We start from the raw sequence: 50154 nt of genomic DNA on the forward strand, positions 1-50154 counted from the left end.
GCAATACACGATCCGTGTCTTATCGGGATGCAACCGCAACCCGACCTGTTCCATCCGCGCACCGATCGCCGCCAGCACCGTTCGTGCCTGCCGCTCACTCACGCAATGCACCACCGCGTCATCCACGTATCTCTCGAATGTGACCGTGGGAAACTCCCGGGCCATCCACACGTCGAACGCGTAATGCAGGAACAGATTCGCGAGTACCGGCGAGACAGCGGACCCCTGCGGGGTTCCACGATCTCGCACCAGCGTTGTCCCGTCGGCCTGCCGCACCGGCGCCTCAAGCCACCGTTTCACGTACAGCACCACCCACGAGAGGTCGGTGTTGGCCTCCACCGCCTTGACGACCAGGTCCCACGCCACGGTGTCGAAGAACTTCTGGATGTCGAGATCGATCACCCAGTCACGTTTCCAACACCGCTGCTTACAGACCTCGACCGCGTCCCCAGGAGCCCGCCACGGACGATAGCCATACGAGTCCGGATGAAAGACCTGCTCGGTCCTCCATTCCAGTCTCCGCGCCACCACCGTCTGAGCCACCCGATCACCCACGGTCGGCACCCCTAAAATTCTGGTGCCACCGCCATGCCGCTTCGGTATTTCCACCGCCCGCACCGGAGGCGGAAAATAGCTCCCCGAGGACATCCGATTCCAGACCCTGTACAGATTGTTCTTCAGGTCCAGCTCGAAATCCTCGATCGAGCATCCATCCACACCCGCTGCGCCTTTATTACCCTTGACCTTCTCCCACGCCTCCCATACCTCCCGCTTCGAAATATCAAACGGCTTGCCTGACGACTTCAGCTCGCCCACGCGACTCCTCCCGGAGACAACCGCCCCGGTTGATCGAACGAACACGCCACGAATGACCTGACCCCTTCGCTCCACCCCCATTACAGGAGCTTCATCACTACTATGAGTCAGTCCGACTGCGCGCCCACGCAACGGTACTCAATCCCTCACGGTCTCATCCGCTTGGAACACTCCCTCTCGCCACCCATACCCAGGGCGGCAGTATCGGGGCACGCCCTCTCCCGTTCCACACGAAAGCAGCCTGACCGGACTCACGTCGCCTCTATGCCGGACACCACCTGGCCAATAAACGGGCACCCGCCAGATCTATCCCGAGTCCGCTCTGACGCCTCGGTTTCGATGCCAACCTACTTTTTCGACACTTCGAACAGCGATCGTCTTCCCGATCCCCACCTGACACATCACGTGCGCCTTTTCCCACTCGCTCACCACGACAGGCCTCAACTAACGCAGCAGTGGGTGGTTTGGAGCCTCCCCCCGCAGGGCGACTCCGGAGGGCCTACCTCCATCTCCCGTGCAGCATCGCCTCAAGAAGCTCTACCTAATATCAAGCTCCCTTCCACGTTCGGGACGCAACAGAGCAAAGTCGGCAGGGACGACAAGTCACTCCCGCCCCTTCGGAGACTTTGCCTTGCTGTCCTCAGCCTGGAAGGTCGTTCAAAACCTGGTGCGGCGGTTCTGAAGATCCCCAGGGCGGTGACGGTGCGTAACACGTCGGGGAAGTCGGTCCTGATCCGGTGGTAGCCGGTCGTGAGGATCTTCCAGTTTCTTCAAGTGACTGATCACGCGTTCAACGGCGGCGCGGAGTCGGTTGACGCTGTAGCTGTAGGCCTTCTGCTTGGTGGTCCACTCCCCGCCGCGAGGCTTCTTGGATGGGACGATCGGGCCGGTGCCCCTGGTAGCCGCCCGTCGCCGATCATGCCTGGTCCGCCGGGCGCAAGGTGATCTACCCAGCGTTGCGCGATGCCGGAGATGAAGAATGCCGCCACGTCGTGACGAGCGCCGTTGACGGGCTCTCGCCCACGGCGGCGACCCTGCCGTCGAGATCGGCGACGACCTGGACGTTCTGCCCTGACAGGCGTTTCTCGCCGGAGAACAGGCCGTGGTAGTTCTCGCGTTCGCCGACCGGGGCGACGAACCCGGGCAGGGGTCACACGTGCGGACGTCCGATCGGCGGCTTCTCCCACTGTTCGCCGACGATCTCGCGGATCCTGCCGATCAGGTCGGCGAGCCGGTCGGTCGGGAGTCCTGTGGCAGTTCTGGCGGCAAGCCCCCGACGGGTCGGCGAGGCCGTGCTGGGCTCTGCGAAGGCGCATCCTCCCGTTAAGTTGCCTTTGTCGGTAACGTTGGTGGTCTCTTTCGGGGATCTCGGCGAGTTCGGCCTCGACGTTCGCCATTCGGTGAATCGTGCGGGTGACGGTTGCGGCGGAGATCGCGATAGTCGGGGCCTGAGGCGGCGGTCAGCCGCCGGTGATCGACCAGTGCCACGGCTCTGACGGCAGGTTCACGAAGCCGTACCTGCCGGCGTTCGCGGCCATCCATCTGAACGCGGCGCTGTTGGCGGTGAGGGACGTGCCGCCGGAGGTGATGTCGATGGCCAGGCCGATCTCGTGCAGCGACCGGCCCGGGATCGCCGTCGGCACCCGGCACGACGAGGCCGGTGCGGTCCAGACGTCGGGGCAGCCGTTGATCGTTCGCAGCTGGATCTGCCGCTGCTTGGTCCGGAACCCGCCGCCGGACAGGATGATTCCGTCGGCTTTCGCGGCGTCGAGCATCCGCCGGAACGCGAACGCTACCTTCTTGTGCACGGTGACGCCGTAGACGGTGGTGGAGTCGGCGACGACGAATGCGGGTCGGATCTCGGTGACGACGTCGCGGCTGATCGCGGCGGCCTGGGCGGCGAGTTCGGCCGAGTGGTCGAGGGCGATGAGCTTCCGCTGGTTCGTCCGGACGGTCGCGGCGGCGGTCTCCCACGCGATGGTCGCCTTGTCCAGGTTGATGGTGGCGGTTCGGGACGCGGCCTGCGCCGTCTTCAGCGCCGTGGCGGCCTCGCGCGCCTGGGTCCGCCGGGTGGTCACCGTCTGCGCCGCCGCGGTGATGGTGTTTCTCGCCCCCGTCACCGCGATGCCGTTGCGGGGCCGCTGCTGCGACACCACGGTCAGCGTGTTTCTCGCGCTGGTCAGTGCCTCTCTGGCGACTGCGGACCGGGTACGGGCGGCCGCGTCGGCGGTGACGGCCGTCGCCAGGCCGGCCTGCGCGGTGCCGTGTGCGTCCCGGCCCGTGGAGAGCTGTTGTGCGCGGGTCGCGAGGGTGGCCCGTTGGGTGGCGAGAGTCTTGCGGAGCTGGACGTACGCCGGGGTCGGGGTCAGGCTGTGATACATCAGGGACGCCCACCGCTGCGCCACGCGCGGGGCGGCGGCCGATGCCGGACCGGGCGTGCCGGCGACCGTCAGGATCGCGGCGAGCAGGGCGACGATCGCCGCGGCGACGGCGCGAGCCCGCTGATCGCGTCGAGGTTCCTGTGGTGTCGTCATCTGGCGTGCGCTCCTCGGCCTCAATCGGTCAGGGCGGGACAGCAGAAAAGGCATGATCCCCGGAACGGTGTGTCGAGACGACTCTCGTGCCCGGCAGGTGCAGCCCCGGCACGGTGGCGGAGCGGACAGGTTGCCGGGAGAGTTACTGCCCGGACGGGGTGATCAGGGCGCGGGCGGCCTGGACGGCCCGGGCGGCGATCTCGTCGGCGGTGCTGGAGTTGCGGGCGAAGAAGCCGTCGGCGAACAGCGACGTGTAGCCGTGGGCCACCGCGATCGTCGCCTCGGCGAGCAGGACGACATCCTGGTACGAGGGAGCGCCGGTGGCCGTGGCCAGGTCGAGCACCGTGGCCATCAGGGCTCGGGTCTGCTCGCGGCGGGCCTCGTCGGGAAGCTTGTACAGCTCGGCGGCGTAGATGACGTGGAAGCCGGCGCCGGTGCGGACGACGTACCGGACGTAGGCGCCCGCCACCGCGGCCAGACGGGCGGCCGGGTCGGTGCCCGCCGCGTCGGCGGCGGCGATGATGGCGGCGCGCAGATCGTGGGCGGCGGTGGCGGAGACCGCGCCGAGCAGGTGGCCGCGGTCCGGGAAGTGCCGGTACGGGGCGGCCGAGCTGACCTTCAGCCGGCGCGCGACCGCGGCGACCGAGAAGCGTTGCAGGCCGCACTCGGCGAGCAGGTCGAAGCTGGCGCTGATCAGCGCCGCGCGGAGGTCACCGTGGTGGTAGCTCCGGTCCGCCGACACGCCCGGCCTCCTCGCTTGCGTTCGTGTAAGAGGACTCTTACATTAGCAAGTGATAGCCCTCTTACATAACGGAGGCACTGTGAGCATCCGGCTCGGGTACCAGATTCCGAACTTCACCTATCCCGGCGTCCCGGTCGAGGACACCTTCGACACCGTCGCCGCGCAGGCCCGGGAGGCCGAGGCGGCCGGCTTCGACACCGTGTTGGTGATGGACCACTTCTACCAACTGCCGGGCATCGGCGCGCCGGAGAACGCGATGCTCGAGGCCTATACGACGCTGGGCGCGCTCGCGTCCGTCACGTCGACGGTCCAGCTGTCCGCGCTGGTCACCGGCAACACGTACCGTAATCCGGCACTGCTGGCGAAGACCGTGACCACCCTCGACGTGGTCTCACACGGCCGGGCGATCCTCGGGATCGGCGCCGGCTGGTTCGAGCGCGAGCACGACGACTACGGCTTCGAGTTCGGCACCTTCGGGCAGCGCTTCGAGCGGCTGGAGGAGGCGCTGACCATCATCGCGCCCATGCTCAAGGGCGAGCCGGCGACCCTCGACGGCAAGTGGTACACGGCCCGCGGCGCCATGAACAACCCGCGGGTGCGCCCGACCGTCCCGATCATGCTGGGCGGCAGCGGCGAGCAGAAGACGTTCCGGCTGGCCGCGCGCTTCGCCGACCACATGAACATCATCTGCGACGTCACCGAACTGCCCCGCAAGGTCGCCGTCCTGCGGCAGCGGTGCGAGGAGATCGGCCGCGACCCCGCCACGCTGGCGACCAGCTATCTGGTGATGGGCATGGTCGGTGAGACCGAGCAGGAGGCGAAGGAGCTGGGCGAGACGATCCCGGAGGACCGCCGCAACCGGGCCTTCCTCGGCACGCCGGAGCAGGTCGCCGAGCAGCTGCAGGAGCAGGTGATCGGTGCCGGGATCGACGGGCTCACCATCAACCTGATCCGCAACGGCCACCGGCCCGGCGTCGTCGCCCAGGTGGGCGCCGCGCTCAAGCCGCTCGTCACGGCGGCCTAGCACAGGCGCGTAGACCACCGACCGCCGAGATCACCCTGCGCGTTTCACGCGTGGCATTCTGTGAGGCATGGCGAAATCGGGGGGCGCCCTCATCCGTGTCGCAATCGTGCAGGACGCTCCCCTCTATCGCGGTGCCCTCGCGGCCGTTCTCCGCAACGAGGACGACCTGGAGGTGATCGCCGAGGTGCCGACGTGGCACGAGCTCGTGGCGCTGCCCGTACCTCCGGACGTGACCGTGCTCGATCTCGACGGCGCCGACGAGGCTCCACTGACGACAGCCGCGGCCGTCCGCGAGGCCGTGCCCGGCGTACGGGTGCTGATCCTGCTCGATGCCGACCGGCACGACGTGCTCGCCGGGCTCGACCAGGACGACCTGCGGCAGGTGGGTTTCGTGACGAAGCACGCCGACATCGACCACCTGCTGTCGGCGCTGCGGAGCCTGGCCGGCGGCAGCGCGGTGATCGATCCCGAGCTGGTGGCCTCGCTGCTCACCCGGCCGGAGAATCCGCTGACCGGTCGCGAGCGGGAGGTCCTGGCCCTGGCCGCGCAGGGGATGCCGGCCGACGACATCGCCCGGAAGCTCTTCGTCTCAGCCGGCACGGTGCGCAACTGCCTGTCCCGGATCGTCGCGAAGACCGGCGCGGACGGCCGGAGCGACGCGATCAGCCGGGCCCGCAAGGCCGGCTGGCTCTGAGGCCCCGTGCCAGTATCCGGTCAGGTCCCGGTACAGCGGGCAGGTGGTCTGCAGGGTGTGGTGGTCGCCCAGCATCGGCCGGTCGCCGTCCAGGACGAGCACCCGCGCCGCCCGCATCGCCGAGCTGACCCGGTGGGCGATCACCACCAGGGCACCGCGGGCGGCGAAGGCACGCTCCACCCGCTCCTCGGCCGCCGGATCGAGGTGGCTGGTCGCCTCGTCGAGGACGGCCACCGGCGCCGCCGCCACGTACGCCCGTACCAGGGTCAACAGCTGACGCTGGCCCGCCGACAGCTCGCCGGGCCGCAGTTCGGCCGGCAGGCCGCCGAGGTGTGCCAGCAGGGGGCCCGCGCCGAGCAGGTCGGCCGCGGCCAGGAGCTGCCGGGCGTGCGCTTCGGGGTTCAGGTACCGCAGGTTGTCCGCCACGCTGCCGGGAAACAGGTACGCCTCCTGCGGGATCAGGACACGGTGCCGCGCCCGGGCGGCGGGGTCGAGACACTCGGCCGGGGTGCCGCCGATCAGCACCGTGCCACCGTCCGGTGGGATGGTGCCGCATAGCAGGCCGGCGAGGGTGGACTTGCCGCTGCCGCTGGGGCCGACAACGGCGAGGTGGTCGCCCGGGGTGACGGCGAGGCTGAAGTCCCGCAGCACCGGGCGCGCGGCGGCGCCGTAGCGGAACGTCACCCCGCGCAGGGCGAGCCCGGGGCCCGCGGGCCGCGGTGCCGCCGGGCGGGTGACGGCGTCCGGTGCGGCCCGCGGGTGTTCCGTCCGGCGCAGGAGCCGGTCCAAGGTGATCACGAACCGCAGGCCGGCGCTGCCGACGGTCCGGACGAACATGTCGAGCGTGGGCACCAGCACCTGGGCCAGGTAGGTGAGGACGCCGATCAGGGCGCCGGTGCTCATGCCGTGACCGGTGACCCAGCCGGCGCCGGCCAGGACGGCGAGCAGCGGCAGCCAGCCGCCGACGACCACGGTCAGCGACCGGACCGCGCTGAGCCGGGCGAGCGCCCGCTCGGCGTGGGCCTGCGCGGCGACGGACTCGTCGACGAAGGCGGCGGCGCGTTCCCCGGCCCGGCAGGCCGCCACGTCGCGGGCCGCCCCGGCCGCCGCTGCCGCGCGGTCCGCGAGTTGCTCACCGGCGGACAGGTAATCGCGCTGCCAGCGGGCGCCCAGCCGCAGCGCCACCGCGAACAGCACGAGGCTGCCGAGCAAGGGCGGCGCCACCAGCAGCAGCAAGGGCCAGGCCAGGGAGGCGGTGCCGATCAGGGCGGCCAGCACGGTCACCACGAAACCACGGGAGACCAGCACCAGGCCGGCGAAGGAGTCCCGGACGGTCTCGACCTGGTGGGTCAGCCGGGCGCCGGCACCGCGGCCGGCCGGTGCCACGCCGGGCCCGTCCGCGGCACGCAGCGCGGAGGTCACCACCCGACGGACAAGATCGTCGCGGAACGGCTCCACCACGCCGGCGACGGCACGGTAGGTCTGCCGGGCGCCGGCCGCGCCGACGACGGCGGCCCCGAGCAGCAGGCCGAGCCAGGCGGTGCCGAGCCAGGGCCGGCCGTCGAGAAATCCGTGGTCGAGGGCCCGGGCCACGACCAGGCCGGACAGCATCGCGGGCGCCGCCTCGGGCACGGACCACGCGACGAGACGCCACACCGCACGGCGCCGGCGGCGCAGGATCTCGACCGACTCGCGGCCCGCGACCCGCAGGGCCGAGCCCTCCGGCGCGGTCACGGGTGGTCCCCCGCGCCGAAGACGGCGCGGTAGTCCGGGTCTGTCCACAGTTGCCGGTGCGGTGCCACGGCGCGCACCCGGCCGCCGTCCAGCCACACCACGGTCGCGCACCGCGCGGCGGTGCTCGCCCGGTGCGCGACGACCAGATGGGTACGGCGGCTCCGGCCGGTGACCAGGCCCATGATCTCCGCCTCCGTCGCCGTGTCCAGACTGGACGTGGCGTCGTCGAGCACGAGCAGGCGCCCGGCATGCCAGGCGCGGGCCAGGCCGAGTCGTTGCCGCTCGCCACCGGACAGCGGCGTGTCGGCCAGCGGGGTGCCGGCTCCCCGCGGCAGCCGGGACACGAAGGTGCCGGCGCTGGCGGCGTGCAACGCGGCGGCCACCGTGGCGTGGTCCGGCCGGTCCTGTCCGAGCCCCACCGCGTCGCCGACGGTGGCCCCGACCAGCATCGGGTCCTCGAACGCGACGCCGATCTCCCGGCGCAGCGAGTCGGCGGACAGCTCGGTGAGCGGCACCCCGTCGAGGCGGATCTGCCCCTCGTCCGGATCCACCAGGCGGGCGGCGAGCGCGGCGAGCAGCGACTTGCCGGATCCGGACCGCCCCACGACGGCGGCCGGCCGCCCGCCCGGCAGGGCCAAGGTCACGCCGGAGAGCACCGGCACCCCCGCCGCCCGGACCGTGACGCCGCGGAAGGTCAAGGTTCCCGGTCCGGCCGGCAGTTCGCGGCGGCCGTACCGGGGCACGGGACGGCGCAGCACCTCGGTGACGCGGCGGGATCCGGCCCGGGCCCGCGCCACCCGGTTGAAACTGGCGACGAGGCCGCCGATGCCGGCACCGAGGGCGCCGTACTGGATCGCCGCGAGCAACTCACCCGGCGTGAGCCGTCCGCGGGACAGCAGCCAGCCGCCGACGGCCACCACGGACAGTTGCAGCAACGGCCCGGCGAGCGCACCCTGCGCGGCCGAGCGGGCGAGGACGTGCCAGGTGCCGACGCCCGCGGCGGCGAGGTCGCGCAGCGGTCGCAGGCAGCGCCGGATCTCGGTGGGCACGGTCGCCGCCGCGACGATCGTGCGGCTGCCGGCGAGCGCCTCGGACAGCCGGGTGGCGATGTCGGCCTGGGCACGCTGGTAGCGCACGACGGCGTCCGAGGTGTCCCGCACGTGGCGCCGCAGCAGCGCGGCGACGGCGACCGATCCGGCGAGGTAGCCGGTGATCAGCCAGCCGTCGAGGTACGCCAGCGCGACCACCGCACCGGCCACCGGGACGATGCTGATCCACGCGAGGACCACCGCCGCCCCGCCCTGGCCGGCATCCGCGGCGCCGGTCATCATCCGGCTCACCGCGTCGCCGGGGCCGCCGGCTCCGCGATCGCCGAGGGCGAGGGTGTGCCGGACGAGGCAGCGCCGCAGGTAGGCCGTCCGCTCCGCCGGCGCCAGCCCGGCGACGAGGTCCCGCACCGGGTCGGCCACCACCAGCACGCCGACCAGGACCGCCGACCACGCCAGCCACCGGCCCGCCGCCCGGTCCGCGACGACCGCGTCGACCGTGTGCCCGATGGCCAGCGGCAGGGCCAGCTCCGCGACGGCGGAGATCCCGCCCGCCGCGGCGAGCAACACCAGGGTGGAGCGGCGCGGCGGTGCGGGAACCATCGAGATCTCCTGATGTCGTGGACGTCACCACGCGGCCCCGGGGCCGGCTCGTGGCCGGGCGCCGGGGCCGTGCGACGTCGCCGAACTGTCGGTCAGCGTCAGTTGCAGGTGGTGACGCTCAGCGAGCTGTCGCCGCACAGGAGCAGCGACGCGCGGCTACCGTCGCCGCCCCCGCGCTGCTCGGCGGAAAGCTCCATACCCTGCAGGTCCAGCAGTGCCATGATCCTTCTCCTTCTCGTGATCGATGCGGTACGGGTGGGGTGTTCAGTTACAGGTGGTCACACTGAGCGAGCTGTCGCCGCACAGCAGCAACGACGCGCGGCTACCGTCGCCACCACCGCGCTGCTCGGCGGAAAGCTCCATACCCTGCAGATCCAGCAGTGCCATGTCCGTTCACCTCCCCTCATCGGTGTCGTCGTGGCCCACGCCGTCGGCGTGGAAGTTCGGCGGGCGCCGGTCCAGCAGGGGCAGCGTCGCGGGCTGCTCCCGCAGGGCGACGGCCAGCGCGAGCAGGACGCCCGCGGTGCCGGTGGCGAGATCCATCGAAAGCCGCAGGAGCTGCTCACCGGGGAAGGCCAGCCCGCCGCCGTACGGCAGGGCATGCCACGCCATCCGGCGGACCTGGGCGGACAGGTTCCCGTCGTCGGCGGTCACCGCCGCCGTCCGGTACGCCTGCTGCCGGCTGCGCAGAGCCAGGTACGCCACGATGCCCGCGCGTCCGGCGAACAGTCCCGGCTGCACGTACAGGGGCGAGCGGGCGGCCCGGGCGATCGCGTCGGCGGCGCCGCTGAGGTCGTCGCCGGGCCGGTGGCGCAGATAGTGGTCGAGCACCACGCCGATGCCGACGCTGCCCTCGCCCAGATACGGCATGGTGCGCCAGCCCTCGTTGACCTCCAGCGCGCCGTCCGGGCGGGTCACGCACCGCCGCAGGTCCTGCCGGAGTGCCGTGCCGGCCAGGTCGAGATACTCGGGGTCGGCCGTGTGCTCGTACATCCGCAGGAACAGCAGGGCCACGCCGCTCGAACCCCGGACCAGGCCGGCATGCGGATGCCGGCCACCGCTGATCTCGGGTACGGCGTCGGGACCGCCGAGCCGCTGGCGGGCGATCTCGACCGCCCGGTACGCCCCGTCGCGCAGGGCGGTCTCGCCGGTGTGCTCGGCCAGGTGCAGCAGGTTGAGCCCGATGCCGGCGACGCCGCTGCCCAGATCGGGGCCGAGACCCTCCCAGCCACCGGACAGACATCGGTCCACCAGGTCCAGGGCGGCCTGCCGTTCGCCGAGGTGATGCAGGACGTACGCCACTCCGTGCAGCCCGTCGAGGAAGCCGTGCCGGGGGTCGAAGCCCGGGTCTGCGGCGCGCTTGACCAGCCAGTCGCGGTGTTCGGCGGGAATGTCCGCGCCGGCCTCGGCCAGCGCGTAGAGCACGCCCGCGGCGCCGTACGCGATGCCCAGGCCACCGACGCGGAACTGCTCGATGTCGCCGGGGTACAGCCGGTCGTCGCGTTCCGGGGTGGCGCTGGCCAGGATCGAGCGCACCAGCGCGTCCCGGGCCCGCGGCCAGGCACCGGGCCCGGTGTCGAACACCGACCAGTCCCGGGCGCCGGACCACGCCGACCGCGGGCCCGGCGGGCCCTCGATGACCGCGACCGCCCGCTCCAGCAGGGCGCGCGGCACGGGGAACTGCGCCGCGACGATGTCCGCGAAGTGGCGGGCCTTCGTCCGATCCAGCCGGAGCAGCTGGGTGAGCGGCAGGAACAAGGAGATGGTCAGGCAGGCGAGGGCGTACTCGTCGACGGCCGGGCCCACCCGGTCGCGCGGCGCCGCGAAACCCTGGTTGCGCAGGCCCGGGCGGCGGCGCTCGGTGACCGGGGCGGCCACCTCGAAGTCGAGCAGCGCGATGCGGCCGTCGGGCCGGACCATGATGTTGAACATATGCAGGTCGCCGTAGACCACCCCGCGTTCGTGCAGGGCACGCACCGCCTGCTCCACCTGGCCGTGCACGGCCAGCGCCCACTCGGTGTAGCGGCGCAGCGCGGCGTCGTCGGCGTCCGGGTCGGTGAGCGGGTACGTCCGGACGATGCGCCGGTTGAGCGGTTCGCCGTCGATGTACTCCAGCGCCAGGAACTCGTGGTCGCCCAACGGGAATCCGTCGTGCACCCGGGGCGTGACGCCGCAGTCGGCGACCCGTTCGAGCATCTCCCGCTCCCGGCGCAGCCGGGTGATCGCATCGTCGCCCCGACCGTCCAGCCCGGCGTACGGTCGGGCCTCCTTGAGAACGACGCGCTCGCCGGAGCGGGTGTCCTCGGCGGCGTAGAGGCCGCCGGCGTTGGAGTAGTGCAGGACCTCGGTGACGCGGTACGGCAGGTCGTTGGTCGTCACGGCGTTGCGGGCGTCGAGGTGCGGCTGCAGGAAGGAGGGCAGGCTGACCCAGTCCGGCATGCTGAAGGTCGCCTGCCGGCGGTCCGGCTCCAGGGTGCCGTCCGGGCGGGCGACGGCGGGCAGCAGTTCGCCGTCATCGCCCACGCAGTACAGGTGGGCGAAGGCGCCGTACCGCACGTAGAGCGGCCCGTCGGCCCAGCGCAAGTCGCTGAGAATGTACGGCCCGGGCTCGCCGACGAGGGCCGCGCCGAGCTCGGTGAGCACGGTCCGCATGGCCTCGGTGTCCACCGGATAGATGGTGGCCAGTTTGCCGCTGGAAGCCCGCGGGGAGTATTTCGAGTTGCGCATGAACAACACCTGCGGCGAGCGCAGAAACTTGAAAGATATTCCCCGGTCAACGCAGTAGTCCCAGATCTTCTCCACAATCCGCGCGGCGTTGTCCGGGCAACCCGAAGAATGGATCTTCCAGCCCTGCCGGGGCAGGACGGCATCCTGGTGCCCGACGATCAACCAGTCGTCATGCGCCCGGATACGCCACCCGTCGGGCAGCGGCCGGCGGGCCGCCGGAAAGTCACCGGCCGAGCGCTGTTCCGTCGCGAGCGAGTCGTAGAATAGCTGGTCAGCGGCGCAATAGGCGTCGTATCGGCGATCCACGTCCGGCCTCCTTCATCGGTCACCACTAATGCTTCCGGAGCCGGAACGGCGGCAACAGTCGCCAATGTCAGCCGGTCACCGCCGCCGTTCACACAAGAGTGATGACAAACGCAGCGTTTACCGAGCATGATCGAGGGAAAACGCGCGCGACCCCTGCGATCTTCGGTCGGTGGTGTTACGGTCGCCGGTAGACCATGACGGACATGAATGACTTGGAGCATCTCCGTGTCGACGGCAGAAGTGCCCGGACGTGCGATGAGGCGCTTTCTTCCTGCCATTCTGAGGATGCTCCGCCTGGCCATCATGGCCGGCCTGGCGATCGCCGCGTATCTGCTGATGAGGGGCGATCCGGCGCTGGGCAGCACGGGGTCGTCGGCGTCTCCGCCCTCCCCCGCCGCTGTGGTGTCCAGCGTCACCGGCCTGGTGCCGGGCGCCGACCAGGGTTCCGGGAGCTCAACGCGGCAGGACCGACCACGGCGATCGGCCGCCGCGCCGCCCGGCCACGGGAAGGATTCCACGGAACGCACCCGCACGGAGGACCACGCGAAACGCGCTCGCCCGGAGGACTCCACGGAACGTGCCCGCACGGAGGACTCCACGAAACGTGCCCGCACGGAGGACTCCACGGAACGCGTCCACAAGGGAGACTCCGCGAAGCGGGCTCGCGGGGGAAACTCGGCTGGACACGACCGCAAAGCAGACTCCACGAAACGCGTCCACAAGGAAGACTCCACGGAACGTGCTCGCGGGGAAGACTCCGCAGGCCGCGCTCACAGCGGCACGCCGGCGCGGCAGGCACGCACCGGCGAACCGTCGGGGCGCGACCGGGACGGCACACCGTCCGTGACCGGGGCTGCCCGCGCGACCCTGGAAGACGACCTGGGCTCACCGGCAAGTGCCGGATCCGCCGCCCGCGAGGCCGCCGCACATCGAACGCTGCCGGCTCGGCCCTCGCCTGCTCAGCCCTCGCCCACTCAGACCGAGCCGGCTCAGACCCAGCCCGAGGAGGCCACCACAGCGTCGCGTTCCCCCCGGTCCGACGTGGTGGCCGCCGCGATTGGCGCCGACTCTCGGCGCGTGCCTTTGAAGGCGCCCGCAGCCCGGCCATCTGAAGGATCCCGGCCGGCCATCGACTCGGCGCTTGGGCTCTCCCCCGGGTCGGCGGTCACCGACCAGCGTCCGGCCCAGGCAACCCCGGAACCAATCTCGGGCGTCCCGGACCTCAGCGCCACCGCCCTGGAGCCAATCACCGGCGTCGTGCAGCCCATCGCCACCGCAGTGAAGCCCGCCGTCGGCATCCCGGCGTCCGCCGTAGCGCCCGCCGTCACCGCCATAACACCCGTGATCGCCACCGCAGCACCCATCACCACCGCCATAGCACCCGTGGTCGACGTCGCGGCACCCATCACCACCGCCGTAACACCCATCACCGCCGCCGCAGCGCCCATCACCGCCGCCGTAACACCCGTGGTCGACGTCGCGGCACCTATCGTCGCCGTCGTGGCGCCTATCATCACCGCCGCAGCGCCCATCACCGGCGCCCTACAGCCCGTCGTCACCCCCATCACCGCCGCCGTAGCGCCCATCACCGGCGTCCTACAGCCCGTCATCACCCCCATCACCGCCGCCGCAGCACCCATCACCGCCGCCGTAGCACCCGTCATCGGCGCCGTGGTCCACGACGGTGTATCTCCCGCGTTGCCGCCCGCTACCGCCGAGATTCCGCCCATCAGCCCACCGGATGTCGTGGTCCAGCCGCAACCGCAACCAAACACAGAAGCCGGAGCGCAACCACAGCCCGCCGCGCCCTCACCCGCCCTGCTCCCCCTCGCGCCTTCCACCACCATCCCGGCGCCCCCTCAGCTCTGGCTGTCGTGCGAGGGCCGCTCAGCCGACGCACCGGATCAGCCGGTGAGACAAGCCATCCCGGCGACCGCCGGCGAGCCGACGACGAACCACCCACCCGGCCCCGTGCCCGCACCCACTTCCCCGCACTTCGGCGTGATCTCCACGTTCGCCGCGCCCGGCGCGCAGTCCGCGACGGGTGCCTGGGCGACCACCTCCGCCACCTGGCGCCCCATGCTGCGCCACGTAGGAACACAGAGCGCCGCCTCCGAGCGCCGGCACGGGTGCCGGCCCACCAGCGCCCCGCCTCCTGGCTGATTCCTCCCTCGTCCGGCGCGCCCGGACACCCGACTTCCATTCAGCTGCCGGTTCGTGCCGTGCCGTTTTCCGGGCGGGCCTGGGCAGAGCAGCAAGTCCTTTCGGGAGGAATCAGCTGTGATCCGCATTGTGCTGGTCGCTGACGCAAATCTGTTGAGAACCGCCCTCGGTATGGCCCTGTCGCATCAGGATGATCTGCAGGTGGTCGCCGAGATCGCCAGCGTGGACGTGTCCCCCGCGCTGGTGGAGGCGCAGGACGCGGACATCTTCGTCGTCGATCTGGACGTCCTGGGCGCGTCGATCACCGACGCGCTCGACACGATCACCAAGCAGCAGGAGGACTGCGCGGTCCTGGCGCTCACCGCGGTGTGCGCCTCGGCCGCGCTCCGCCACGCGCTGGGTAACCGGGTGCGGGCCGTGCTCAGCAAGGAGTGCGGCGTGGCCGACCTCATCGGGGCCCTGCGCCGGGTTGCCGCCGGTGAACGGTTCATCGAGCCCGCCATCGCCGCCGCGATAGTGCGGGGGAATTCCAATCCGCTCACCCTGCGGGAACGGGACGTGCTGCGGCTGGCCGCCGAGGGTCTGTCCGTACGGGAGATCGCCGGGGCCCTGTTCCTGACCACCGGGACCGTCCGCACGTACCTTTCGACGGTGATCCGCAAGATCGGCGCCCGCAGCCGGCTGGATGCCATCCGCACGGCCACCCAGGCGAACTGGCTGTGATCGCCGGATCCGCGAGCGGCGCACCGTCCGTACCACGTCGATAGCTCGACCCGCGGCGGCCGGCCCGGCCGCCGCGGGTGGGTGGGCGCGCCGGATCGGTGCGCCGCAGACGATTTCAGTCCCGTCCGCCGACGTCATGAGTGATCGATGAGCGTCTATTGACAATCCCCTGCAAAGGATTTCACAATCACCCCAGCGCTCCAGTCCCTTCCGGACGATGCGGAGGCACCTATGCCGGTGACGATCAAGGATGTGGCCCGGGCAGCCGGGGTGTCGCCGTCGACGGTCTGCCGCGCCCTCGCAACCCCCGACCTGGTCCGCGCCGAGACGCGCGAGCGGGTCCGGCGATCGGCGGCCGAGCTCGACTATTCTCCCAACCGCGCCGCCCGCGGCCTCATCACCGGGCGCACCGGCAACCTCGGGCTCATCGTGCCCGACCTGGGCAACCCGTTCTTCCCGGGCGTGGTGAAGGGCATCCAGGCCCGGGCCCGCGAGGCCGACCATGCCGTCTTCCTCGCCGACACCGACGAGGATCCGGCGGCGGAGATCCGGCTGGTTCGCACGCTCGCGAAGCAGGTCGACGGGCTCGTGCTGTGCTCGCCGAGGATGAGCGAGCAGGAGCTGCGCGGCTTCGCGGCGCAGACCCCGCTGGTCATGCTCAATCGCCGGGTCGGCCGCCTGCCGGCGATCACCTTCGCCAACGTCGACGGCATGCGGCAGGCGGTCACCCACCTCACCGCCCTGGGTCACCGGCGGATCGCGTACGTCGCCGGGCCGCGCGCGGCCTGGTCCAACCGCGAACGGGTGCGCGGGCTGCGCGCCGCCAGCACCGCGGCGGGTGTCGAACTGGTCGAGATCGGCCCGGTGCGGCCACAGTTCGACGGCGGGGTCGCCGCCGCCGACCCGGTGCTCGCCGCCGGGGTCACCGCCGTCATCGCCTACAACGACGTCATCGCGCTGGGCCTGCTCAACCGCTTCAACGCGCGCGGGATCGCCGTGCCCGCCGCGATCAGCGTGATCGGCTTCGACGACATCGCCCTGGCCGCGATGGTGCATCCGGCGCTGACCACCGTCGGCGTGCCCATGGAGAGCTCCGGCCGGGCCGGCGTCGACCTGCTGCTGGGCCTGCTGCGGGACCCGGCCGGGTCCGGCACCACCCGCCGCGAGCTGGGCACGAACCTGATGGTCCGGGGCTCCACCGGGCCACCGCCACGCACTTGAGAAAGCCACCCACCTGAGAAAGCCACGCACCCGAGAAACCAGCGCACCCGAGAAACCCACGCACCCGAGAAACCAGCGCACTTGAGAAGCCAGCGCACTTGAGAAAGCCGAAAAGCTTGAGAAAGGGCTCCCCATGAGACGCGCCCTCACCGCTATCACGGCCCTGCTGGTGCTGACCGCCTGCAGCGCCCCCGACACCGGCCCGTCCACTCAGGACGCCGACGGCCCGGTTCCCGCCAAGCCGGGCAAGGCCGTCACACTCAACATCCTCGACGTCGCCGGCAATCTCCAGCTCACCCAGGGCATGATCGACGACTTCGTCAGCCGCAACCCCGGCGTCGTCAGCAAGGTGACCTACTCCAAGTCGCCGGCGCCGGAACTGGTCGGCAAGGTCAAAGCTCAGCAGAACGCGAACCGGGTCGACATCGACCTCGTGCTGACCGGGGTCGACGGGCTCTCCGCCGGCATCGAACAGGGCCTGTGGAACCCGCTTCTGGCGAAGTACGCCGACCGGCTTCCCGGCGTACGGGATTATCTGCCCGGAGCCGCGGCCATGCAGAGGCTGGCCGGGGAGTCCGGGGTGACCGTCACCTACTATCCGTCGGGCCCGCTGATCGAGTTCCTGCCCGCCAAGGTGCCAAGCCCGCCGAAGACCGCCCCGGAGCTGCTCGCGTACGCCAAGGCGAACCCGGGTGCGGTGCAGTACGCCCGGCCGTCGAATTCCGGGCCCGGCCGCACCTTCCTGATGGGCCTGCCCTATCTGCTCGGCGACTCGGACCCCAAGGACCCGACCGCGGGCTGGGACAAGACCTGGGCCTATCTGGCCGAGCTGAACAAGTACGTGACGCTCTACCCGTCGAGCACCGGCGAGACGATGAAGAACCTGGCCAACGGCTCGGCGAAGATCATCGCCTCGACGACCGGGTGGGACATCAACCCGCGGGTGCTCGGCACCGTGCCGAAGGAGGCGAAGATCGGCACCCTGGAGGGCTTCCACTGGGTGACCGACGCGCACTACGCCGTGGTGCCCAAGGGCGTGTCGACCGACAAGCAGTCGGCGATCCTCCTGCTGCTGGCCCACATGCTCACCAAGGAGCAGCAGGCCAAGGCGTACGACAAGGGCTACTTCTACCCGGGGCCGGCGATCAAGGACGTGGACCTGGCCATGGCGCCGCCGGACAGCCGGGCCGCGATCGAGGAGTTCGGCCGGCCCGAATACACCGCCCTGATCGCCGGCCACCCGCTCGAGGTGCCGCTGGGTTCGAAGGAACTCGTCGCCGCCTTCGACCGGTGGGACCGCGAGATCGGCGGGGCGAAGGTCGCCAAGTGAGCTTCGAGACCCTGCGCCTGGACGGGGTCAGCCGCAGCTTCGGCGGCCACGAGGCGCTCGCCGGGCTGGACCTGACGATCAAGCGGGGCGAGTTCATCGCCCTGCTCGGCCCGTCCGGCTGCGGCAAGTCGACGGCGCTGAACTGCCTGGCCGGGCTGCTGCCGCTGACCCGGGGCAGCATCTGGCAGGACGGTGCCCGCCTGGACGTGCTGCCGCCGGAGCGGCGCGGCTTCGGCATGGTGTTCCAGAACTACGCGCTCTTCCCGCATCTGACGGTCCGCAAGAACATCGCCTTCGGCTTGCGGATGCGCCGGGTGGCCCGCGCCGAGATCCGCCGCCGGGTGGCGGACGCGCTGCGGCTGGTGCACCTGGAGGAGCACGCCGGGAAGCTGCCCGGGCAGCTCTCCGGCGGTCAGCAGCAGCGGGTGGCGATCGCCCGCGCGGTCGTGCTGGAGCCGGCCCTGGTGCTGATGGACGAGCCGTTGTCCAATCTGGACGCCAAGCTGCGGCTGGAGATGCGCACGGAGATCCGCCGGCTGCATCAGTCGCTCGGGCTGACCACCGTCTACGTCACGCACGACCAGGAGGAGGCGCTGTCGCTGGCCGACCGCCTGGTCGTGCTGCGCGCCGGCCGGGTGCAGCAGATCGGCACGCCCGAGCAGTTGCACACCGAGCCGGCCAACTGGCACGTCGCCGACTTCATGGGCTATCGCAATCTGCTGCCGCTGCGCGCCGGGCCGCGCGACGGCACCGGCATCGTCGTGGAGTTCGAGGGGCACCGGCTCACCGGCACACCCGTCGGCGACGCCGCGCCGGGCGGCGAGGTGGTCGCCGGTATCCGCCCGGAGGACCTGAGGATCGGCCCGGCCGGCGGTCCGGGAGTGCCGGCCACGGTCGAGGTGGTCGAATATCAGGGCCGCGAGGTGGCCGTCGAGGCGCGCACGGAGGGCGGCGTCGCGCTGAACCTGCGCACCGCCGACCGGCCCGCGGTCGGCGACCGGATCACCGTCACCGTCGAACCGCGGCGACTGCTGGTCTTCCCCTCGGGCGGCGCGCAATGACCGCGATCGTCGGGGCCCGGCCGGCGCTGCGGCACCGCCTCGCCGAGCGCGGCATCGACCGGCAGTTGCTCTTGCTGCTGCCGGCGGCGTTGTTCGTGGTCACCCTCTTCATCTACCCCTTCCTGTACGGGGTGGGCCTGTCGTTCCAGCCCACGAGGGGCGGGGCGCTGGGCGCGTACCGGGAGTTCTTCACCGACGCGTACCTGCGGGACACGATTCTCACCACGTTGCGGCTGTCGTTGCCGGCGGCGCTGCTGAACGTGCTCGCGTCGGTGCCGATCGCGTACCGGATGCGCGGCCGGTTCCGCGCCAAGCGGTTGCTGACCACCCTGCTGGTCGTGCCGATCACCCTCGGCACCGTGCTGACCGCGCAGGGCCTGCTGAACTTCCTCGGCCCGACCGGCTGGTTCAACCGGACCCTGCTGAGCGCCGGGGTGGTGGACGCGCCCGTGCGCCTGACCAACAACTACTGGGGGGTGTTCTTCTCGCTGGTCATCACCGGATTCCCGTTCGCCTTCCTGCTGGTGCTGTCGTATCTGTCGGGCATCGATCCCAGCCTGGAGCGGGCCGCGGCGACGCTCGGCGCCGGCCGCTGGCAGCGCTTCCGGCGGATCACGCTGCCGCTGCTCGCGCCCGGGCTGGCCACCACCTTCTGCCTGACCTTCGTGCTGGCGTTCAGCGTCTTCCCGTCGGCGGTGCTGGTCGGTGATCCGGCCGGCACCACCCGGGTGATGTCGATCGCCGCCTACGACGCCGCGTACGTCCGCTACGACTACCCGCTCGCCTCGGCGGTCGCCGTACTCATGGGCCTGGTCGAATTGCTCGTCATCGCCGCGGTCCTGGGCTGGCGGGCGTTGCTCTACACCGGGTCGACGGCGGGAGGCAAGGGCTGATGGCCGCGCGGCGGGCGATCGTGGCCACCCCGGCGGCCTGGCTGGTCTGGGGCGTGGTCGTCGCGTTCTTCGTCTTCCTGGCCGGGATCATCGGCTCGGTGGTGGTGAGCTCGTTCGGCACCCGGTGGTTCGACACCTGGCTGCCGCTGGGCTGGACCCCGGGCTGGTACGCCCAGGCCTGGGACGAGTTCACCCTGTTGCCGGTGCTGATCGTGACCCTGGAGGTGTCGGCGCTGGTGGTCGGCATCTCCGTGCTGATCGGCGTGCCGGCGGCGTACGTGCTGGCCCGGCGCGGCTTCCCCGGGCGCCGGTTGCTCTATCTGCTGTTCCTGCTGCCGATCCTGATGCCGCCGATCACCTACGGCATCCCGCTGGCCACGGTGCTCTACAAGTACGGCTTCGCGGGCCACCTCTCCGGCGTGGTGCTGGCCAACCTGGTGCCGTCGGTGCCGTTCGTGATCCTGACCATGACCCCGTTCATCGAGCAGATCGACCCGGCGGTCGAACGGGCCGCGCGGATGTGCGGCGCCGGCACCCGGCAGGTCTTCCTGCGCATCCTGGCGCCGCTGCTGGTGCCGGGCATCCTGGCCGCGTCGATCCTGGTGCTGGTCCGGACCGTGGGCATGTTCGAGCTGACCTTCCTGACCGCGGGCCCGGACTCGCAGACGCTGGTCGTCGCCCTGTACTACTCGATGTCGGCCGCCGGGATCCGGGCCCAGCAGTCGATCGACGCGATGGCGGTGATCTACACGTCGATGATGCTGGTGCTGCTGGTGCTGGCGCTGCGCTTCGTCAATCCGACCCAGCTGGTCGCCCGGGTCCGCGACGACGGAGACTAGTAGTGAAACCGCTACGCGCTTCTCCCGGCGGGGGGACCCGGCGCACGCGCGGGTGGGTGACGCGCCGCCGCCGTCCGGTTTCTGGATTCGACTTCGCCGGTTCCCGGCAGACGGGCAGCCGTCAGGCGCCGGCCAGGGCTCCGCGGAGCTTGTTCCGCGAGTTGACCTCGAGCTTGGCGAACACCTTGCCCAGGTGCCATTCCACCGTGCGCGGGCTGATGAACAGCTCGGAACCGATCTCCGAGTTCGTCCGCCCCGCCGCGGCGAGCCGGGCGATCTGGGTCTCCTGCGCGGTGAGGGCCTCGCGGACGTCGGCCGTGCGCGGGCGGACCGTCTCGCCGGTGGCGACCAGTTCGCGGCGGGCGCGCTCGGCGAAGGCGGTGGCGCCGAAACCGCGCAACATCTCGTACGCGGTGCGCAGCTGCTCACGCGCGTCGCGGCGCCGCTCCTCGCGGCGCAGCCACTCGCCGTAGAGCAGGTGGGTGCGAGCGAGCTGCACGGCTATCCGGCTGCGTTCGAGGCGCTCGACGGCCTCGCGATACAGCCGGTCGGCGGTCCGGCCGTCGCTGAGCAGCGCCCTCGACCTCGCCAGCAGGCCCAGAGCCCAGTCGGTGCCGGCGGTGGTGGCGCGTTCCTCGAATCGCCGCAGGGCGGTCGCGGCCGCTTCGGGGGCATCGCTGCGGGCGCCCGCTTCGACGAGCTCGGTCAGGGAGAATCCGAAGCCTGCCAGGTCGTCGTGCTCGCCCGCCTGTTCGGCGCAGGCCAGCGCGTCCTGGTACCGGCCGAGGCCGTTGTACAGCACCGCGAGCAGGTAGTTGCCCAGGCCGGCCGCCCGCCCCTCACCCCAGTTCGTCGCGTGCCGGATGCCTCCCCGGATCAGCTCCGGCGCCCGGCCGTCCTCGCCGCGCCAGGCGACGAGCAGCAGCTTCACGAACCCGACGGTCGAGTGACCGGTCGCGTCCATCAGGGTGTCGGACTCCTCGAGCAGCTCCGAGGCCAGGCCGAACTCGCCGCCGTGCACGTGTACGGCGGCGCGGTAGGAAAGGACCAGCGGCAGGAAGTTGAGCGCGCCGGCCTGCCGGGCGGCCCGGACCGCCTGCGTGGTCAGCTCGTGCCACGCCTCGTCGTCCCACAGGTCGCCCGCGATCAGCCAGGTCAGCCACAGCCAGCGCATCGCCGCGTCCGCGTCGTGCCCGGCGTCGCGCAGGGCGTGCTTCAGCGGCGGCGCACCTTCGGCGTACCCCTCGGCGTACCGGGTCGCCAGGCCGTCGAGCAGGGCGTCGACCAGCCGCAGCGGCTGCGGTCCCCGCGGCGCGTGGCGCGCGGCCTCGGCCACCGCCCGCAGTCCCCCGCCCCCGGTGAGCCGGCCGGCGACGACCGCCGCGCCGATCGCCTCGAGATACGTCTCCCGCGCCTGCCCGCCGTCGACCCGCTCCAGCCGGCGGGCCGCATCGAGCAGCAACGGCAGAGCCTCCCCACCCCGCCGCCGCGCGACGAGGATCTGGCCCCGCAGCCGGGTCAGCAGTCCGTGCTGGAGCTCGTCCAGCGGGCCTGGCTCCACGGTCGCGAGGAGCTCAAGCGCCACCCCGGGAGACCCGGCCTCGAAGGTGGCCCGCGCCGCAGCCACCGCCCTGGCTCCACGCCCGGCGGGGTCGGGGGTCAGCTCGGTGGCCCGCCGCAGGAACGCGGCCGCCGCCGCGACCCCGCCACGAGCCTGAGCCCGGCCCGCCGAACGCTCCAGTTCGCCGGCCACGACCTCGTCGGGTTCGAACGCGGCGTGGGCGCGATGCCACGCTTGGCGATCCGGGTCGGCATCGGGGTCGGTCGCCGCGGCCAGCGCGCGATGGACCTCCCGGCGTTGTCCGGGCTCCGCCGCCCGGTAGGCGGCCGAGCGCACCAGCGGATGACGAAAGCGCACCCGCACCCCGAAGTCGATCAGGTCCGCCGCCTCGGCCGCCGCCTCGGCGTCCGGCCCGATGTCCAGCCGCTCGGCCGCCCGCCGCAGCAGCGACACGTCCCCGACCGGCTCCGCGGCCGCCGCCAGCAACAGCCGTTGCGCGTCGCCCGGAAGCGACCCGACGCGCCGCAGGTAGCTTTGCTCGATCTGGCTGACCAGGGGCCGCGCGTCCGGCCGGCCGAACCCGCCGGCCAGCTCCACCGGCGTCAACCCGCGGGTCAGCTCCAGCAGGGCCAGCGGGTTGCCGTGAGTTTCGGCGACGATCCGGTCCCGGACCCGTTCGTCCAGCCGCCCCGGGACCACCGATTCCAGCAGCGCCCGCGCATCGGTGTCACGCAGCCCCCATACCACCAGTTCCCGCAGCCCCACCAGTTCCCGCGGCCCCACCAGGTCGTCGCCCGAGCCGGGGGCCGAGGTACGCACCGAGAACACCAACGCCACCCGCTCCGCCAACAGCCGCCGCGCCACGAACGCCAGGGTCTGCGCGGAGACCCGGTCGAGCCACTGGCAGTCGTCCACCACGCAGACGAGCGGCTGTTCCTCGGCCACCTCGGCCACCAGGCTGAGCACCGCCAACCCGACCAGAAAACGATCCGGCACACTGCCCGCGCGCAGCCCGAACGCGATGGCCAGAGCATCACGCTGCGGCCCCGGAAGACGATCGAGAAACCCCATCAACGGTACGCACAACTGGTGCAGCCCCGCGTAGGCCAACTCCATCTCCGACTCGACGCCGGCAGCCCGCAGGACCCGGCAGCCCGCCGCGCGCTCCACCACGTGCTCCAGCAACGCGGACTTGCCGACGCCCGGCTCCCCGCGCAGCACCAGCACCTGGCTCCGACCCGCCTTGGCATGCGCGACCAGCCGCTCCAGCGTCTGGCACTCGCTGCGCCGGCCGCGCAGCCGTTCCCGAGGAGCCCGACTCGACATCCACCACCCCGCAGGTCAAGGGAGCCCTGGTCAACCAGGGCCTGTCCCATGATGCACTGCGCCTCGATCGCCTACCTACGCCGCCTCGACCATTCGTCAAGTCCCCGGACGGCGCCGTACCCGGCCGACGGCAGGCCGCCGGCCGGGTATCCCATGGCGATCGACTAGGAGGAACGCCCTGAGCCGCGGGTCACGAGGCCGGCTCGCCGGACGGCACCGGCAGGTTGGCCGACAGCGCTGCCGGCGTACCGAAGTTGGGCGTGCCGTCCGCGTTCCAGGTGAACTTCTGGGCGCGGGTGGTGCGGTTCATGTCGCAGCCGCCGCCGGCGGAGTTGTTGGCGTGGTAGGCCATCCAGCTCTCGGTGCCGTCCGGCGAGGTGAAGAAGTTGCCGTGTCCCGGCGCGAAGACGCCGTTGGCGTCGGAGCGCTGGAACACCGGGTTCGGCGACTTCACCCAGGACGAGGACTGCAGCGGGTCGCCGCCGTTGTAGGTCAGCATGCCGAGCTTGTAGTCCGGCGTGGAGCAGTGGCTCGCCGAGTAGATGATGAACGTCTTGCCGTTGCGCTGCAGCACCTCCGGGCCCTCGTTGACGGCTCCGCCGACGGTCTCCCAGCCGTAGGTGGGTGCCGACAGCAGCCGGCGGGTGCCCGACAGCGTCCACGGGTTGCTCATCGGCTTGATGAAGTTCGGCTGGTTGCCCGCGTAGTAGGTGCCCATCAGGTAGAGCTGGCCGTTGAGCTGCAGAATGCTGCCGTCCAGCTCCCAGGTGTTGTCGGCGGACGGGTCGAGCAGGTCGGCCTTGAAGGTGTACGGGCCCATCGGGTCCAGCCCGGCGCTCTCCAGCACGTGGATGCGCTGGGTGCCCAGGTAGTCGGCCTGGTTACGGCCGGCGGTGTAGTAGAGATACCACCGGGTGCCGTTGGGTCCGGAGAGCAGGTGGATCTCCGGCGCCCACATGTTGCAGCAGCCGTTGGCCCGCGAGGACAGGTTCATCAGGAGCGTGTCGGCGGCGGTGGCCAGCCCACCCAGGGTGCGCGAGCGGCGCATGGTGATGGTCGAGTTCCAGGTCGTCGTCACCAGGTAGTAGTAGCCGTTGTAGTACTGCAGGTAGGGGTCCGGGCCGTGCAGGCTCAGGGGGTTGCGGAAGGTCGCGCCGCCGCTCGGTGGCGGGGTGTAGCCGGCCAGCCGCCAGGCCCGGTCGGCCGCCGTCGAGCAGGCGAGCTGCACCAGGGCGGCGCTGGCGGCGGGCGCCACGCACTTGCCCGAGGAGACCGGCACCAGCTGGTATCCGCCGGCGGCCGAGGCCTGCACGCGGAACTGCTGGTTGGTGCCGCTGTGGCAGCTGTACTGGATGACGGCCGCGTTGTCGGCGGTGGACGCCCCCGAGATGTCGACGCAGCTGCCGGCGGTCAGGGTGGCGACGGTGAAGGTCTCGCCCTGGCCGGCGACCGGGGTGAAGGTGAAGCGCTGGGCCGCGGCGCCGGTGCACGCCCGCTGGGCGAGCTGCAGCGCCTGGGTGCTGGCGCCGCCGGGCACCTCGGCGCACTGGCCGGAGGCCACGTTGACCACCGTGCTGGTGAAGGTGGTCGCCGCGTCGGCCCGGCCGGGCCGGACCGCGGTGACGAGGGCGACGGCGACGGCCAGCGCCAGGACGGCAGCGCAGGTACGTCGTCCGCGACGGAATGTTCTGGTCATCGGATCACCTCGGTTCGGCCATGCGCGCGGACCCTGACGCGCGTCGATTCCCCTCGACGGTGCCGGACGAAAACGTTTTCGGCAATGTTAACTTTCCGTGACGACGCGTCGACGAAAATACCGCAGATATCGACGTCCACCGATTGACAGGCCTCCTCGACCGCCTTAACCTTCCCCGTCTGTGAGCGGTAATAGCGGCTGCACGTGAGGAGCGACATGACTAGACCCTTTCGGATTCGTCCGAAACGTTTCGGCGGCCTGGCCGGCGCGGCGACCGCGCTGCTCGTCGTCGGCGGCTGGGCCGCGGCCACCAGCGCGGAGGCCGCCACCGGCTGCCGGGTGGACTACGCGGTCGGTTCCCAGTGGGCCGGCGGCTTCACCGCCAACGTGACCATCGCCAACCTCGGCGACCCGGTCACCAGCTGGCGGCTGGCCTGGGCGTTCCCCTCCCAGCAGCAGGTCACCCAGGCCTGGGGTGCCACGGTCACGGCCGCCGGCAGCCAGGTCACCGCCGCGAACGTCAGCTACAACGGCACGATCGCCAACGGCGGCAGCGTCTCGTTCGGCTTCAACGGGTCGTGGTCGGGCGCGAACGCCGCGCCCACCTCGTTCACCCTCAACGGGACCGTCTGCACCGGCACGTCGACCCCGACGACTCCACCGACGACCACCCCACCCACGACGCCGCCGACCACCCCGCCGTCGACGTCCGGATGGAATCCGCCGGCGAATCTCGTCACGCCGCTCAACGAGGTCTGGTCCCACGTCGAGAGCACGTACAACAACGGCAACCTGTACGGCTTCCGCAACTACGGGTGGGACCAGGTGATGGCCAACGGCGGCACACTCAACTACTGCGTCCGGTGGGACTCCTCCGCGCCGGTCAGCACGGCCCTGCGCGACCAGATCCACACCTCTATCAACCGCCAGGTGAACAAGTGGATGGGCTACATGGCCGGCCACAACGGCTGGCCGTACGCCTCGGTGCCGGTCAAGGTCGTCGGCTGGGCGGTCCGGGACCGCGCCACCCTGCAGTGGACGGACAACTCGGTGGACGTCTACGTCAACAACATCCGGGAGAACGCGCCCCAGTGCAGCGAGCCCTGCGGCCGCTTCTTCCACCAGGACGGCAACTACTCCGGCTGCCCCGGCGGGGCGGCGCGGCACTACGACATGTCGTTGTGGCTCACCGCCGGCATGGGCGGCGGCGCGGGCGGTGACTGGGGTCAGCGCATCGGCAGCGAGTACATGACCAGCAACGTCAACGCCGACAACATCCATATCCTGCTGCACGAGATCGGCCACTCGTTCGGGCTGGACGACTTCTACGACTGGACGCCGACCGGCGTGGGCGGCTTCATCATGAAGGCGGGCAGCGCCTCGACGATCACCGAGTTCGACGCGTGGATGCTGCGCGACTGGTGGCGGCACCTGAAGAGCCGGTACGGCTACTGACGTTCCGGTCCGTGCACTATCGGCGGTGCGCTCGGGGGTCGACGCCCTCGAACGCACCGCCGAACTCGTCTTCAATCGACCGTCGTCGCACTATGGCCCGAACGTGAACAGGGTGGTAAAACTCATGAAACCTTTTCGTGTTCGTGCGTCCTGGAAGGGACACGGCCATGCGCCGACGCTTCACGAGGCTCAGCACCCTGCTCACCGCCTCGCTCGTTCTGTCAGTCCTCGTCAACCCCATGACCAGCACTCCGGCGGCTGCCGCCTTCTCGCCCAGCGACTACTGCCTCGGCGAGTGCTCCGACATCCTGCCGCCGGGCCAGAACGGCGACGCCGACCTCGTCCAGGTCCTGGCGAACCAGGCGTTCGGCACCATGCCGCCGCACTCCGACGACCAGTTGGACCGCTACGCCAACCTGGCCTACAGCTACACCGGACTGACCGGCCAGCAGATCAACACCTTCTTCAACGACAGCGCGTACGGGGTGCCGGCCGGCCAGGTCGAGCGCAGCTACTCGCCGCGGTCCGACGTGACCGTGGTGCGCGACAAGGCGCTCGGCGTCCCGCACATCACGGGCACGACCCGGTCCGGGACGATGTTCGGCGCGGGATATGCCGGTGCCGAGGACCGGCTGTTCCTGATGGACCTGATGCGGCACGTGGCGCGCGGCGAGCTGACCCCGTTCGCGGGCGGCGCGGCGGGCAACCGCGCCCTTGAGCAGAGCGTGTGGCGCAGCTCGCCGTACACCGAGGCGGATCTGCAGGCCCAGATCGAGGCGCTGCGGGTGTCCGGCACCCGGGGCGCCCAGCTCTACGCCGACGTGCAGGCCTACATCGCCGGGATCAACAGGTACATCGTGGTGTGCATGGCCGCCCGGGACTGCCCCGGCGAGTACGTGCTCACCGGCCACCTGGACTCCGTCACCAACGCGGGCGGCCCGCAGCCCTTCCAGCTGACCGACCTGGTCGCGGTCGCCGGCGTGATCGGCGGCCTGTTCGGCGGCGGAGGCGGCACCGAGATGCAGTCGGCGCTGGTCCGGATCGCCTCCCGGGCCAAGTACGGCAACACGATCGGCGACCAGGTCTGGTCGAACTTCCGCTCGCAGAACGATCCCGAGGCCGTCCTCACCCTGCACAACGGCCAGTCGTTCCCGTACGGCGGCGGCAACCCCGCCGCCGCCGGGGTCGCGATGCCGGACGCCGGCACCGCCACCCCCGAGGAACTGGTCTACGACAAGACGGGCTCGGCGGCGTCCGCCACCACGACGGGCACCAGCACGATCGCCGCCTCGCTCAGCGGCCTCACCGTGGACGACAGCCACCGGGGCATGTCGAACGCGGCGGTGATCTCCGGGGCCCACTCGGCGACCGGGCACCCGATCGCCGTCTTCGGGCCGCAGACCGGCTACTTCGCCCCGCAGCTGCTGATGCTGCAGGAGCTGCAGGGCCCGGGGATCAGCAGCCGGGGCGTCGCCTTCTCGGGGCTGAACCTCTACACCCTGCTCGGGCGGGGGCCGGACTACGCCTGGAGCGCCACCTCCTCGGTGCAGGACATCACCGACACCTTCGCCGTCGACCTCTGCGAGAGCGACGGCAGCACGCCGACCACGGCCTCCACCCGCTACCTCTACCACGGCCAGTGCCTGGCGATGGAGCCGCTGTCCAAGTCGAACTCGTGGGCGCCCACCACCGCCGACTCCACCGCCGCCGGCTCCTACCGGCTCACCATGCTGCGCACCAACTACGGCCTGGTCACCTGGCGGGGCCTGGTCGATGGCAAGCCGGTCGCGTTCACCAGCCTGCGCTCGACGTACCGGCACGAGGCCGACTCGGCGCTCGGCTTCATGATGTTCAACGAACCCGACCAGATGGGTACGGCGGCCGCGTTCACCGCCTCCGCGTCGAACATCCCGTTCGCGTTCAACTGGTTCTACGTCAACTCGACCGACTCGGCGTACTTCATGTCCGGCGCCCACCCGGTGCGGGCCGCCGGCGCCGACCCCAACCTGCCGACCCGGGCCCAGCCGGCGTACGAGTGGCAGGGCTGGAACCCGGCCACCAACGTCGCCACCTACCAGCCGAACGCGGCCCATCCCCAGGCCGTCAACCAGGACTACTTCGTGAGCTGGAACAACAAGGCCGCGGCGGACCACAGTGCGGCGGACGGCAACTACAGCTTCGGTGCGATCCAGCGCGCCGACCTGCTCGACAAGCCGATCAAGGCGGGGATCGCCGCCGGCACCAAGTACGACCGGGCCAAGCTGCTCAGCGTCGTCGAGTCGGCGGGCACCACCGACCTGCGCGGCACCGAGGTGCTCGACGACCTGCTCCGGGTGATCGACACGAGCACGGTCACCAACTCGGCCCAGGCCGCCGCGGTGACGAAGCTGCGGGCCTGGCTGCAGCGCGGCGCGCACCGGATCGAGACCGCCGCGGGCAGCAAGGTCTACCAGGACGCCGAGGCCATCCGGATCTTCGACGCCTGGTGGCCGCTGCTGGTGTCGGCCCAGTTCGAGGCGCCGCTCGGCGACGACCTCTACCAGGCCCTGGTCAACACCATGCAGATCAACGAGTCGCCGTCGGGCAAGCAGCACGGCCGGGCCTCCGACCTGCCGACCGCCGCGAACGAGGCGCAGGCCCACAAGGGCTCCTCCTTCCAGTACGGCTGGTGGGGCTACGTGGAGAAGGACCTGCGCGCGGTGCTCGGTGACACCGTGCCGGAGTGGTCGAAGAAGTACTGCGGCGGCGGCACCGTGGCCGCCTGCCGTACCGCGCTGCTGTCCAGCCTGACCGCGGCCCTCGCCGAGCCGGCCGCGACCACCTATCCCCAGGACGCCTTCTGTGCCGCCGCCGACCAGTGGTGTGCCGACGCCATCGTGCAGTCACCGCTCGGCGGGATCAAGCACCGCCTGATCGGGTGGCAGAACCGCCCGACGTACCAGCAGGTCGTCTCGTTCCCGGCCAAGCGCGGCGACGACCTGACCAACCTGGCGGCCGGCAAGACCGCGACGGCGTCCAGCATCCAGTCCGGCTATCCGGCCTCGAACGCCGTCGACGGCAGCCTGACCAGCCGCTGGGCCAGCTCGTACGCCGACAATCAGTGGCTGCGCGTCGACCTGGGAGCCGTGAAGCCGGTGGCCAGAATGGTGATCAACTGGGAGGCCGCGTACGCCACGGCGTACAAGATCGAGGTCTCCACCGACGCCACCACCTGGACCCAGGTCGCGGCCGTGACCGGCGCCAACGGCGGGCTGGACAACGTCGCCTTCACCGCCGCCAACGCCAGATACGTCCGGCTCACCGGGCAGACCCGGGCCACCACGTACGGCTTCTCGGCCTACGAGGTGGAACTCTACTCGCATTGATGGTCACCTATCGTTGACCGTGGCGGCGCCCCCGGCGGGCGCCGCCACCAACGACGTCGGCAGCATGCCGAAGCTCCGCGAGCTCGACGGCGCGCTCCACGAGGCGGGCTGCGAGCAGCTCCGCCGGATCAGCCCAGGGCTGTCCCCGCAGGCCGGCGAAGACGACCGCTCCTGACCGATGCGCGCGGCCTCCCTTGTGCGCTCGAATAGCACGGGGCTAGCCTATTTCCGCGAAAGTCAAAATAGCTCGCGGAAGGCTTTGTCACATGGCCGATGAGGATGCCGCGCTCGCGGATATCGTGCGTTCCTCGCATGATGCGATTGTCGGCGGGACGCTCGACGGCGTGGTGACGACGTGGAATAGGGCGGCCGAACGGCTCTATGGATATCGCGCCGACGAGATCATCGGCAGGCGCGCCGAGACGCTTTACCCCGCCGGGTGCCGGGCCGGCGAGGCGGTCGTTCTGCGCCGGCTCGCCCGGGGCGAACAGCTCGACCAGTACGTGACCGAGCGGGTCCGCCGCGACGGGAGCGCCGTGCTGGTCCGGCTGAGTGTCTCGCCGGTCACCGACGGGACGGGCAAGATCGTCGGTGTCGCCGCTGCTTCCCGCGGCGTCCGCGCGACCGCCGGAGACAGCCACACCCAAGGTGTCCTCTCCTCGCGCACAAGTCACGAGTTGCGCACCCCGCTGCAGGCCGTCATCGGCTTCACCGGCACCCTGCTGCTGCGGCTTCCGGGTCCGCTCAACGACGAGCAGGAGCGCCAGCTCACGCTCGTACAGGAAAGTGCCCGGCAGTTGCTGTCGATGATCAACGACCTGTCGCGTCCGGGTGGCGGCTGACCGCCCGGCTCGCGGGGTACCTCGATCGGGCGATAGTTCCGGGCATCCACACCTGGATATGGTGTGGCCTGGTCGGCCGGGTGGGTCGGCCCGTCGGCGTGGTCTGGTGGTGCAACCGTGGCTTGGTGGCAGCTGACCGCTTTGGCGAACGCGATTATTCTCTTCGCCTACCTGGCGATCTCCTTCGCTATCGGGCGAGGGTTATGGCAGTCACGGCAGTGGCGCAACAATCCGCTCGGGTTGGCGACGGCGGCGATCTTCTTCAGTTGCGCGGTGCATCACGGCTCCCACACCGCGCATCTGCTCCTTCCCTACTTCGGCCCCTATTTCGCCGGGGAAATACATGCCGGAATGGCCATGCGCCACGCGTTCGGGAGCTTCTCCATCGCGGGCTGGGATCTCGTGACCGCCGCGCTCGCGGTCTGGTATTGGACGCTCCGCGGCCGGTTCCCGGCGCTGGTGCGCGGCGCGGCGGTGTTCGAGGACCTCAGGCTGCGCCAGGCGTCGGAGGCGACCCTGCGTTCCAGCGAGGAGCGCTACCGCGGCATCGTGGAGACCACGAGCGACGGCGTGCTGCTCCTCGACGGCGCCGGGCGGATCAGCTACGTCAACAACCGCTTCGCCGCGATGCTGGGCCGGCAGGTGACCGACCTGCCGGGCACGCCCGTGCTGGACCTGCTGGCCGAGGCCGACCGGCCCGCCGTCGAGCGGGAGCTGGCCCGGGTGCCGGAAGGCGGCACCCGCCGACTCGAGCTGGGGCTGCCCCGCACCGGCGGTCAGGCGATGTGCGCGCAGATCGCGCTGACGGCACGCGTCGACGACGAGGGCGTCCTCGCGATGGTCGCCGACGTGACCGAGCAGAAGAACATCGAGGGACAGTTGCGCCAGGCGCAGAAGCTCGACGCGGTGGGTCAGCTCGCCGGCGGGGTGGCCCACGACTTCAACAACCTGCTGACCGTCATCGACGGCTACGCGGCCTTGCTGCTCGCCCAGGCCGACGAGCCGTCCGCCCGCGACCTCACCATGATCCGCGAGGCCGCGACCCGGGCCGGCGCGCTGACGCGCCAGCTGCTGGCGTTCTCCCGGACCCAGCCCGCCGAGACGCGGGTGGTCGACGTCGTCGGCCTCGTCAGCGGAGTCGAGGGGATGCTGCGCCGGCTCATCCGGGAGGACATCGAGCTGGTCGTGGCAGGCACCACGGCGCCGCTGCACGTGCGGGCCGACCCGGGACAGCTGGAGCAGGTCCTCGTCAATCTGGCGGTCAACGCCCGCGACGCGATGCCCGACGGCGGGACGCTGACCATCGCCACCGACCGTGTCGACCTCGGCGGCGAGGGCGCCACCCAGCTGGCCGCCGGTCCCGGAGAATACGCACTGATCACCGTCACGGACGACGGCTGCGGCATGTCGGCGGAGGTGGCCGCCCGCATCTTCGAGCCGTTCTTCACCACGAAGGAGCAGGGCAAGGGCACGGGCCTGGGAATGTCCACCGTGTACGGCATCGTGACCCAGACGAGCGGGCACATCCGGATCGACTCGAACCCCGGCAAGGGCACCACCGTCGAGGTATACCTGCCGATGACAGCGGCCCTCCCCGCCGGTCCTCCGGCAGACCCCGCGCCGCAGCGGCTGGCGACGGGCACCGAGACGATCATGTTCATCGAGGACGATCCCGCCGTCCGCCGGCTCACCGAACGGATTCTGCGCACCGCCGGATACCACGTCCTGGCCGGCGTCGACGGTCACCACGCGCTGGAGATCGTGCGCGCGAACCCGGACATCAGCCTGCTGGTCACCGACGTCGTCATGCCGGGCATGAACGGCCGGCAGCTGGCCGACCGGGTCACCGCCATCCTGCCGGGCCTGCCCGTGATCTTCACCTCCGCGCACACCCGCGGCGTGCTCACCCTCACCCGGAACGACCCGACAGTCGCCTTCCTCGAAAAGCCCTACACGGTCTCCGGCATCACGCAGAAGGTCCGTGCCGTGCTGGACGCCCGTCCTACGCCGAAGGTGAGGTAGCCGGTGTCACACGTGCTCTACATCGACGACAGCGCCATCAACACCGTCCTCGTTGAACGGATCCTCGCCAGCCGCCCCGAGGTCGTCTTCGGCTCCGCCCCGGACGGCCGCAGCGGCCTGGACCGCGCCCTGCGGCTGCGCCCGGACCTGGTCCTGCTCGACCTCACCCTGCCCGACATCAGCGGCGAGCAAGTGCTCGCCCGGCTCCGCGCCGACCCGGCCACCCGGGCGATTCCCGTGATCGTGGTCAGCGGCGAGACCGATCCGGCGGTCCATCACCGGCTGCTGGCCCAGGGTGCCCAGTGGTGGCTGACCAAACCGTACGAGATCGACGACCTGCTCCGTCTCGTGGACGATTCCCTGGCGGCGGATCGACGCTGAGCCGCCTCGCCGCCCTCAGATGCCGAGCGGCCCTTGCCGCCTTCAAATACCGGGTCGCCCTCAGATGCCGTCCTCCGTGGCCCAGAGGACGGCCAGGCAGATGTCATCGTCCGCCGGGTTGCCGCCGAGCACCTCCCCGACGATGCGCTCCGCCAGGTCCTGGGCATCCGGCGGACGATGCGGCTGGTCGGCCGCGAGGTCACCGAGCGCCTGCGCGACGGCGGCCGGCAGCCGCAGCGCGTCGGCGGCCGTCGGACCGCTGTGCCGGTCGGTCAAGCCACCGGTGTAGGCGCACAGCACCGCGCCCGGTGCCATGGTCAGGTGTTGCCCGATGAACTCGGCGTCCGGGAAGACCCCCAGCGCCGGGCCGCGTCGCCGCAGCGCGGCGAAGGCGGGTCCGGCGGCACCGCCGGGAGAGAACACCATGGGTACGGGGTGGCCGGCGTTCGCCATGCGGAGGCGACCGGTGCCGGGCTCGTAGATCGCGACGACGGTGGTGACGAACATGTCGCCCTGGCCGCTGCCGATCAGGAGCCGGTTGAGCCGGGTCAGCAGGCGCACCGGTTCGGGATCGTCGAAGGCGTAGGCGCGCAGCGCCGCGAGGATCGGTGCCATCGCGGCGGCGGCCGGCTGATCGTGACCGGCCACCTCGCCGACCGACAGGAGAATGCGACCGTCGTGGATCTGCTGCGCGTCATACCAGCCGGCGCCGATGTCCAGCCGTTCGGGAGCGGCCCGGTAGATCGCGCCCAGGCTCACCCCGGCGACAGTGGGCAGCGCCGAGGGCAGCACGGCCCGGTGAATGGCGTCAACGGCGCGGCGCTCCGCGTGCCACTCGGCCTGCGCCTGCAGGTGGGCGCGCTGGGCGTGCCGGACCTGGGTGACATCCTGGGCAACCCCCCAGACGGTACGGGGGGTGTCCGCGAGTCGCCGCCCCGGCGCGGTCGCCCGGCACGACACGATCAGCTCATGGACCGCGCCGTCCATGTCCGCGACTCGCACCTCGGTGCGGTCAGGCACCCCGGTGCGCCAGGTGTTCCCGGCGATGGTCGCCAGCTTGGCGACATCCTCGGGATGCACGCGCTGCCGCAACTGCTCGATGAGCACCCTGCCGGTGGGCAGCCGCAGCAGGTCGCACAGTCCGAACGACAGCATGATCATGCCGGTCGCCGGGTCGAGATCCCACGTGCCGGACCGGGTGAGCCGGTGAGTCTCGGCCAGCCGGTGAGCGAAGTCCGCGGCGAGCCCCCGCCAGTGCGCCGCCGGTTCGTCGGCTGCCCGCCCGGGCTGCTGGCCCTGCACGGCGACGTCGCCGTCGCCGTCCTCAACAGCTCCGACAGCTCCGGCGAGGTCACCGGACTGCCCCTGAGGGACGGCGCTGTCGGCGCCCAGCAGGGCGTCGATCGTCGCCAGCACCATGTTGGGCTGCGCCGGCTTGAAGATCACATCCCGGACCCCGCAGGCCCGGGCCATGGGCTCGATCTCCTCGTGGCCGTAGTGCGCGGTGCTGAACGCGATCGGCAGGTGGCTGGTCGCCGGCTGGCTGCGCAGCATCCGGGCCAGGTCGTAGCCGTCCAGGTTGGGCATCAGAATATCGGTGATCACCGCATCCGGCAGGTGCCGGCGGGCCAGCATCAGCGCGGTGTCGCCGTCGGCGGCCTCACAGGCCTGATGCCCCCGGTAGCCCAGCAGGGTGCGTAGAAAGTCCCGGCTGATCGGATCGTCATCGACAATGAGCACGGTCGCCATCGGTCTCCAATCGTGGTGGATACGCCCCGTTAGCCCACTTTGATAGACGCCGAACAGGATGACGCATCCCGGGCGCGAAGACCCGCACGAACTGTCCGTCCCCACTCCGTTACTGCTTCGCACCGGTGAACAAGCGCCTGAGATACGGCCCAGCCGGAATTCGCCAACAGCCGAGCGGGTAGCACGCGCGTGCGAAGCAGGCCGAAGCCCGCGCGGCCCCAGCTAGATGAGCGTTTCCAGGTGGGTCAGTGGTCGCACGCGGTGAGGGAACGCATGATCGCCTGGTCGGTGTGCCGGTCGTGCCAGATCGCGCCGGCTACACCACAAGATCCGCACCGAGAGATCCGAGCGGGCCAGCAGAGCGCACCCGGGCCAGCCCTGCTGGCCGGCCGCTCTCCCCCAACGCCAGTCCTGCTACGGCGTTTGTTCTCCGGTGCGGCCGGGTCCGGCCGGCGGGGGTGTTGGTGGTTGCCGGCCCTTTGCTCTGCTTCCCGATAGGAAACACCGGGTGGAATGTGCGGGTTCTGCTTTCCGGCTGCTGCCGGGCGTCGGCTTTTCGGCTGCTGCCGGGCGTCGGCCGAGGGGTGTTTCCGATGGGGAAGGACCCTGTTGCCTAATTCGCGGCGCGCCGGTTGTGGTCCGTGACGTGGGTGTTCTGCCCGGTGAGGATAGGTCGTCGTTGGTGGTTGGTGTCCTGGGTGAGGTGAGTAGCGGTGTCGATGCGTCCGCGTCCGTTGCCGGAGGTTGATGAGCAGACTGCGGCGGTGGCTAGGGCGGCGTTCAGGAAGCCGACGTTGGCGATGCGGGTGCGTGATGAGCTGGGCGAGGTCTTCACCGACGAGGCGTTCGTCGATGCGTTCGGGGTTCGTGGCAGGCCGGGGATCTCGCCGGGGCAGTTGGCGATGGTCACGGTGTTGCAGTTCGCGGAGAACCTCACCGACCGGCAGGCCGCTGACGCGGTCCGGGGGCGTATCGACTGGAAATACTGTTTGGGTTTGGTGTTGACCGATCCGGGTTTTGATTTCAGTGTGTTGTCACAGTTCCGGACCCGGTTGGTCACCCATGACCTGCAGGGTGTGGCGTTCCAGATCCTCCTGGACCGGCTGGTCGAGCAGGGCCTGGTCAAAGCCCGGGGTCGGCTGCGCACCGACGCGACGTATGTGATGGCCGCGGTTCGTGATCTCAACCGTCTGGAGATGGTCGGTGAGACGCTGCGGGCGGCCCTCGAAGCCCTGACGGTGGCGGCACCGCGGTGGGCGGCTGAGCACGTCGACGCGGCGATGGTCCGACGATACGGTGCCCGGATCGATGAATGGCGGCTGCCGAAAGACCAGCCCGGCCGGCGGAAACTCGCCGCCCAGGTCGGGACGGACGGCTACCAACTGCTGGCCGCGGTCTTCGACGGGCAGGCCCCGCCCTGGCTGGGTGAGATCCCCGCCGTCGAGGTGCTGCGCCAGGTGTGGATCCAGCAATACGTTCGCGGCGAGGCTGGGCGGGAGGTGATCTGGCGGGACGCCGATATCGACGGTGAGCCTGCCGGGCAGAACCAGGATCATCTCCCCGTATGACACTGATGCCCGTTACAGCGAGAAACGCGGCCACCGCTGGCAGGGCTACAAAGTCCATATCAGTGAAACCTGCGACAACACCCCCACCCCCGGCGGTGGTACCGATCCCACCCGCCCACCGAACCTGATCACGAACGTGGTCACCACCCACGCCGCGGTGGCCGACTCAACGATGACGATGCCCATCCATGTCATGCTCGCCGGTCGGGGTCTGCTACCGGCCGAACACCTCATGGACGCCGGCTACCCCTCCACGACGAACCTGCTGGCCTGCCGCACCGAGTACCAGGTGAGCCTGATCGCCCCGATGCGTGGTGATTCCTGCCACCCCGCCCGCACTCACAACGGTTTCACCCAGGCCGCGTTCACCATCGATTTCGACCACCAGCAAGCGACCTGCCCGCAAGGCCACCACTCGGGTAGCTGGCACCCCACCCGCCAGAACGGCCACGACGCCATCGTGGTCCGCTTCCCGACCAGCACCTGCAGTATCTGCCCGGCCCGCACCGCGTGCACCCGCTCGCAGCGCTCCGGCCGACAGTTGACGCTGCAACCCCGCCACCTGCACGACACCCTGCGCCAGGCCCGCGCCGAGCAACAAACCCCGGCGTGGAAACACACCTACCGCGCCCGCGCCGGGATCGAAGCCACCATCCACCAAACCACCGCCGTGACCGGCATCCACCAAGCCCGCTACACCGGCCTGAGCAAAGTCACCCTCGAACACACCTTCGCCGCGACCGCGATCAACCTCATCCGCCTACACGCCTGGTGGACCAACACACCCCTCCAACGCACCCGAACCACCCACCTGAACAAACTCGACCTCACCCTCGCCGCGTAGACAGAATTAGGCAACAGGGTCGGGAAGCAGAGCAAAGGCATCCCAGGAGCTTGGGCGTCAACCTGCGGCCTTGTTGAGGTGGTGAGGCCAGGCGGTGGTCTCGATGTAGAGGGTGCCGGTTTTGAGGCAGCCGTGCAGGATGCCGACGAGCCGGCATGACGGTCTTCTTCTTGCCGGACGCGACGGTGATCGGGCTGGTCGCGGCGCAGTTCTCGCGGGCCTTCGCCGAGGCGTAGCAGTCCTGGTCGTCGCCGAATTCGGCGAGCACCCGGGCGCTGAGGATCACACCCAGTCCCGGCAGGGACAGGATGAGCTCAGCGTCCGGGTGCTGGCCAAAATGGGCGGGGCGGGCGCGCGGGCACGGAGCCAACCACGCCGCCACAAGATCCGGCAGCAGCGCCGAGCACGGTCAGCTCGTACCGGCCGCCGCAGCCGGGTGGCCGCTCGGGCTCAGCAGCCGGCCAGACTGAAGGCCGTCAATGTCTTGACACCTCTCCGAGGCTGGGCTGGGGTGGGTCTGGACAGGGAGGTGTCAACGATGACCGCATCCACCACCGGGCTCCGGCGCCTGTGCACCGCTGCGGTCGCGACGTTCGGCGTCGCGACCCTCACCCTCGCCGGCTCGGCCGTCGCCGCCGATCGGCCGGCCGCCTGGAACGGCACCTGGAGCACGGCGGTGACCGGCGCGGCCACCCCGCCGCAGCCCGCGACCTTCTTCGCCGACCAGACGCTGCGCCAGATCGTGCACACCAGCATCGCGGGCCGGTCGTTGCGCGTCCGGCTGTCCAACGAGTACGGCACCGAGCCGCTGGTGATCGGCGAAGCGCGCATCGCCCGGGGCGCCGGCGGTGCGCGGATCGTGGCCGGGACCGACCGCCGGCTCACCTTCGGCGGGCGCTCGGCGTTCAGCATTCCGCCCGGCGCACCCGCGCTCAGCGATCCCGTGGCTCTGCCCGTACCGGCGCTGTCCGATCTTGTGGTGAGCATCCACCTGCCGGAGCGGACCGCGGCCGCGACCGTGCACGGCTCCGCGTTCCAGACCAACTACGTCGCCGCCGGCAACGTCACCCGCTCGGCCACCCTGACCGGCGCCACGACCACGACGTCCTGGCACTTCCTCTCCGGGGTCAGCGTCGCCGCGCCCCGGGCCGCCTCGGTCGTGGCCTTCGGCGATTCCATCACCGACGGCGCGATCACCACGGTCGACGCCAACCACCGATGGCCCGACTTCCTGGCCCGCCGGCTGCGGGGGCAGGCTTCGCTGCGTGATCTCGGCGTGCTGAACAAGGGCATCGGCGGCAACCGGCTGCTGCACGACGGCAACACGCTGCCCGGCAGCCCGTTCTCCGGCATCGGGCCGCTCTTCGGCGACAGCGCGCTGAACCGCTTCGACCGGGACGTGCTCGCCCAGCCGGGCGCCCGCTGCGTGATCGTGCTGCTCGGCATCAACGACATCGGGCAGCCCAGCTCGATCGCGCCGCCGTCGGAGGCGGTGACCGCCGAAGAGATGATCTTCGGATACCGGCAGCTCATCGCCCGGGCGCACGAACGCGGCCTGCGGATCCTCGGCGCCACCATGACCCCGTTCCAGGACACCGCCATCCCGGGCTACTACAGCGAGGCGAACGAGGCCAAGCGCGTCGCGGTCAACCGGTGGATCCGGGCGAGCGGCGAATACGACGGCGTCATCGACTTCGACCGGGCCGTCCGTGACCCGGCGCAGCCGTCGCGGATCCTCCCGCGGTACGACAGCGGCGACCACCTGCACCCCAACGACGACGGCATGCGGGCCATGGCGGACGCGATCCCGCTGCGCCTGCTCCAGACCGCCGGCGACCGGGTCACCGCGCCGTAGGCCGCACCGCGTACGCCAGCGGGGGCCGGTCGTCCCATGAGCGCGGGCGGGCGCCTGCCCGGGCCACCACGGTGGCCGAGCTCGGCCACCGTGATCGGTCCCACCGGCCGCCGGATCTCCGTGGTCAAGCGCCGGCCAGCGTCGCGCGGAGCTTGTTCCGTGAGGTGACGTCGAGCTTCGTGAAGACCTTGTGCAGGTGCCATTCGACCGTGCGGGGGCTGATGAACAGCTCGGCGCCGATCTCGGAGTTCGTCTTGCCCGCCGCGGCGAGCCGGGCGATCTGGGTCTCCTGCGCGGTGAGGGCCTCCCGGACGTCGGCCGCGCGTGGGCGTACGGTCTCGCCGGTGGCCAGGAGTTCGCGGCGGGCGCGTTCGGCGAAGGCGGTGGCGCCGAAGCCGCGCAGCATCTCGTGCGCGGTGCGCAGGTGCTCGCGTGCGTCGTGGCGCCGGTTCTCGCGCCGCAGCCATTCGCCGTAGAGCAGGTGGGCGCGGGCGAGATGGACGGCGATCCGGCTGTGTTCGAGGTGCTCGATGGCCTCGCGGTACAGCCGGTCGGCGGCCGGGCCGTGGCTGAGCAGCGCTTTCGACCGGGCCAGCATGCCGAGGGCCCAGTCCGTGCCGCTGACGGTGGCCCGCACCTCGATGCGCCGCAGTGCCGCCGCGGCCGCTTCGGGGGCATCGGTGCGGGCGGCCGCCTCGACGAGCTCGACGAGGGAGAAGCCGTAGCTCGCCAGGTCGTCGTGTTCGCCGGCCCGTTCGGCGCTGGCCAGGGCGTCCTGGTACCGGCCGAGGCCGTTGTACAGCACCGCGAGCAGCCAGTGGCCCAGGCCGATCGCTCGTCCCTCGCCCCCGCTCGTCGCGTGCCGCATGCCGGCCAGGATCAGCTCCGGCGTCCGGGCATCCTCGCCACGCCAGGCGCTGAGCAGCAGCCTCGCGTACCCGAGGGTTGAGCGGCCGATCACCTCCATGAGGGTGTCGGACTCCTCGATCAGCTCTGCGGCCAGGTCGAACTCGCCGCAGTGCAGGTGCAGGACCGCGCGGTAGGAGAGGGCCAGGGGAAGGAAGTTGAGCGCGCCGGCCTCGCGGGCCGCTCGGACCGCGTGCGTGGCCAGCTCGTGCCACGCCTCGTCGTCCCACATGTCGCCGGCGACCAGCCAGGTCAGCCACAGCCAGCGCATGCTGGCGTCCGCGTCGCGGCCGGCGTCCCGCCGGACCGACCGCAGGGCCTGTTTCAGCAGCGGCGCACCCTCGACGTAGCCCTCGGCGTACCGGGTCACCAGGCCATCGAGCAGCGCGTCCACCAGCCGTGGCGGTTCCGGTCCCCGCGGCGCGCCGCGGGCGGCCTCGGCCACCGCCCGCATCCCGCCGCGCCCGTTGAGCGGGCCGGCGAAGACCGCCGCTCCGATCGCTTCGAGGTAGGTCTCGCGCGTCTGTCCGTCGTCGACGCTTTCCAGCCGGCGGGCCGCGTCGAGCAGCAACGGCAGGGCGTCCCCGCCCCGCCGCCGCGCGACGAGGATCTGGCCACGCAGCCGGGTCACCCGCCCGCGCTGAAGGTCGCCCAGCGGGCCCGACTCCGCGGCGGCGAGGAGCTCGAGCGCCACCTCAGGAGCCCCGGCCTCGAAGGTGGCCCGCGCCGCAGCCACCGCCCTCGCGCCGCGGCCGGCGGGATCGGGCGTCAGCTCGGTCGCCCGCCGCAGGAACGCGGCCGCCGCCGCGACCCCGCCACGGGCCTGGGCCCGGCCGGCCGAGCGCTCCAGCTCGCCCGCCACGGCCTCGTCGGGCTCGACCGCGGCCTGGGCGCGATGCCAGGCCCGGCGGTCCGGGTCGAGCTCAGGATCGGTCGCCTCGGCCAACGCCCGGTGCACGTCCCGGCGTTCCGCGGGGCCAGCCGCGCGATAGGCCGCCGTGCGCACCAGCGGATGATGGAACCGCACCCGCGCACCGAACTCGATCAGCTCCGCCGCCTCGGCAGCCCCGGCAGCATCCGGCCCGATGTCGAGCCGCTCGGCCGCCCGCCGCAGCAACGGCACGTCGCCCACCGGCTCCGCGGCCGCCGCCAGCAGCAGACGCTGGGCCTCAGCCGGAAGCGACCCGACGCGCCGCAGGAAACTCTGCTCGATCTGCCCCGCCAGCGGCCGCGCGTCGGGACGCCCGAACCCACCGGCCAGCTCCGCCACCGTCATCCCCCGGGTCAGCTCCACCAGGGCCAGCGGATTACCGCGGGTCTCGGCGACGATCCGCTCCCGGACGCGTTCGTCCAGCCGTCCGGGGACCACCGATTCCAGCAGCGCCCGCGCATCGCCGTCGCTCAGACCCCGGACCACCAGCTCCCGCAGCCCCACCAGCTCGTTGCCCGAGCCGACAGTCGCCGTACGCACCGCGAACACCAGTGCCACCCGCTCCGCGAGCAGCCGGCGCGCGACGAACGCGAGGGTCTGCGCGGAGACCCGGTCGAGCCACTGGACGTCGTCCACCACGCAGACGAGCGGCTGCTCCTCGGCCGCCTCGGCCAGCAGGCTGAGCACCGCCAGCCCGATCAGGAAACGGTCCGGTGCGGTCCCCGCGCGCAGCCCGAATGCGACGGCCAGGGCATCGCGTTGCGGGCCCGGAAGGCGATCGAGGAGCCCCGTCACGGGCAAGCACAGCTGGTGCAGCCCGGCGAAGGCCAGTTCCATCTCCGACTCGACGCCGGCAGCCCGCAGTGTCCGGCAGCCTGTCGCGCGCCCCACGTGCTCCAGCAGCGCGGACTTGCCGACGCCCGGCTCGCCACGGCACACCAGCACCTGGCTCCGACCCGCCTTGGCGTCCGCGACCAGCCGATCCAGCGTCTCGCACTCGCTGCGCCGGCCACGCAGCCGGCGCCGGGGCGCGTTGCTCGACATCCACCACTCCGCAGGTCAAGGGGGCCCTGATCACCCGGGTTGTCCCATGATGCCCCGCGGGGGCGGGATCCGGACAGTCGCCCGCTGCGCCGGGACGAGGCTGTCACATTCAGCCCCTCGTCCCTGTCTTGTTTGCCGAGTGCACGCGAGAGGATGAGACGCGATGAAGATGGCTGTTGCCGGGGGAACCGGCTGGGTCGGCAAGCTGGTGGTCGAGCGGGCGCGCGAGCGGGGCCACGAGGTCGTGGTGATCTCCCGGTCGGGTGGTGTCGACCTGATGACGGGGGCCGGGCTCGACGACGCGCTTCGCGGTGTGGATGTCGTGATCGACGTGGCGAACGTGTCGACGCTCAGCCGCAAGGCGTCGGTGGAGTTCTTCGAGACCGAGACGCGCAACCTGCTGGCGGCGGAGGAGCGGGCGGGCGTACGCCACCACGTGGTCCTGTCGATCGTCGGGGTCGACCGGGTCGACTCGGGCTACTACATCGGCAAGCGCCGCCAGGAGGAGCTGGCGCTGGCCGGTCCGATCCCGGTGACGCTGCTGCGGGTGACGCAGTTCCACGAGTTCGCGGCGCAGATGCTCGACAAGGTGCCCGGCCCGGTGAAGGTGGCGCCGTTGATGGTGAGCCGGCCGGTCGCCGCCTCCGAGGTCGCCGCCGAGCTCGTTCGGCTGGCCGAGGGCCCAGCCCAGGGGCGGGCGACCGAGCTGGCCGGTCCCGAGGTGCTGAAGATGGCATCGATGATGCGCCGCCTGGCCAGGGGCAAGGGCAAGCTGGTGCTGACGGTGCCGGTCGGCAAGGCTATGGCGAACGGTGGCGTGCTGCCGGCCGGCGAGTTCCACAGCGGGAAGATCACTTTCGAGCAGTGGGCGGCGTCGCGATGACGGTAGCGGCCAAGCGCTGGATGGCCGGGGTGCTGGCGGTGGCGGCGGCATACCAGGGCGTGTGGGCGGCGGCGTTCCCGCTGTCGTTCTACAACGACTTCCCGGGGCCGGGGCTGCACTGGGTGGCGGCGCTCGGCCCGTACAACGAGCATCTGGCCCGCGACACCGGGGCGCTCAACCTGGCGCTGCTGGTGCTGAGCGTGTGGGCGCTGCGCCGCCCGACCCGGGAGGCCATGATGGTGACCGGGGGCGCCTGGTTGATCTACAACGCGATCCACTTCCTGTGGCACATGCTGCACCTGGACGTCTTCCCGACGATCGACAAGATCATGGTGGCGACGACCCTGGCCGTCCTCCTGCTCCTCTCCATCCTCCTGATGCTGCCCCTCAAGGAGACCAAAACCGGTCCTTCCGTACGCCTCAGCGAGGTCGCCGGGCAGGACTGACGTGTTCGGCCACCGCCTCGCCGGCGGCGGCCAGCTCGCGGCGGGCGCGGTCCGCGAAGGCGTCCGCGCCGGCCGCGGTGAGGATGTCGTAGGCGCCGCGCAGCTGGCAGCGTGCCTCCTGGCGCCGGTTCTCCCGCCGCAGCCACTCGCCGTACAGCAGCCGAGCGCGGGCCAGCTCCATCCGCAGCCGGGTCCGGCCGAGGTGCTCGATCGCCCGCCGGTACAAAGCCTCCGCCGCGGCTCCCCTAGCCAGCAGCGCACCCGATCGGGCCCGCACACCGAGCGCCCACTCGGTCCCGCAGGCTCGGGTCGTCGCCGCGAGGCGCTCGTACGCGCCCGCCGCGAGCTCCGGCCGGCCGCTGCGAACGGCCGACTCGATCAGCTCCACCAGGGCCCAGTAGCCGACGGCGGACTCGAGCGGATGCTCGGCCGCGGCGCGGGCCGCCGGGAGGGCCTCGGCGTACCGCGTGAGTCCGTTCAGCAGCAGCGACCGCGCCCAGTGCGTAACCATGACCCCGGTGTCTTCGCCGCGGGCCACCGCGTCGGCCCTGCTCGCCTCGATCAACGGGACAGCCGCGGCTTCGTCCCCGCGCCAGGCCGCCAGCGCGAGTGCACCGTACGGTGCCAGCCCGCGCCCGGTCGCCTCCCCGATCGCCTGGATCTCCGCGACGAGTGCCGCGGCCGCCGCGCGCTCGCCGGCGAGGAGGCGCACGACGACGAGCGAGTTCAAGGCGAGCGGGAGTTCGCTGAGGGCGCCGGCATCCCGCGCCGCCTGGACGTGCCGAGCGGTCAGCGTCGACCAGTTCTCGTCGTCCCAGGTATCGGCGGCCGCGATCGCCGCCAGCCACAACCAGGGCAGCTCGCTCGCCTCCGAGGTGTCCGCGCCGCGGAACGCCGACAGAGTCGCCCGCGCCAGGGGTACGAATGCTTCGTACCCGTCGGTCAACAACGCTGCGAGGCTGTCCAGCAGCAGATCGCCGGGACGGTCCCGCGCCGGCCTCGGCGCCGCGCGTACCGCGCGCACCAACTCGAGGAACCCGGCGTCGTCGGCGAACCCGCCGGCCAACATGGCGGCCGCCATCGCGTCGCGGTACGTGGTGCGGGCGAGCGCACCGTCCAGTGGTTCGAGCCGGCGGGCGGCTTCGAGGAGCAGGCGCGGCGCGGTCATGTCATGACCGGAGGCAAAGGCGAGCTGTGCCCGCAGCAGACTCACCCGCGCCAGGTGGAGTTCGTCGGCCAGGCCCTCCTCGGCCCCGCGCAGCAGCTTCAGCGCGGTCCCAAAGGCGCCGGCCTGCAGCTCCGCCTGGGCTGCGGCCAGTGCGCGGATCGCCCGCGTCGCCGGATCCGGAGTCAGTTCGGTCGCGTGCCGCAGCAGCTCGGCCGCGGCCGCGGCACCACCGCGGCGCTGCGCCCGGTCGGCGGAGCTGACCAGTTCGGCGGCGATTCGCTCATCGGCGCCGGCCGCCCCGTGCGCCCGGTGCCAGGCGCGCCGATCGGGGTCGGCAGCCGGATCGGTCGCCTCGGCGAGGGCCCGGTGCACGTCGCGACGGTCGGCGGGCGTCGCCGCACGGTAGACCGCCGACCGCACCAGCGGATGCCGAAACCGCACCCGGACACCCAGCTCGATCAGCCCGGCCGCCTCCGCCGGCACGATCGCGCACATCGAAAGATCCAGCAGCCTCGTCGCGCGGAGCAGCAACGTCACGTCACCCACCGGTTCAGCCGCCGCGGTGAGCAACACCTTCCGGGTCGGCGACGGCAGCGATCCGATCCGCTGGGCGAAGCTCCGCTCGATCCGGCTCCACAGCGGTCGCGTATCAGGACGCATGAAGCCACCCGCTATCTCGGCCACCGTCAACCCGCGCGGCAGCTCCAGCAGTGCCAGCGGGTTGCCGCGCGTCTCGGCGACGATCCGATCCCGCACCCTCTCGTCGAGCCGGCCGGGGACGACCGAGTCCAGCAGCGCGCGGGCGTCCTCGTCGGCCAGGCCGCCGACGACCAGCTCCGGCAAACCTCGCCAGGCCGGCCCGGTCGCAGGCTCCCGCATCGAGAACACCACACCGATCCGCTCGGCGGCCAGACGCCGCGAGATGAACGTCAACGTCCGCGCGGAAACCTGATCCAGCCACTGCGCGTCGTCCACCACGCACACCAGCGGCCTGTCCTCCGACGCCGTCGTCAGCAGACTCAACACGGCCAATCCGACCAGGAATCCGTCCAGCGGACCTCCGGCGCTGTGGCCGAACGCGACAGCGAGCGCCTCTCGCTGCGGAACCGGTAAGCGATCGCGACGGTCCAGCATGGGCGCGCACAGCTGATGCAAACCTGCGAAGGGTAGCTCCATCTCGGATTCGACACCTGTCGCACGCGCGACCCCGCATCCGGTCGAACGCTCCACGACGTAGTCGAGCAAAGCCGACTTCCCGACACCCGCGTCACCACGGATCAGCAAGGCCTGCCCCTGGCCGGAGCGTACTTCGGCGACCATCCGGTCGAGGACCGCGCACTCCTTGGCCCGGCCGCGCAGCCCGTGCGCAGCCGCACCGTCCGTCGGTGTTCTCACCCAGCACAGACAGCGCAGGAGCCGAATTCGTGACGTGCGCCGGCCGTCCTGTCACAAACCCGAAGGCTGAGCTGTCTCGGCTGGCATGAGCAACCACATCCTGGAACCGGCGGCCCGCGAGTTCGCCGACGCCACCGCCAAACCCCCCTTCCTGTACGAGCTGGGGCCCGACCGCGCCCGCGAGGTGCTCGACGACGTTCAGGCCGCTCCGGTCAGCAAGCTCGATGTGGACGAGAAGTAGCAGGCCTACGCGGCCGCCCGTTCGCGCTGTCGACCAGATTTCCCGGCAGCACCCTCGGCGAGAATCTCACCGCCCATCCCGTCGCGACCGGAGGTAACGAGTTCACCATCCGGCCGGACGCCTTCCACCACCAGTTCGCCGCCGAGTTGCCCGCCGTCCAGGCCGCTGTGACGGGCAGCACCCAGCGCCCGGTCACCGAGATCGCCCTCACCGCGGGGCTGCCGACGGACACCCCGGCGTGGCGGTCGATCCCGTCCTGGTTCGTCTTCGGCGACGAGGACCGCAACATCCCGGTCGCCCTGCACCGCTTCATGGCCGACCGGGCCGGGCCAAGGGCGTACGCGAGGTGGCCGGCGCGTCCCACGCACTCAGCGTTTCCCGCCCCGAGTCCGTGACGGCGTCGATCCTCGAGGCCGTGGACGCGATCACGACCTAGCCCGATCGGTACCGAGGTCTCCTGCTCGCCGGGCCCCCGGGCCATCCCCGGCGGCCAGGAGCCCGTACCCCGGCCGGGCCGGCCATGACCCGGGCCGCACGTGGCCCGGGGATACACCCGGGGTTGCACGGGCGCGCCCGGCACCCGTGCCGGACGACGGTGGCTAGGTCACCGAGTCGGGGCCGGAGCACGAGGGTCCGGTCCCGGCGGTCCGGACTACCGGGAATGGGGAAGATCGTCATGCGCATGCCCAGCGTCGACGTCGCGGATCGTCGGATCATGGGGGACGTGAGGACCGGGTCACCGGGGCTCGTGGCGGCAGCGGACTTCGAGGGTGTCCGCACGCGGCTGTTCGGCATCGCCTACCAGATGCTGGGTCGTGCGTCCGACGCCGAGGACGTCGTTCAGGACGTGTGGGTCCGCTGGCAGGGCGCGGATCGGGCACGGGTCCGGGATCGGGTCGCGTTCCTCGTGACCATCACGACGCGGGTCGCACTCAATGTGGCGACCTCGGCCCGTGCTCGCCGTGAGGTCAGCGCCGGCGGATGGCTGTCGGAACGGGTGCTCGCATCCGTCGACCCGGCGCTGGAGGCGGAACGCGGCGAGGCACTCGGGTTCGCGGTCCAGCTCCTGATGGAACGGCTGTCCCCCGCCGAACGCGCCGTCTACGTGCTTCGCGAGGCGTTCGCCTATCCGTTCCGCGACATCGCCGAGGTCCTTGAGCTCAGCGAGGCCAACGCGCGGCAGCTGGCGCGCCGGGCGCGCGGGCATCTCACCGAGAAGCGGCACCACCCGGTCGATCCGGCGGAACGAGACGGGCTGCTCGACGCCTTCCTCGAAGCGGCGCGAGCCGGCGACATGGCGCACCTCATCGACGTGCTCATCGGCGGTCGACCCGGCACTGCCGGGGCGGCGGTCGGCTGACTGTCGGTCCCCGCCCGCGTGGTGCATCATGGGGACGACCCCGAGTTGATCAGGGTATGGCTTCCCTTGACCTGCGGGGTGGTGGATGTCGAGCGGCGATCCTCGGCGTGGGCTGCGTGGCCGGCACGGCGAGTGCGAGGCACTGGATCGACTGGTGGCCGACGCCCAGGCGGGTCAGAGCCGGGTCCTGGTGCTGCGCGGCGAGCCCGGGATCGGCAAGTCCGCGCTGGTGGAGTACGTGGTGGACAGCGCCGCGGGATGTCAGATCCTGCGGGTCGCCGGCGTCGAGTCGGAGATGGAACTGGCCTTCGCCGGGCTGCACCAGCTGTGCGTACCGATGATGGGACATCTCGATCGCCTGCCCGGACCGCAACGTGACGCCCTGACCGTCGCGTTCGGGCTGCGCGCGGGGAACGCGCCGGACCGGTTCCTGGTCGGGCTGGCGGTGCTCAACCTGCTGGCCGAGGCGGCCGAGGAGCAGCCGCTCGTCTGCGTGGTGGACGACGCCCAGTGGCTCGACCGGGTCTCCGCGCAGCTGCTGGCCTTCGTCGCGCGGCGCCTGCTCGCGGAGCGGGTGGTGCTGGTGTTCGCCCTTCGGGTGTCGACAGTTGGTGCGGGTGACGACCGGTTCGTGGGGCTGCGGGAGCTCGTGGTCCGGGGTCTGCAGGACGACGATGCGGGTGCGCTGCTGGATTCGGTGGTCCCCGGGCGGCTGGACGAGCGCGTCCGGGACCGGATCGTGGCCGAGACCCGCGGAAATCCGCTGGCCCTGCTGGAGCTGACCCGGGGATTGAGGGCGGCGGAGCTGGCCGGTGGGTTCGGGCGCCCGGACGCGCGGCCACTGGCGAGTCAGATCGAGCAGAGTTTTCTCCGGCGTATCGAGTCACTTTCGGGTGCGGCGCAACGGCTGCTGCTGGCGGCGGCCGCCGAGCCGGTGGGCGACGTACCGCTGCTGCGGCGGGCGGCCGAGCGGCTCGACATCGGGCCGGACGCCGCCGAGGCCGCCGAGGCGGCGGAGCTGATCGAGTTCGGCGCCCGGGTACGGTTCCGCCATCCGCTGGTGCGCTCGGCGGCCTACCGCGCGGCGGATCCCGGAGAGCGCCAGGACGTGCACCGGGCGTTGGCCGAGGCGACCGACCCCGGCGCCGACCCGGATCGGCGAGCCTGGCATCACGCCCACGCCGCGGTCGAGCCCGACGAGGCCGTGGCGGGCGAGCTGGAGCGCTCGGCCGGCCGGGCCCAGGCTCGTGGCGGGGTCGCGGCGGCGGCCGCGTTCCTGCGGCGGGCGACCGAGCTGACGCCCGATCCGGCCGACCGCGGAGTGCGAGCGGTGGCCGCGGCGCAGGCCACCTTCGAGGCCGGGGCCCCCGACGCGGCTCTCGAACTCCTCGCCGCCGCGGAATTGGGCCCGCTGGACGAGCTCCGGCGCGGGCGGCTGGCCCGGCTCCGCGCCCAGATCGTCTTCGCGCGGCGGCGGGGCGGGGACGCCCTGCCGTTGCTGCTCGACGCGGCCCGCCGGCTGGAGAGCGTCGACGACGGACAGACGCGCGAGGCGTACCTCGAAGCGATCGGAGCGGCGGTCTTCGCCGGCCGCCTCAACGGAGGCGTCGAGATGCGGAAGGTGGCCGAGGCCGCCCGCGCCGCCCTGCGCGAACCGCGACCCGCACGGCCGGCGGACGTCCTCCTCGATGGCCTGGCGACGCGGTTCGTCGAGGGCTACGTCGAGGGTGCGCCGCAGCTGAAGCGCGCCCTGCGGGCATTCCGGCGGGCCGCCGAACGCGACGAGGACGACATCATGCGCTGGCTGTGGCTGACCTGGCTGGTCGCCGGCGACATGTGGGACGACGACACGTGGCACGAGCTGACCACGCACGCGGCCCGGACGGCCCGCGAGGCCGGCGCGCTCAACTTCCTTCCCCTGGCCCTCTCCTACCGCGCGGTCCTGCACCTGCACGCCGGAGAGTTCGGCCTGGCCTCGGCGTTGATCGAGGAATCCGACACCATCACGGCGGTGACCGGTAACTCGCCCCTCGGGTACCCCTGGCTCCTGCTCGTCGCCTGGCGTGGCGAGGACCCGCAGGCGGCGGAGCTGATCCGGGCCGGTGCCCGGGACGCGACCGCCTGGGGTGAGGGGCGGGCGATCGGGTTGGCCGACTACCTGCTCGCGGTGCTGTACAACGGCCTCGGCCGGTACCAGGACGCCCTGGCCAGCGCCGAACGGGGATGGGAGCACGAGGACCTGGCGGTCTTCGGGTTCACCCTCGTCGAGCTCGTCGAGGCGGGCGCCCGGGGCGACGCTCCCGACGCGGCCGCGGCCGCGCTACGCCGGCTCGAGGAACGTGCCGGCGCCAGCGGCACCGACTGGGCCCTCGGCATGCTGGCCCGATCGAAAGCGCTGCTCAGCCACGGCCCGGCCGCCGACCGGCTGTACCGCGAGGCCATCGAGCACCTCGAACACAGCCGGATCGCCGTCCATCTCGCCCGCGCCCACCTGCTCTACGGCGAATGGCTGCGGCGCGAGAACCGGCGCCACGACGCACGCGAGCACCTGCGCACCGCGCACGAGATGCTGCGCGGCTTCGGCGCCACCGCCTTCGCCGAACGCGCCCGCCGCGGAACTCCTGGCCACCGGCGAGACCGTACGCCCACGCGCGGCCGAC

Annotated in this window: 39 protein-coding genes; 23 read left to right on the forward strand and 16 right to left on the reverse strand. The window is 71.6% G+C overall.

The genetic code is table 11. The annotated features are described in order from the left end of the window. The 3 genes from ltrA to DMB66_RS29725 all read right to left on the reverse strand — a co-directional run. Positions 1–816: group II intron reverse transcriptase/maturase (gene ltrA, locus DMB66_RS29710; protein WP_199752683.1), on the reverse strand; the 816-nt coding region annotated here is incomplete at its 3' end. 1460 nt (positions 817–2276) lie between these two features. Further along, positions 2277–3350 (reverse strand): M15 family metallopeptidase, encoded by a 1074-nt coding sequence (locus tag DMB66_RS29720; RefSeq protein ID WP_125807430.1) that lies wholly within the window; start codon positions 3348–3350, stop codon positions 2277–2279. A 142-nt stretch (positions 3351–3492) separates the two neighbouring features. Next, positions 3493–4092, reverse strand: a complete 600-nt coding sequence (locus tag DMB66_RS29725) for a TetR/AcrR family transcriptional regulator (protein WP_125807431.1) — start codon at positions 4090–4092, stop codon at positions 3493–3495. 79 nt (positions 4093–4171) lie between these two features. Here DMB66_RS29725 and DMB66_RS29730 point away from each other — a divergent pair, with 79 nt between their 5' ends. Together DMB66_RS29730 and DMB66_RS29735 are read left to right on the forward strand one after the other, a co-directional pair. Further along, the gene (locus DMB66_RS29730; protein ID WP_125807432.1) at positions 4172–5116 is read left to right on the forward strand and encodes an LLM class F420-dependent oxidoreductase; all 945 of its coding nucleotides are present in this window, start codon (positions 4172–4174) and stop codon (positions 5114–5116) included. Between the two features lie 67 nt (positions 5117–5183). After that, positions 5184–5810 carry a response regulator transcription factor gene (locus DMB66_RS29735; protein ID WP_125807433.1) on the forward strand — a complete coding sequence of 209 codons (627 nt, stop codon included), beginning with the start codon at positions 5184–5186 and terminating at the stop codon, positions 5808–5810. On the opposite strand, the gene DMB66_RS29740 is transcribed toward DMB66_RS29735, so the two are convergent. The 7 genes from DMB66_RS29740 to DMB66_RS61470 all read right to left on the reverse strand — a co-directional run bounded on the left by DMB66_RS29740 (position 5706) and on the right by DMB66_RS61470 (position 14307). Then, positions 5706–7544 carry an ATP-binding cassette domain-containing protein gene (locus DMB66_RS29740; RefSeq protein ID WP_233624927.1) on the reverse strand — a complete coding sequence of 613 codons (1839 nt, stop codon included), beginning with the start codon at positions 7542–7544 and terminating at the stop codon, positions 5706–5708. The genes DMB66_RS29735 and DMB66_RS29740 overlap by 105 nt on opposite strands. Continuing rightward, positions 7541–9193, reverse strand: coding sequence for an ABC transporter ATP-binding protein (locus tag DMB66_RS29745; protein WP_125807434.1), 1653 nt, complete (start codon positions 9191–9193; stop codon positions 7541–7543). The genes DMB66_RS29740 and DMB66_RS29745 overlap by 4 nt, the downstream gene beginning before the upstream one ends. A 98-nt stretch (positions 9194–9291) precedes the next feature. Next, the gene (locus tag DMB66_RS29750; RefSeq protein ID WP_125807435.1) at positions 9292–9414 is read right to left on the reverse strand and encodes a SapB/AmfS family lanthipeptide; all 123 of its coding nucleotides are present in this window, start codon (positions 9412–9414) and stop codon (positions 9292–9294) included. Between the two features lie 43 nt (positions 9415–9457). After that, on the reverse strand, positions 9458–9580 hold the full coding sequence (locus tag DMB66_RS29755) for a SapB/AmfS family lanthipeptide (RefSeq protein WP_125807435.1): 123 nt from the start codon (positions 9578–9580) through the stop codon (positions 9458–9460). A 6-nt stretch (positions 9581–9586) separates the two neighbouring features. Then, on the reverse strand, positions 9587–12226 hold the full coding sequence (gene lanKC, locus DMB66_RS29760; RefSeq protein WP_125807436.1) for a class III lanthionine synthetase LanKC: 2640 nt from the start codon (positions 12224–12226) through the stop codon (positions 9587–9589). Positions 12227–13215: 989 nt separating this feature from the next. Then, positions 13216–13956: a hypothetical protein gene (locus tag DMB66_RS62805; RefSeq protein WP_199752684.1), complete on the reverse strand. Its 741-nt coding sequence runs from the start codon at positions 13954–13956 to the stop codon at positions 13216–13218. Positions 13957–14130: 174 nt separating this feature from the next. After that, complete coding sequence (locus DMB66_RS61470) at positions 14131–14307, reverse strand: hypothetical protein (RefSeq protein WP_158647405.1); 177 nt, start codon at positions 14305–14307, stop codon at positions 14131–14133. A gap of 199 nt (positions 14308–14506) precedes the next feature. On the opposite strand from DMB66_RS61470, the gene DMB66_RS29775 reads away from it, so the two are divergent. The 6 genes from DMB66_RS29775 (at position 14507) to DMB66_RS29800 (ending at position 20456) form a co-directional block, all read left to right on the forward strand. Beyond that, positions 14507–15112 carry a response regulator transcription factor gene (locus DMB66_RS29775; protein WP_125807437.1) on the forward strand — a complete coding sequence of 202 codons (606 nt, stop codon included), beginning with the start codon at positions 14507–14509 and terminating at the stop codon, positions 15110–15112. Between the two features lie 231 nt (positions 15113–15343). Then, positions 15344–16333, forward strand: coding sequence for a LacI family DNA-binding transcriptional regulator (locus DMB66_RS29780; protein ID WP_125807438.1), 990 nt, complete (start codon positions 15344–15346; stop codon positions 16331–16333). 133 nt (positions 16334–16466) lie between these two features. After that, entirely contained in the window at positions 16467–17663 is a 1197-nt protein-coding gene (locus tag DMB66_RS29785) for an extracellular solute-binding protein (RefSeq protein ID WP_125807439.1), read from the forward strand. Continuing rightward, entirely contained in the window at positions 17660–18724 is a 1065-nt protein-coding gene (locus DMB66_RS29790) for an ABC transporter ATP-binding protein (RefSeq protein ID WP_199752685.1), read from the forward strand. Before DMB66_RS29785 ends, DMB66_RS29790 begins: the two co-directional genes overlap by 4 nt. After that, complete coding sequence (locus DMB66_RS29795; protein ID WP_125807441.1) at positions 18721–19617, forward strand: ABC transporter permease; 897 nt, start codon at positions 18721–18723, stop codon at positions 19615–19617. The genes DMB66_RS29790 and DMB66_RS29795 overlap by 4 nt, the downstream gene beginning before the upstream one ends. After that, positions 19617–20456: an ABC transporter permease gene (locus tag DMB66_RS29800; RefSeq protein ID WP_125807442.1), complete on the forward strand. Its 840-nt coding sequence runs from the start codon at positions 19617–19619 to the stop codon at positions 20454–20456. The genes DMB66_RS29795 and DMB66_RS29800 overlap by 1 nt, the downstream gene beginning before the upstream one ends. 121 nt (positions 20457–20577) lie before the next feature. Here DMB66_RS29800 and DMB66_RS29805 read toward each other — a convergent pair whose 3' ends face one another. Together DMB66_RS29805 and DMB66_RS29810 are read right to left on the reverse strand one after the other, a co-directional pair. After that, entirely contained in the window at positions 20578–23343 is a 2766-nt protein-coding gene (locus tag DMB66_RS29805) for a LuxR family transcriptional regulator (RefSeq protein WP_125807443.1), read from the reverse strand. A 190-nt stretch (positions 23344–23533) separates the two neighbouring features. Continuing rightward, on the reverse strand, positions 23534–25039 hold the full coding sequence (locus DMB66_RS29810; protein ID WP_125807444.1) for a family 43 glycosylhydrolase: 1506 nt from the start codon (positions 25037–25039) through the stop codon (positions 23534–23536). 216 nt (positions 25040–25255) lie between these two features. Between DMB66_RS29810 and DMB66_RS29815 the strand changes: the two genes are divergently transcribed. The 6 genes from DMB66_RS29815 (at position 25256) to DMB66_RS29835 (ending at position 33104) form a co-directional block, all read left to right on the forward strand. Further along, positions 25256–26494, forward strand: a complete 1239-nt coding sequence (locus tag DMB66_RS29815) for a cellulose-binding domain-containing protein (RefSeq protein WP_125807445.1) — start codon at positions 25256–25258, stop codon at positions 26492–26494. Positions 26495–26661: 167 nt separating this feature from the next. Beyond that, positions 26662–29859, forward strand: a complete 3198-nt coding sequence (locus tag DMB66_RS29820; RefSeq protein ID WP_125807446.1) for a penicillin acylase family protein — start codon at positions 26662–26664, stop codon at positions 29857–29859. A gap of 19 nt (positions 29860–29878) precedes the next feature. After that, positions 29879–30034: a hypothetical protein gene (locus tag DMB66_RS61475; protein ID WP_158647406.1), complete on the forward strand. Its 156-nt coding sequence runs from the start codon at positions 29879–29881 to the stop codon at positions 30032–30034. Between the two features lie 91 nt (positions 30035–30125). After that, the gene (locus DMB66_RS62810) at positions 30126–30701 is read left to right on the forward strand and encodes a PAS domain S-box protein (RefSeq protein ID WP_125807447.1); all 576 of its coding nucleotides are present in this window, start codon (positions 30126–30128) and stop codon (positions 30699–30701) included. 117 nt (positions 30702–30818) lie between these two features. After that, a complete protein-coding gene (locus DMB66_RS29830) occupies positions 30819–32723 on the forward strand; it encodes a PAS domain-containing sensor histidine kinase (protein WP_125807448.1) in 1905 nt (634 codons plus the stop codon). A 3-nt stretch (positions 32724–32726) separates the two neighbouring features. Further along, the gene (locus tag DMB66_RS29835) at positions 32727–33104 is read left to right on the forward strand and encodes a PleD family two-component system response regulator (RefSeq protein ID WP_125807449.1); all 378 of its coding nucleotides are present in this window, start codon (positions 32727–32729) and stop codon (positions 33102–33104) included. Positions 33105–33164: 60 nt separating this feature from the next. Here DMB66_RS29835 and DMB66_RS29840 read toward each other — a convergent pair whose 3' ends face one another. Continuing rightward, complete coding sequence (locus DMB66_RS29840) at positions 33165–34853, reverse strand: fused response regulator/phosphatase (RefSeq protein ID WP_125807450.1); 1689 nt, start codon at positions 34851–34853, stop codon at positions 33165–33167. A gap of 800 nt (positions 34854–35653) precedes the next feature. On the opposite strand from DMB66_RS29840, the gene DMB66_RS64155 reads away from it, so the two are divergent. Both DMB66_RS64155 and DMB66_RS64160 read left to right on the forward strand, forming a co-directional pair. After that, positions 35654–36421, forward strand: coding sequence for a transposase (locus DMB66_RS64155; protein WP_233624928.1), 768 nt, complete (start codon positions 35654–35656; stop codon positions 36419–36421). After that, the gene (locus tag DMB66_RS64160; protein WP_233624929.1) at positions 36381–37265 is read left to right on the forward strand and encodes a transposase; all 885 of its coding nucleotides are present in this window, start codon (positions 36381–36383) and stop codon (positions 37263–37265) included. Before DMB66_RS64155 ends, DMB66_RS64160 begins: the two co-directional genes overlap by 41 nt. Here DMB66_RS64160 and DMB66_RS29850 read toward each other — a convergent pair. Next, positions 37249–37647, reverse strand: coding sequence for a transposase (locus tag DMB66_RS29850; RefSeq protein ID WP_370319459.1), 399 nt, complete (start codon positions 37645–37647; stop codon positions 37249–37251). The two genes, DMB66_RS64160 and DMB66_RS29850, sit on opposite strands and share 17 nt — an antisense overlap. A 156-nt stretch (positions 37648–37803) precedes the next feature. Here DMB66_RS29850 and DMB66_RS29855 point away from each other — a divergent pair, with 156 nt between their 5' ends. Then, positions 37804–39120: an SGNH/GDSL hydrolase family protein gene (locus DMB66_RS29855; RefSeq protein ID WP_125807451.1), complete on the forward strand. Its 1317-nt coding sequence runs from the start codon at positions 37804–37806 to the stop codon at positions 39118–39120. A 124-nt stretch (positions 39121–39244) separates the two neighbouring features. Here DMB66_RS29855 and DMB66_RS29860 read toward each other — a convergent pair whose 3' ends face one another. Beyond that, the gene (locus DMB66_RS29860; protein WP_125807452.1) at positions 39245–42001 is read right to left on the reverse strand and encodes a LuxR family transcriptional regulator; all 2757 of its coding nucleotides are present in this window, start codon (positions 41999–42001) and stop codon (positions 39245–39247) included. A gap of 163 nt (positions 42002–42164) precedes the next feature. Here DMB66_RS29860 and DMB66_RS29865 point away from each other — a divergent pair, with 163 nt between their 5' ends. Together DMB66_RS29865 and DMB66_RS29870 are read left to right on the forward strand one after the other, a co-directional pair. Then, positions 42165–42884 carry an SDR family oxidoreductase gene (locus DMB66_RS29865; protein WP_125807453.1) on the forward strand — a complete coding sequence of 240 codons (720 nt, stop codon included), beginning with the start codon at positions 42165–42167 and terminating at the stop codon, positions 42882–42884. Beyond that, positions 42881–43330 carry a hypothetical protein gene (locus DMB66_RS29870; protein ID WP_125807454.1) on the forward strand — a complete coding sequence of 150 codons (450 nt, stop codon included), beginning with the start codon at positions 42881–42883 and terminating at the stop codon, positions 43328–43330. Before DMB66_RS29865 ends, DMB66_RS29870 begins: the two co-directional genes overlap by 4 nt. On the opposite strand, the gene DMB66_RS29875 is transcribed toward DMB66_RS29870, so the two are convergent. Then, positions 43305–45893, reverse strand: coding sequence for an AAA family ATPase (locus DMB66_RS29875; protein ID WP_125807455.1), 2589 nt, complete (start codon positions 45891–45893; stop codon positions 43305–43307). The two genes, DMB66_RS29870 and DMB66_RS29875, sit on opposite strands and share 26 nt — an antisense overlap. 85 nt (positions 45894–45978) lie before the next feature. Here DMB66_RS29875 and DMB66_RS29880 point away from each other — a divergent pair, with 85 nt between their 5' ends. The 4 genes from DMB66_RS29880 to DMB66_RS29895 all read left to right on the forward strand — a co-directional run. Beyond that, the gene (locus tag DMB66_RS29880; RefSeq protein ID WP_199752686.1) at positions 45979–46134 is read left to right on the forward strand and encodes a hypothetical protein; all 156 of its coding nucleotides are present in this window, start codon (positions 45979–45981) and stop codon (positions 46132–46134) included. Between the two features lie 167 nt (positions 46135–46301). Then, the gene (locus tag DMB66_RS62815) at positions 46302–46529 is read left to right on the forward strand and encodes a hypothetical protein (protein ID WP_199752687.1); all 228 of its coding nucleotides are present in this window, start codon (positions 46302–46304) and stop codon (positions 46527–46529) included. 320 nt (positions 46530–46849) lie between these two features. Then, on the forward strand, positions 46850–47494 hold the full coding sequence (locus DMB66_RS29890) for a sigma-70 family RNA polymerase sigma factor (protein ID WP_125807456.1): 645 nt from the start codon (positions 46850–46852) through the stop codon (positions 47492–47494). Positions 47495–47648: 154 nt separating this feature from the next. Next, positions 47649–50154, forward strand: a 2506-nt coding sequence (locus tag DMB66_RS29895) for an AAA family ATPase (RefSeq protein WP_233624930.1), incomplete at its 3' end; no start/stop codon positions are given.

This window comes from Actinoplanes sp. ATCC 53533 (assembly GCF_003947245.1).

Excerpts from the sequence above, each read along its gene's own strand:
- DMB66_RS61470 (WP_158647405.1), bottom strand. The coding sequence starts at position 14,307 with ATGGGGCGCCAGGTGGCGGAGGTGGTCGCCCAGGCACCCGTCGCGGAC.
- DMB66_RS29735 (WP_125807433.1), top strand. The coding sequence starts at position 5,184 with ATGGCGAAATCGGGGGGCGCCCTCATCCGTGTCGCAATCGTGCAGGAC.
- DMB66_RS29805 (WP_125807443.1), bottom strand. The coding sequence starts at position 23,343 with ATGTCGAGTCGGGCTCCTCGGGAACGGCTGCGCGGCCGGCGCAGCGAG.
- DMB66_RS29720 (WP_125807430.1), bottom strand. The coding sequence starts at position 3,350 with ATGACGACACCACAGGAACCTCGACGCGATCAGCGGGCTCGCGCCGTC.
- DMB66_RS29855 (WP_125807451.1), top strand. The coding sequence starts at position 37,804 with ATGACCGCATCCACCACCGGGCTCCGGCGCCTGTGCACCGCTGCGGTC.
- DMB66_RS29810 (WP_125807444.1), bottom strand. The coding sequence starts at position 25,039 with ATGACCAGAACATTCCGTCGCGGACGACGTACCTGCGCTGCCGTCCTG.
- DMB66_RS29815 (WP_125807445.1), top strand. The coding sequence starts at position 25,256 with ATGACTAGACCCTTTCGGATTCGTCCGAAACGTTTCGGCGGCCTGGCC.
- DMB66_RS29750 (WP_125807435.1), bottom strand. The coding sequence starts at position 9,414 with ATGGCACTGCTGGACCTGCAGGGTATGGAGCTTTCCGCCGAGCAGCGC.
- DMB66_RS29860 (WP_125807452.1), bottom strand. The coding sequence starts at position 42,001 with ATGTCGAGCAACGCGCCCCGGCGCCGGCTGCGTGGCCGGCGCAGCGAG.
- DMB66_RS62805 (WP_199752684.1), bottom strand. The coding sequence starts at position 13,956 with ATGGGCGGAATCTCGGCGGTAGCGGGCGGCAACGCGGGAGATACACCG.
- DMB66_RS29800 (WP_125807442.1), top strand. The coding sequence starts at position 19,617 with ATGGCCGCGCGGCGGGCGATCGTGGCCACCCCGGCGGCCTGGCTGGTC.
- DMB66_RS29795 (WP_125807441.1), top strand. The coding sequence starts at position 18,721 with ATGACCGCGATCGTCGGGGCCCGGCCGGCGCTGCGGCACCGCCTCGCC.
- DMB66_RS62810 (WP_125807447.1), top strand. The coding sequence starts at position 30,126 with ATGGCCGATGAGGATGCCGCGCTCGCGGATATCGTGCGTTCCTCGCAT.
- DMB66_RS29880 (WP_199752686.1), top strand. The coding sequence starts at position 45,979 with ATGAGCAACCACATCCTGGAACCGGCGGCCCGCGAGTTCGCCGACGCC.
- DMB66_RS29840 (WP_125807450.1), bottom strand. The coding sequence starts at position 34,853 with ATGGCGACCGTGCTCATTGTCGATGACGATCCGATCAGCCGGGACTTT.
- DMB66_RS29865 (WP_125807453.1), top strand. The coding sequence starts at position 42,165 with ATGAAGATGGCTGTTGCCGGGGGAACCGGCTGGGTCGGCAAGCTGGTG.
- DMB66_RS29785 (WP_125807439.1), top strand. The coding sequence starts at position 16,467 with ATGAGACGCGCCCTCACCGCTATCACGGCCCTGCTGGTGCTGACCGCC.
- DMB66_RS64155 (WP_233624928.1), top strand. The coding sequence starts at position 35,654 with ATGCGGGTGCGTGATGAGCTGGGCGAGGTCTTCACCGACGAGGCGTTC.
- DMB66_RS29890 (WP_125807456.1), top strand. The coding sequence starts at position 46,850 with ATGGGGGACGTGAGGACCGGGTCACCGGGGCTCGTGGCGGCAGCGGAC.
- DMB66_RS29755 (WP_125807435.1), bottom strand. The coding sequence starts at position 9,580 with ATGGCACTGCTGGATCTGCAGGGTATGGAGCTTTCCGCCGAGCAGCGC.
- DMB66_RS29745 (WP_125807434.1), bottom strand. The coding sequence starts at position 9,193 with ATGGTTCCCGCACCGCCGCGCCGCTCCACCCTGGTGTTGCTCGCCGCG.
- DMB66_RS29870 (WP_125807454.1), top strand. The coding sequence starts at position 42,881 with ATGACGGTAGCGGCCAAGCGCTGGATGGCCGGGGTGCTGGCGGTGGCG.
- DMB66_RS29820 (WP_125807446.1), top strand. The coding sequence starts at position 26,662 with ATGCGCCGACGCTTCACGAGGCTCAGCACCCTGCTCACCGCCTCGCTC.
- DMB66_RS29780 (WP_125807438.1), top strand. The coding sequence starts at position 15,344 with ATGCCGGTGACGATCAAGGATGTGGCCCGGGCAGCCGGGGTGTCGCCG.